The following is a 57671-nucleotide window of genomic DNA, read 5'->3' as shown; positions in this document are numbered from 1 at the left end:
GCTATAAAATCAAGGTAAAACTGCTTTACCATGAGTTTTTCCCATGTTTTTTTCTCATCGGCGGTCATTGGGAAAAGTTCTGGATAGAACGCTGTTCCTACTACCCTGACTTTGTATGTGGCCTCGTCCTCATTATCACCCAAGGGCAAATTGATTGGGCCCGTTTCTTTTCTAGCATACTCAATTCCGTTATTCATTGCCCAATCGACAATTGTTCCCAGCGTGCTGCTGAAAGCATTTGTAGGTTCTATTTCCGCGGAAACTACAGCTTTTTCCCCTGCGCCGATGTTGGATAGCAAAACAGTCTCGTCCTTAGATCCCTTGGACTTGTAGGCGGTTTTGTAGAAAAACGCATGGGCACGCCTGCGATAGGTATTTGCCAATTTCACCGATAGGGCATCATTCTCGAAAATCTGAATTCCACTTTGGAATCCCGTCGGGTTGACATTGATTTGTCTCGCGCGAATATCTATGGGGTCAACAGCCTTGGAGAATTCAGTGAGATATGCGGCCAAGGGTGCTTCAAAAGCACCCTTGGCAATTAATCCGATATCATCTTTGATCATTTGGGTGATTTTTTCTTTGAATGCGGGCATTCCAGGCAGGGTCGAAGCAGCCGTTAGGTATTCTCTAATGATGGGTTCAGGACGGAAGTAAATACCCGCGCCGAGGTAAAACAGAGCTTCTGCGGTAGTTTCCGCATCGAGCTTTTTGTTTTGGTCGTGTAGGATTCCCATCAGCAGGATTCTATTGCTTTCATCGAGTAAATATGCCATTCGGTATATCCCATCGGGAAGAACGGCTTTTGATTTTCCGGAAGCATCCACATTGAAATCCATCAATCCGGTACTCAGCTTAGTTTTGCTCAGATCGATAGATACGCCTTGAGGAAGAGTGACGTTGACATCAACCGTTTTCGCCAAAGGCTTGGAGGCAACGGGTGGATTCGGATTCGGATTGGGGTTCGGATTCTGCTCTTCCTGGCATGAAAATACCAGCGACAGTATCAAAGTCAGCAGTAGGGGAAAAGTGTATTTTTTCATGGCGGCAGGCGGTTTTTCAAAGACATCGAAGCGAATCGAATTTGTCATCAAAAATGATTCGCGATTTTTTCAAAAAATTTTTGTCAGCTAAGCTGAAACAGCGACCAATCGCCCCGAAAGCAAGAAATCCCCGTTTTTCGGGGATTTCTCTAAAGGATTTCAGGTAACTCTAATCCCTTATTTCGATTTCGACATTGGCATAGCCGCCCCAGCCTTTGTAGAAAGCATGGTAGCCAGGAATATTGGGGTTACAATCAACCGGTTGCCCGGAGCGCCAGGTGCTGCTGACCGACAGGTGGTATTGGTTACCCACGATTCCGGTTTGGCCTCCCGGAGGATAAAGCCAATCGGAGGGGGCTTCCTTGCCAGCCTGCCAGGTCCAGATTTTTGTCGGGGAAATATTCCCTTGTTTGAGCCCATATATTTTGACGGTGTATTTCACGGCTTTTTCATGGATAGGTACCGGGGCGATTAGGTTGACTCCGGCTGTATAGCCTCCACCTTGGCTAGTATTCCAGTCCCGGGTAATGAGGGGCACGTTCAGGACGATTTTCTTGGGGTCGTTGACAACCGTCAGTTCACCTTTTACCGTTTCGCGCAATGTCCATTCGAAATCCGACTTAGCTTTGAAGTAAACCCTCGCGACGATTGTTTCCTTTCCTTCCTTAACATCCTTGTCTAATGCCTCATAATTCATGGCGTTGCCTACGGTAGTTGCACTTCGCAAGGTTCCGTTGAATTTTCCGTAGACGCCTGGAGTTTCCCATTCGACTTTGTAGTCCAAGGCTGCATTGGGTACGATGTCATTGACCCTGTCGTTACGCTCTAGGTAAAGCCTGATACTTTCTCCTCCGCTGATCGAGATTTTTTCCGGCTTCATAACCAGCTTGAGTTTCTTCACATTGACCACGGCTTTGGCGTCTCCGATCCTGGATAGCGTGGTGCCCTTTTTTGTGAACACTTCCACTTTTACAGTGTCAATATTGGCATCGTCAGATAGATCGGCCGGATTCGCCTCACTTCGATAGGCAATTGTCGCGTTGGACGTTTCAAAGAAGTTCTTCTTTTGGTTTTGGTAAAACAGGAAGCCGTATTTCCCAGTGGTTGACCACTTGAACACAAAAGTTTCCCCCTCAGCCAAAACAGTTTTAGTTTCAACTTTCAGATTATGGTTTGTAAAAGGAACAATAGCCTCATCCTTCGGAGTCAGTACAAGGTCATCTGCCTTGACTTTGGCGGTGAATTCGACCAGATAGTCGGACAAAGCAATATGGTCCAAAAGGAACTTGTAATCTCCTGCCTTGAGGACATAGTCAACCAGCTTTATCGCATTTAGGGCTGACTTCACCTTTTTGGTTACTTCCTCGGGAGTCTCTGTGACAAGACCTGGTTTTTTGGCCTTGAGGATCTTCAGTCCATCCAGTGCCAAATCCTCAACCATATCATCAAATTTTTTGCTTGGATATTCTGATATCCCCATCCAAATGGTCTCCTTGAATGTCTTGATGTAATCCCCTTCTTTAAGGGCCTGTTCAATCGCGGGGGAGGACTTTACGAAAACGTCAATGGTCCAGAGGATGTCTTTAAACTCATCGGATTGGGTTCCAAACAAAGCATCATCCATGCTCAATACATCAAATATGAAGGGCACTAAAAAGTCAAGTGCAAACGTCTCAATTATCAACCGATCGAGCTTTTCCTTTTCTGCATTGGTGAGGTCCAAACCTGAAATGTTTCCCATTCCAGGACCAACGACCCTTACCTTGTACGTAGCTTCAGATTCTGATTCCTTCATGGGGAGGTTGACCGGGCCATTTTCAGTCATGGCAAATTCAGGTTCCTTTTCCATGATTTTTCCCATCATCCATTCTTTCAAAGTTCCTGAAAATGAGGTGATCCCGATTCTCGGATTGATAGCAATATCTTTTTCGGAAACATCGGCTCCACCAATTTTTTGTTTAATGGTGGTTTCCAAACCCTCTTTGTCTTTGAATGCGGTTTTGTAAGTAAACGCATGAGCCCTCCTTCTTCTCTCATTTCGAATATTTACGTTTTGGTGGTCCAATTCATAGACCTGAATTCCGCTTTTAAACCCCTTAGTATCCACATCGATCTGTTTTGCCCGAATGTCAATAGTATCTGATGGAGCAAATGTTGAGAGGTACGCTGTCAGGGAATTCATGAATTTCCCGGTCTTTAGCATATCTGGGCTGGTTGAAAATTCATTCGATAAAGACTGGCTGAATTCAGACATGCCGTCCAATGTTGAAAATCCTTCCAAGTATTTCTTCTTGATTTCGTGGGGCTGAAATGAAATCCCCATACCGAAGTATACCAATACCGAAGCGGTCGTGGCAATGGAAATTTCCTTGTTGGTATCCGTTATAAATCCAGCCAACAGGGTGTTGCCCGCTTCGTCGACCAGAAAAGCTAATTTGGAGCCGCCGGCAGCAAACCTGACTTTGGATTTGCCTGTGTTTTCTACCGGATACTCAGCAAAACCTGAAAGTAGTTTCGTTTTGGAAAGATCAAGGGTACTGCCTGTAGGCAGGACGATGTTCACGTCCGTCGTCGGGAAGACAGTTTGTACAGGATCAGTGCCTGGGTTTGTTCCGGGACTTTCCTCTTCTTGGCATGAAAAGAAGAAAGCCAATAGGAAAGTCAATACAAGGCGAAAAGATGAAGTTTTCATTGCGCAGCTATTTGGATGTAAATCCCCATCGAATTGGATTCAAAACATCATCAAAAAACACAGAGATTTTCTCAGAAAAATTTTGGAGCTTGGGTTTCCGAAAACCGCAAGCCAGATGATGAGATTCCTCGTTTTTCCCCTTCTTATTCTAGCCGCCTGTACCCAATCCGTACCGACGCCCCCCGCAGCCGTCGAGCCTGTTCCCTCCGAACACCAACTTGCTTGGCATGAGCTGGAATACTACGCTTTTGTCCATTTCAATATGAACACCTTTTCAGATATGGAATGGGGTATGGGAGACGAGTCACCGGCCGCTTTCAACCCGACCGAATTGGATGCCAAGCAATGGGCGAGGGTCGCCCGGGATGCGGGGATGAAAGGGATCATCATCACAGCCAAGCACCACGATGGATTTTGCCTGTGGCCTTCGGCGTACACCGAGCATTCAGTCAAAAATTCCCCTTGGCGCGACGGAAAAGGTGACCTGATCCGTGAACTGCGGGAGGCCTGCGACGAATACGGCCTCAAAATGGGAATCTACTACTCCCCTTGGGACCGCAACCATCCTGACTACGGCAAGCCCGAGTACATCACCTACATGCGCAATCAGCTCACCGAACTGCTGACCAACTATGGCGACATCTTCGAAGTATGGTTTGACGGGGCCAATGGCGGCACAGGCTACTATGGCGGTGCCAATGAAGACCGCAAAGTGGATAAGTTTACCTACTACGATTGGCCCAATACCTATGCACTCGTGCGGGAGTTGCAGCCGGGTGCGGTGATGTTCAGCGATGGCGGGCCGGATGTCCGCTGGGTTGGCAATGAGGAAGGTTTTGCCTATGAGACTACTTGGGGCAACTTGATGCGGGATTCCGTCTACGCAGGCATGCCCGAATACCCCGAAAAATACGCTTCCGGGCAGGAAAACGGGACACATTGGGTACCCGCCGAAGCGGATGTGTCGATCCGTCCCGGATGGTATTACCATGCCTATGAAGACCACAAGGTCAAATCGCTCGCCCAACTCGTGGATATCTACTACAACAGCATTGGCCGCAACAGCGCCCTCCTGATCAATTTCCCGGTAGATCGCAGAGGTCTGATCCATGAAAAGGACGTCGAACAGATCATGAAACTCAAAACCAAAATCGACGAGGATTTCGCAGAAGACTTGGCGCTCAATGCACAGATCGAAGCCAGTAATGAGCGAGGTAAGGGTTTTGAAATCGGGAATGTGCTTGATGGAAAAAAGGAAACCTATTGGGCAAGTGCGGACGGGGTGATTGAAAATACGATTACGCTGGATTTTGGAAAGCCGAAAAGGTTCAACAGGTTTTTGGTACAAGAACACATCGCCCTCGGCCAAAGGATCAAGGGCTTCGTTTTGGAAGCCGAAACGGCGGAAGGCTGGAAGGAAATCCATAAAGGTACCACGGTGGGTATCAAGCGGATCTTGCGGTTTGACGATGTAGAAGCCAGTAAATTGAAATTTACCATCTCGGATGCCAAGGCGAGCCCAAACCTTGCCAGGATCGGCGTTTTCCATGCGCCGAAGTTGGTTGTCGAACCCGATGTTATCCGCGATAAAAGCGGCCAAGTCAACATCCAAGTACCGGAAAAGTCCGTGGATGTTTTATATACTCTGGACGGAACGGAACCAGGCGCGGAAAGCCAACGGTTTGAGAATGCGTTTTTGGTCGAAAAGCCTGCTGTATTGAAGGCTGTCGCTATCGACAAAGAGTCCGGGAGGAAATCGGAAACCGTGGTCCGGTACCTCGATATCCCCAAAGCGACGTGGATGGTCGTTTCCAATGACAGCATCGCCGCAAGGGCAATTGATGAGGATAAGAACACATTTTGGAAAAGTGCCAACAATGAAATTGTGATCGACTTGGGGGCGGAGACAGCGTTGCGGGGCTTCACTTATTGGCCACCCCAAAACAGGTATATGAGCGGGGTGATTTCCGCCTATGTTTTCGAGGGAAGTATGGATGGGAAAAACTGGAAAACACTCGCGCGCGGCGAATTTTCCAATATCCAAAATAATCCGATCGAGCAGACCGTACGATTCCCGGAGGCAAGGGCGAAGTACATTCGCCTCAAGTCACTCAAGACCACCGATGGCAATCCGGCTTCCTTTGCGGAGGTGGGCGTGATCACTGTGGAATAACTTGACGGGGAACTCAGGCTACCTTTCGGGTTGGTAATCAAACGGCAATAGATCAGCGATTTTCTCCCATCCCATGTACCCTTCCAAAAGGATATCGTAGGGATGGAAGTAGCTGCCGTTATCGAACACCTGCACCGCTTTGGCCCGCATGGTAAGCTTGCTGATTTGGACCGAATTCATTTTTGTCACTCCCGGGCGTGTCTCAGATACCGAGGGGTGAAGATTGAAGAAGCTATACTGTTGGAAAGGCTCGAGCTCCGGTTCCTTGGTGAAGTACACAAAAAACGGTTCTGGGTTGGTGATGAAGGTTTTTCCATCGGTGGTTTGCTGGATGATTTTTTCGAGCTGAAGCGGCTCTTTTCCAGGTATGTACAAGGTATCGACGCCTGGTTTGATGTTCAGTTTGAGATCTTCCACCCGCTTCATGGTCGGATCTCCGCCGAGCATCGCATCACTCACGAATCTCGTTACTGTTATTTTCTCAGCTGGGAAAAACACGAAGTTGCTGGAATCGGCGCTGTTGCTATGGAAAGTCCGCATCAAATGCATGATGCTCCCTTCATAGGCTTCCTTTCTGTTTTGAAATACTTTGGATTGCCGTCGTTTGGGGAGATTGTCTTCGACAAAAAACGGATATCCTGCATATGCGACCTGCTTTGCCTGTTTGTCAAAAGCAAAAGCCTTGAGCACGTATTTGATTTGGTAGCCCAAGTTGGGGTTGTCGATGATGAGCATATCCGTCGCCCTTGCGGTCAGCACATTTGGGTCTGATTCAGCGTCCAAGATCAGGACTTCTGGGTTTTGGATCACACATTTGGCTGCGTTGGGGGAGCTTCCCAAAAAGTACCTAGAGAATTCCTCAAAATTCTTGTACCAGGATTCGTCCCGTTTGGCTTCTACCGACAACTCGCTGAGATCAACTACCTCTGGCGCTATCCTAAATTCGTAGAAATTTCTCAGCGCCTTGGTCGAGAAGGAGTAGGTGAAAGGCTGGAATCCCACGTGGCTGATGACAAGTTCGTGATCTCCCTCTGGAATTTCGAAGGAAAAGGAACCGTCAAGTTCTGTGATATCCCCAAAACTGGTGTTGTTCAGAAAAACGGTAGAGAAGGGCACGGGTTCCAGGCTTTCGCCGTTGAGTACCCGTCCCTTGATTTGGTATTGGGCAAAGGCTTCCTGGGAAAGTAGTGCCAAGATCAAAATTGTGACCAACTTTAAGTAGCCCGCCATTGCCATCCGCTATTTCACTTTGAAAACATAGGAACCAAACACAGGCTCGTTTTCTTTGGACAAACCTTCTACAAGGACCCGCACCTGGGGATTCCCTTCTGTGAGTCGGAATGCAATTGATCCTTTTCCATAAGCATCCGTCTTCACCATCGGCTGCCAAGAAATTGTAGAGCGATAATCCAATGCAACGGGTGAATTGATATCGGGGATTGCTGGCGGTGAGTAGAACTCGCGAATGGGAGCGTAGCCCTTGGTGATAAGTGTCGTATTTCCCAATATTTTAATTTCTGAAAAATCCCGATTGGGGTTCCCGGCTTTGGTAAGGATATTGACCACGCCACCTGCCCCTTCTGAACCAAATACTGCCCCTTTGCTCAATCCACGAAGCACATCGATCCGCTCGATGTCCGCAACGGGTAGTGCAGCAACAGTTCCAGGCATCGCCCTCATTCCATCTATGAACAATGTCGCACCGCCATTGCCCACAATGGAGGGAGCCCCTCCGCGAATGACTATGGTGGGGGGCGGACTGATGCTGAACACATCGCCGCGCACATCCACCCCGGGGAATCTCCCCCTCAATAACTGAAAGACATTCTGAAAATAGACGTGTTCTTTAGTCACGATAAATGCACCATCAGGCTCATTGTTGTACTGAATGGCACGATTGTCGGGCAGCAAATCACTTCTCTTTCCCGTGACCGTCACCTCTCCCAACTCTATTTCCTGGTTGAGCCGAAACTGCTCCATCATGTTTTTGGCTTCCTTGACCGTCACGAGATAATCGTCAAAATCGGCGTATTTCTTTCCCGGGACAAAATCCGTTGGGATGTAGAATCCTGGCATTGGAATTTCGACCCGGTAGATTGTCACCTCATTTTTCTTGAGTTGCTTGACTTGTCCTGCCTTTTTTTCCTTTTCCGTATACGCCTGCATAAAGACTACAACCGAATCCTGATAGTCCATTCCCGTGAATGCAAAGTTGCCGAGACTGTCGGTGATACCCTCGTAAAGGATCGGCATTCCATACAGGTTGGAAACCAGCATCGTAAGCTTATGCGGTTCTTTTGTGGGTTTTTCGCTCACGGAGTGGACTCTCCCGACTAAGCTCAGCCCAGGTTCAAACCCATATTCTGGCCCTTTTTCTAACCTTGAAAGATGGCTCCAGGAAAACCGCCTCCATCCCTGCGTCAATAGCAGGTTGTCGAGGTGTTTTTCAGCATCCTTGTTTTCAGGATTGAAATAGTAGGAGGGCATCTCCACGGTCCCCTTCACTTCGGAGACTAGCTGCAGGTAGGAGAAAATGTTCTGGGTTCCTTCTTGGTAGTTTACCTGAAAGTCGTCGATCACGGCAACTGAGAATTCGCCTTCTATTGGACTTCCAAACTCATCCTTGATTTCGAATTGAAGCTCCACTTCCTCTTTGGGTCTAAAGGACTCCTTGTTGGGCGAAAAATCAATTGAACTTTGGGCAAACGGATGGAAATACACCAAGCGTTCTGCGAGCAAATGCGTTTCGTCGTCCATCAGGGTAAAGGTGACCACGCCTGGCAGGAAATCATCCTTGGAAGCAGTCCATTGCATTTTGCCGTTTTTCGGTGATAATTGTTTTTCATACACCAACCTGCCTTTTGAAAGTCCAATCAACTTGAGTGTCTCAGGCAGCACTTCAGGTTGGATATTCACATGGCTGACCTCAAAGCTTACATTTTCGGTGTCGGCGTTGGCATCGATATGGAGGACATACCCGGTAGGTTCGATTTTGGAGAAATTGAATGTTTCCCAAAAGCCCCTGGCTGTTCGAGCCTTCACTTCGTATTTTTCCCCGGCTTGAGGAGTGAATTCAAAGCTTCCCATGCCGAGGTGCTCGGATTCAAAACGACGGATCGTATCTCCTTTTGAATTGAGTATCAAACCAATAAAATCTGCTCCACGGCCATATTCATCCACGGCCTTGAATCCCACTTTGTTTTTGAGGCCTGTGACGAGATAGCCACCTTCGGGAAAAAATTTCAAGTCAAACTTTGGGTTGGTGTTTGCAAAGTCATATGCCTCCCCGAGCGGCCCGATCCAAATGTGCTTTTCAAAAAAAGCCTCCTCCCCAAAATTCTTCATCCAATTCGTGTAGGCTCGGATGGTGAAGATTCCCGGCTTCAGGTTTTTGGGCAGTGGGATATCCCCCCGCCCGCTTCCCGAGTCCAATTTGATGATAACCTCGTCCACCAAGCGATCGAAAGAACGCTCGATCAAATCGACATAAAGCGGAATAGATTTGCTTTTTCCCACCGATTCGCTGCCATCCTCCAGGATCGCATAGGCCTTGATCCAGATCGTATCCCGGAGTTCATAGTGCGGCTTGTCGGTGTGGAGGTAGACGCGTTCCCAAGGGTATTTTTGGGAGTAGGAGGAGATGGACTCCGACAGTTGCTGTTTGGTGTCCTGCCCAAAGCTATTTGAAGCTAAAGCGGCGAGGACCGAAAGGCAAACGATATACTTTGGCAGGAACATTGACATAGATGTGAATTTAGGGAAAGAACGTAAAACATCAAGAGAAGAGTTTTTGATGGAAACCGAAGTTGGTACTTGCAAACTCTGTCAATTCCCGGCCGGGATAATCACTTTTCAACCAAATAACGGCTGCGATAGTCATAAGTTTTTTAAATGTTAAAAAAAGATTAAGATAAGCGTTTTTAATTAATTATGTCTATCATAAAAGAAAATTATCCGACAGTCCAGTACCAACCCAAGACTGTCAAAAAAGAGAGGGGGATACCCACTCCGACGAGGAGCGATGCCAGCTTGGGCTCCAGGTCATGGCTGATGGCAATGATCGAACCTGTAATCATCGGCGCCATCGCTGTCTCTACCACCGAGACTTGGAATAATAGACCATCCAATCCAAAAAGGTACCTGTACAAAAGGAAGATGATTGCCGGGATAAGCAGTAGCTTATATCCTAGCCCCATCCAAAGATACCGATTGCTGAGGGCGGAAAAACGAAGGTTCAACTGCATTCCCACGGCCGTGAGTGCCACGGGCGTTAACATGGCTGTCAGCACGTCCACCACAGGGAGTACAAATTCCGGGACTTTCCATCCCTGCACATTTATCAAAATGGCGAAACAGAAAAAAATGAAGGGCGGAAAACCGAGGATCTTTTTGGTGATGTCGCGTTTGCGTTTTTTCCCTTTTCCATAGATGTTGGCAACGATGATGGCCACGCTACTGACGATGATGAACGATCCTGCTTGGTCAATCAAGAACGCCAATTGAACCGCCTCGGTGCCATAAAGCGCATTGACCATCGGAATGCCGACAAAAGAAGTATTTGCCAAACCCGCCACGATAATCAGACAGCCTGTAAGTGACCGTTTCCATTGGAGTTTCCTCCCGAGGGTTCCGAAAAGGAGCCAGGATACCCCAAAATTGATCCACGCGGTGAGAACGGGCAGGAGGAGTTTTTTCTCCAATTGGATATTTGGCATGTATTTCAAAGCCAAAGCAGGGAGAATCACGTAGATCAAAAATTTATTGAGGTAAAAGGAAGCATTCTCCGGCACGAAACTCCAGCGGCGGGAGACAATCCCAAAAACCAAGAAGAAGAGGATCAGAAAAAGCTGTAGCATTCGCGGGGATTTTTGAAAATGGCTTTAGATTCCTAAATAAGCCCAAAATCTAAAATTAACACAAGGGTAAATTTACAATAACTCCCTTGTCAGAATTTTGCGTTTCTTTTGTATATACCAAACGAAAGCAGCATGAGACTGATACCCATGGTTGTAAACGGCCAAAAAATAGTCCAACTCTCCCAACTCACGATCGATCAAGCGAACGACCTTCGGAGTTGGTTGCCGCCTCAGTCCATCCAAAAGGTGAGATTCCAGGGCATGGACCTCAATGACTGTATCCCTTTCGAGACTTACGACTACTGGTTCAAAACGCACCACATCCAGACTTTCACCTACGAAACGATTCTGGATTTTTAGTTTGGGGATTCTCTTGTTGACTAAAATACGAGCATCGTATTTCCGAATGTTCTATTGCATCTTTCTTCAATCTAGTCCCAGTCTTTTTCGCTTGGAAAAAAAATAGTCACCAAGTCCGGGATAGAAATCACTCGCAGCCTCCGGTATTCCCAACAGCGTCAGTTCAAGGTTTCCTGCAGGGTTTTCGTCGGCAGGTTTCATCGTTTCAATCATACAGATCATCTTCTTGAGTAGCAGCGGTTGCTGCGAAGTGCTTGGTTCAAGCACAATGTCATTGCCATAAAAGTCGCTAGCTTCAAAGGCAAAGCCCTCTTCGGTTTCTGTCACATAAAGTGATATGTCTTCTCCCCATTGGCTTTCGGGGTAGTGCAACTTGGCGATGAGGACGGGCTGGTATTTTTCGCCACCGTAGCTTAGTGGTTGAAAATCAGGATCAATCATGTATTTTTTTCAATTTATCAGTCATTATTCCCGCCCGTAAAATAAACCAAAGTCTCCCGTTGTGAGTTATCGATTTTATTATATTTGCCCTGTTTAATTGAAAAATTCGCATTGTGAGCACGTTTAGACGAATACTGCCTGCATTCAGCCACTTCTGCTTAGCATTGATGTTGAGCGTGTTGGCCAACGGCGTATTGTTTTTTCACTCGCATGAGTTAGCCAACGGAAAGATCATCACCCATGCCCACCCGATTCTGACCGAAGAGCAGGAATCTTTACCGGACCACGGGCATACGGAGACGGAATTGATCACGCTGGATCTGATTTCGGATGCGGAATACGACTTCTTTGTTTTAGAGATTCCGGTGCCGGAAATAGTCCTTACTCCTGTGGTTCCAGGTTCCGTTATTTTTACATCGGATATTGACCTTCAAACTCAGGTCGGATTTGAACACCGAGGCCCACCCGCCAGGGCTTGATTGTTTTTTGGGTTGATCCTGTGAAAGGCAATCCTCGTTTTTTCCATCCCCAATTTATTTGTTCATTTCCAAGCAATGAGAATTATACTGGCTTTAGCCATGGTGTTCATTACATTGAGCGCTTTGGCTGCACAAGATTTAAAATTATCGGGTCGGGTAGTCGATAAAACAAGCAACTCCCCAATCCCAGGCGTTACTGTATTTATTCCCGAGCTCAACAGGGGTGCCGTAACTGACCTCGACGGGACATTTACGATCACATCCTTGCCACAAAAAAACCTTACGGTCCAAGTTTCCTTTGTGGGTTATGGGACGATTGTGAAGAGGATAGAAGCAAAGGCAAACATGGATGAAATCGTCATCCAACTCGAGGAAGACATCGCCAACATGGACGAAGTGGTAATTTCCGGCGCCTATGTCATGAGCAAAGAAAGCTCGCCAATTTCGATCGAAAAAGTTGGCAGAGCGGATATCCTCAAAGCGCCTGCACCGAGTTTAATGACGGCATTGACAAGGACTCCCGGCGTGAGTGAGATATCACTTGGACCTGGAATCAGCAAGCCTGTCATCAGGGGACTTTCATTCAGTCGGGTATTGTCTGTGTATCAAGGAGGAAGGTTCGAGAACCAACAATGGGGAGCCGACCATGGTTTGGGCCTTAGTGAAACAGGGATCGGAAATGTTGAAATGATCAAAGGCCCTGCGTCGCTGATTTACGGTTCGGGCGCGATGGCCGGAGTAGTCAATTTGATCGAGGAAAAAGACGCTGCCCTCGGCGATGTCGAAGGCGACGTTAACCTGCGCGCCTACAGCAATTCCCTCGGGCTTCGCTCTGATTTGGGTGTCAAGGGAGCTACCACTAACGGCTTTGTGTGGTCCGCAAGGGGTGCAGTAGAATCCCATGCAGACTACTTGGATGGCGATGGGCGGGCCATTGGAAATACGCGATTCAATACCCAAAACTTCAAAACTGGCGTTGGTTTGCAGAAAAAATGGGGAGATACACGCTTGAGGTATACCTATCTAAAACAAAAACTCGGCATCATGGAGCCGGACATTTTGGATGAACTGGTGACCACACGGGGAGACCGCAAATCACAAGTGCCCTACCAAGATGTCACTGACCATTTTTTCAATTCCGAAACAAATGTGTTTTTGGGAGAAGACAAGCTCAAGGCCACCTTCGGATATCACATGAACTTCCGCGAAGAAGTAGAAAGCGGCCCAGATGTAGTGGATTTGGGATTGAAGATCAACAACTTCCTTTATGACATCAAATACTTCAAGTCTATCAATCCCCATTTGGAAGCGATCGTTGGTGTACAGGGTTTCTACTTCAAAAATATCAATTATGCCAACGCCCAGGAGTTTCTGATTCCAGATGCCACGAAGGACGACAGGTCTTTGTACGGATTGTTGAATTACAACAAAGACAAATGGGTCATACAGGGTGGATTGCGCTATGACTACCGAAAAGTTGTGGCAGACGCTTCGGCGCAGCATTTCATTGATTTCGGATTTATACTTCCCGGAGAACCTGAGGATAGACGCTTGACACGGGAGTTTGACGGCTTCACTGCAAGCGGTGGCGCTACTTTCCGACCCAACAACCATTGGAGATTCAGAGCCAATGTGGCCCAAGGTTTCCGTGCGCCTGATTTGGCGGAGCTGTTCTCAAACGGCGTACATCCCGGCACCAGCAGGTTTGAGCGGGGAAATGCTTCTTTCCAACGCGAGCAGAATATCCAAACCGACTTTGGGATCCGCTATGCCGGAAAGGGCTTCGCACTTTCGGGGGAGGTTTTCTACAATTTTATCGACAATTACATCTTCTTTGCGCCTACCGGGGAAATGGAAGGCAACCTCGATATCTGGGAGTTTGAGCAGGCGGATGCGAGGCTATATGGCTCTGAGTTGGAGTTTGAGCTGAACCCAACCCAAGCCAAATGGTTTGGATTCACGACTTCGTACAGCATGGTCATCGGTCAAAGAAGGGATGACTGGAGCTATTTGCCCTACATTCCTGCATTCCGCTGGATCCAATCGGTGGATTTCAGGCTGCAGGATATGGGAGCGATCAAGCGTCCTTATATCAGCGTTTTGGGCTCATGGATTTTTGACCAGAACAGGGCCGCGCCATTGGAAGAAGCGACGCCCGGATATTATCTATTGGGGATGAACGTGGGGGGCAACATTGAGATTGGTAAAAATACGCTGGATGTGTATTTGTCTGGCACCAACTTGCTCAACAAAACTTACCTCGACCACATGTCCCTTTTCCGCCCTTTCGGCATCAACCAAATGGGTAGAAACATTGCGCTGAATGTGAGGATACCGTTTTGATCAATTGTCAAGTCCTTTCCGAATCCCACCTTCTTTTTGGACGGAGGGATTCTTGTTTTCTTTCATTGGATTATCCATTGGTTAAAGCTATTTTTGGCGCTGAATTGAAATTTCCCCCATGAAAAGAGACCAAGTGATTTTTGACCTCATCTCGAAGGAAGAAAACCGTCAACGAAGAGGCATTGAATTGATTGCATCCGAAAACTTCGTGTCCAAGCAGGTAATGGAAGCCGCAGGGACCGTGTTGACCAACAAATATGCGGAAGGCTTGCCCGGAAAGCGGTATTATGGGGGTTGCGAAGTAGTCGATGAAATCGAGCAGATTGCCATTGACCGGGCCAAACAGCTCTTTGGCGCGACTTGGGCCAATGTGCAGCCGCACTCAGGAGCACAGGCCAATGCAGCAGTTTTCCTTGCCTGCCTCAATCCAGGTGATGCGATCCTCGGTTTTGATCTTTCACATGGTGGGCACTTGACCCACGGTTCACCGGTCAATTTCTCCGGGAAACTTTACCAGCCACATTTTTATGGCGTGGAGGAAGAAACGGGCGTCATCGACTATGACAAGGTGGAGGCAAAAGCCTTGGCCGTAAAGCCAAAAATGATCATCTGCGGGGCGTCTGCATACAGCAGGGATTGGGATTACGAGAGACTCCGGGACATCGCTGACCAAGTGGGCGCATTGCTTTTGGCGGATATTTCCCATCCATCGGGATTGATTGCGAGAGGATTGTTGAATGACCCCTTGGATCATTGCCATATCGTCACGACTACCACGCACAAGACTTTGAGGGGACCAAGAGGCGGATTGATCCTGATGAGGGATGATTTTGACAATCCTTTTGGGCTAAAAACCCCAAAAGGCGAGTTGAGGAAAATGTCTTCACTTTTGGATTCCGGCGTGTTTCCAGGTACCCAAGGTGGACCGTTGGAGCATATCATCGCGGCGAAAGCCGTTGCCTTTGAGGAGGCTTTGTCGGACGACTACATGGCCTACATCCTCCAAGTGAAAAAGAATGCCGCTGTCATGGCGCAGACTTTTGTAAGCTTGGGCTACCAGATTATTTCCGGAGGTACTGACAACCACTTGATGCTGATTGACCTCCGCAACAAAGACCTCACCGGAAAACTGGCTGAGGAGACGCTCGGCAAAGTCGATATTACGATCAATAAAAATATGGTTCCTTTTGATACCCGTTCACCGTTCGTTACTTCAGGCATGAGGGTCGGTTCGGCTGCCGTCACCACGCGGGGGCTGAAAGAGGAAGATATGAAGAAGATCGTCCACCTGATTGACAAGGCACTCCACAATCACGCTGATGATAGTGTCCTCGCTTCTATCAAGAAGGAAGTGAATGATTGGATGATCCAGTTTCCGTTGTATTAATTATATCCTTCATCTGTGGCGCTAGATCAGTATAAAGACGAGGAAGAGGAAGGCATGTCCTTTTTGGACCATTTGGAGGAATTGCGTTGGCATCTCTTAAGATCGCTGGCTGCGATTTTGATTCTGACCATTGTTGCGTTCCTTTCTAAGAGCATTGTCTTTGGGCAAGTTATCCTTGGACCGTCCAAAGTCGATTTTGTCACTTACAGACTACTGTGTCAAGTGGCTGATTATTTTGGGATTACTGCATTGTGTATCGATACGCTTCCATTTACGATCCAAAGCCGTCAGATGACAGGCCAATTTTCCATGCACCTGACCTCGAGTATGGTGGTGGGATTGGTGATTTCGTTCCCCTATATTTTTTGGGAGTTTTGGAAATTCATCAGCCCTGGCCTTTACAGTAAAGAAAAGCAGGCAGCGAGAGGCGCGGTGTTTTTTGTCAGTTTGCTATTCTTTGCAGGTGCAGCATTTGGCTATTTTATCCTAGCGCCGCTTTCCATCAACTTCCTCGCCAACTACCAGTTGGATCCCACGATCCTCAACGAATTTGATATTACATCTTATGTCAATACGTTGGTAATGCTGGTTTTGGCATCAGCGATCATGTTCCAACTTCCAGTGGTAATCTATTTCCTGTCCATGTCGGGCTTGGTGACTTCAGCGATGTTGAAAACTTATCGACGTCATTCGATTGTTGTAATCCTAATAGTGGCGGCAATTATCACACCGCCGGATGTGATTTCACAGTTGTTGATTGCAATGCCAATTTTGGTACTTTACGAAGTCGGGATTATGATTGCCAAGAGACTGGAAAAAAAGAGAGCGGAGAAAGAACGCTTGGAGAACCTCAAATACAATGACAATGCCTAAGAAAATCGCCATCGGGGGTGACCACGCCGGATTCGAGTACAAGAATAAAATGATTCTTGCATTGCAGGAGACTGGATACGAGGTCAAGGATTTTGGACCCTTTTCCAATGCCTCCGTGGACTATCCGGATTATGTGCACCCTTTGGCAACGGCGATAGAACAGGGAGAGTTTGATCTTGGCATCGTCATTTGCGGAAGTGGCAACGGCGTCGCCATTACGGCCAACAAACACCAAGGAATCCGCGCCGCGCTCTGTTGGAACGAGGACTTGGCAGCGCTTGCCCGTCAGCACAACGACGCCAATGTGATCGCGATTCCCGCTAGGTTTGTTGCGTATGACTTGGCTGAAAAGATGGCGAAAGTCTTTATCCAAACAGAATTTGAGGGCGGAAGGCACGAGAATCGGGTGAAGAAGATTGCTTGTCAATAAAGATTTGAAAACCCTCGGAGGAATCCGGGGGTTTTTGTTTTTTGAACGTTGGAGATGAATAAAACCGCCTTCGGGATTTTTTTCTACCATTTGAAATCAGGCACTAAGTCCGACAATACCACCAATCCTCCATTTTTTGTTCCCCAGCTTTGCGTTTCTCTTTACCTTTCCCAAAAATTCCACCCATGAAGTATTGGTTTATTTTCTGTTTGTTCATTTTGAATTGGAGTGCTTTTGCCCAGACCCTGTTGACATTGCGGGATGCACAGTCGAAGGAAACGATTCCCGGCGTCGTGGTCAAAATCCAAGGAGGCTCCAACCAGATTTCCGATCAAAATGGGCAAGTAATTTTGAATATTTCCTCATCGGTTGCCGTCACTTTTTCACATATCGCTTATCAGACTTACAGTATGCAAATTGACCCAAATCAGGGTCAAATGGAGATATCGCTTTCTCCCGCAATGAATTCCCTCGGCGAGGTGATTGTGCAGGGTTTTGAATCTGAAAGGCCCATTACACATCAAGCAGGTGCCATCAGCAAGGTGCGAGAAATGGAATTGTACCGCTTCAATGAGAATTCGTTCCTTTCTGCTTTCAACACCAAACCGGGCATTCGGGTGGAAGAAAGGTCCCCGGCGAGTGTCCGTATCTCGATTCGGGGAAGTGCCCTGCGCTCGCCATTTGGCGTTCGTAATGTAAAGGTTTATTGGAACGACATACCTTTTACCGCTCCTGATGGAACCACGGCCATGAACCTGCTGGATCTTTCCAACATCCAAAACACGGAGATCATCAAAGGCCCTGCGGGAAGTATCTTCGGAGCGGGGAATGGCGGCGTCATCAGCATGGAAAGCAGGAAGCTGGTTGAGCAAAATCTGATTTCGACGGATTTTGGAATTGGGGATTTTGGATTGAGGAGGTACAGGATTGGCATTGACCAAAAAACTGAGAAAGGTGGCATCAGCGCTTCTTTTGTTTCCCAAAAATCAGACGGTTATCGGGAACATAGCGCCGTGGACCGGAAGGTTTTCCAACTCGCATTGCACAGCAATCCTTCGGAAAGGCAATCCATTTCTACCCAAATCCTGTACGCAGATTTGTTTTACCAAATACCCGGAGCGCTCAACCAAACGCAGGTGAATGAAAACCGCCAACAGGCGAGACCGGGTTCAGTGGCACAAAACAGTTCCATTGCACAAAAAACCCTTTACGGTACGCTCAGCCATCGGTATCGACTGACTGACAAAGTCCAAAATACCACGGCGCTTTACATCAACACCAACGATTTTGAAAACCCTTTTATCCTTGACTACAAGAAAGAAACGGGTTTCAGCTACGGCGGCCGTACCAAATTCAACTTTGAGGACAGATGGGCTGGGATGCCCGTGAGGTTTGTGGTAGGAGCAGAATACCAATTGGGGAAAACATCTGCCCAGAATTTTGGCAACCGCGGCGGTCAGGCGGATACGATCCGTTTTTCGGACGAGCTGCAGACCACGCAGGCATTTCTTTTCCAGCAGTTTGAGATTGATTGGACCCAAAAGCTGATCATGACGCTGGGCTTTAGCGAGAATTTTACCCGCTACAATATCAATCGTACCGTTGATGCCGGCCCCAACGATCCATCCAACAACACCAAAAAGTTTGACCCGGCTTTCATCCCCCGCTTGGCATTTGTCTATAAGCTCAACGAGCTTTCTGGAATCCATGCCAGTGTGAGTTCGGGATTTTCGCCGCCGACTGTTGCAGAAGTTCGTACCAATGAGGGAAGCATCAACCTGGACCTGCAAGCCGAGCGCGGCATCAATTATGAACTGGGCTATCGAAGCTCATTTGGGATTTTCAACCTGGATGCGACCGCATTTTATTTCAGGCTTTCGGAAACCATCACTTCCTATACCAATGACCAAGGCGTGGTCTTGTTTCGAAACGCCGGGGCAACCGACCAAAAAGGCGTGGAGGTTTCTTTAGACTATGCGCTGCTGAGAAATCAAGCGACAAGGATCCAAGAGATCAAGTTGGTCCATGCGTTCACGGGCCATTATTTCTATTTTGCAGACTACGAAAGTGGGGGCAATGATTTCTCGGGCAACCAACTGACTGGTGTTGCTCCAAATTCCTTGGTCAATATGTTGGATATCAGGAGCAGGTTTGGATTATATGCCAATGTCACCCACCATTACGTGGACACGATTCCGCTCAATGATGCGAATACCGTATTTCAGGATTCCTACAACCTTCTTGGTGCGCGTTTGGGATGGAGGTATCTGTTGGGTGCGAGCTGGGACTTGGAGCTGTATGCCGGGGTGGATAATTTACTGGATGAAGCCTACAGTCTTGGCAATGACCTGAATGCCTTGGCAGGAAGATTCTTCCAGCCCGCGCCAGGGAGAAATTACTATGGTGGGCTGAAACTGGGATTTAGGTACTAAGTTGTCAGCGAATCAAGCTTCGAAAATCCGCAATGCCTTTTTGCTCGGCCAGTTTCAACAGCTTCATCAGGAGTTGGGCGGTGAGAAAAGCATCCCCCGCTGCTGTATGCCGATCGTCCAGCGGGATTCCATATCGGGCACAAACTTCGTCCAAGGCATATTCTCCAGGCTTCATGGGTATTTTTTGGGCGAAGGGACCTTTCTCCAAGCGAAATGCCAAGCCATGTGTATCGAGCAAGGGATTCAGGATTTTGGCGAGCCCAAATGGGCGAAGCGTTTTTTCCAGCATTTGGATATCAAATCCAAGATGATGGCCCACCAAGATATCCGTCCCGATATATGCCAAAAAAGCCTCTGCAAATCCGAGTTTTGACAGGGTATCTGATGGATTCAAGATTTGGTGGACGGCAACGGATTCTTTTTTGAATTTCTCCGTATCCAAATAGAGTTCGATAGAATCCTTTACCTCAATCAGGTATCCTTTCACCTTTACCGCTCCAAAAGAAAGAATCTCATCCCTGCGGATATCCAAACCTGTGGTTTCCGTATCCAAAACGGTAAATTGGAGTTGGGGTATTTTCCGTAGCGGTGGAATGGGTTTTGAGAACGCATCTTCGTAATGCCGAACAAAATCGGCTTTATGGATTCTTTTTGGAAAAAGGAAGTCGAGCAAGCCCATATCAGCCCTTGAAAAAATCCAGTTGGTACCGAACCTGCACGATCTTCTGCAGCTCATCGATCGGGGCAAAAGCATTTTTCAACAGCTGCCGTTGCAATTTCCCAAGGCTTCCCGGGTCAATATAGCGGCCATCAGTTTGGGTGTTCAGACCCTCGATGGCCCGCATCCGCATGAGTATTTCATAGGCTTTGCCTGATTCCTGCATCAATTCGACATAATTGGGTTCGAGTTCAGCCAACTTTTCAAAGCGCTTGAAGGTGTTGTTGATACCCACCACCCGGTGGCTCAATACCAGCAACCGCGCAATGTCGGCCAATGGCATCATTGCCCGCAATTTGATATCGAACTTGTCTTTTTGTTCCCCCGATTTCTCGACGAGGAAGTTTTTGAAAAAGCCCAAGGGTGGGGGATTCGTGAGCGCGTTTTTTGCCAAAAAATTGAGGAAAATACTTCGATCCGCGATCTCTTGGTAGATATGGGAGCTTAGTGCTGTCGCCAGGGACGTTTCCCCGTACACCGGCCTGAAGTCAAAGAAGATCGTGGCGTTGAGTAAAGCTTTTTGATTTGGGCTGAGGATCCAGTCGGAGAAATACTTTTTCCAAGCGGAAACAGGTTGGCACCATTGGGGATTATTGGCCATCATTTCAGCGGGACAGGCTCGAAATCCGCATGCCATCAGACTTTCTATCACTTCCTGCCCGATCAGCTGCATGAAGGCCTGCGCTTTTTCGGCATCCGAATCAGCCACATCCTCGTAGACAATCGCGTTGTCCAAGTCAGTTCGGAGCAGCTGCTCTTCCCTGCCTTCACTGCCCAGGGACAGGAAACAGAATTTGAGATCAGCGAATTCTGAATATCCAACAGCGTGTTTTTCGACCGCTAATTGCACCGATCTTTGGATGATCGTATCGTTGACCTCAGTGATCACACTTGCCACAAAGTCCATAGAGACTTCATTTTCGAGGTAATACTTCAGCAGCTTTTCGGCTTGGTCGCGGATTTTTGCCATTTCTTGGATGTCCCAGGTATTCATCAGGGCATGAATCAGGACAGCGGGGCTATTTCCCTGCGAAAGCAAGATATCGTGGTCGGAAAGGATTCCACAAACCGGACTGCTGTCAGTTCCGTCTTGGGTGATGATGAGGTGGTGCAGCCTGTTTTTGATCATGCTGAGGTACAGGTCTGAAAAACCTGCGTCTTGGCTTTTGGTCAGTACCGGGCTGCTCATCAGTTTTTCGACAGGTGTCGCCATGCTAAGGCCTTGTGCGACTACCTTGTTGCGCAGGTCCTTGTCGGTAATGATGCCGAGGGGATGGTGGGATTCGTTGACTACGACAATCGAACCGACGCCGCGTTCGGCCATCAATCGGGCAGCGTTTTGGATAGCTAGTCCGCTTGGGCAGGTAAGAACCTCTTTCGAAAACCGCCAATCAGATTGGCCGGTGAAAATCATCAATCCGTTGTCTTTGGAGATGTCTTGGAATGCCGTCCGCGCCTTTTGTGACTGGGAAAGGTCCTTGCGCACAACCAACTGACCCGAGGCGAATCCAGCCGCAAAGAATAGGGCTACTCGGCTGTTTTCCTGCAATATCTTCTCAAAAACTGCTACCGGAACCGCATAAACCAAGCTGTCCTCGATCGCCAAGGCATCGAGGATGTAGGGGCGCTTTCCAAGCAGTGCCAAGACACCAAAGACGTCACCTTCATCACATACCTCTGCGACCTTTGTCGACATTCCATCCTGCGCCAAAAGATGTACCTGTCCCTCTTTCAGCACAAAAAAGAACTGTTGGGCGGGTTCGCCCCTGCGAAACAGGTATTCCCCTCGGCCATGGTAGCGAACTTCGACAGCACTGGCGACCACGGTTAGCGACCGTTCATCGAGGAAGTAGAACGGCGGAAACCTTTTGAGGAATTCCTGGACGCGGTTGATGATGACGTTGGACATTCGAGATAGGCCGTCTTTGTTGACACTTAGCCAATTTGGCAGGTTTGGTTCTTGGCACTGTACTTGTTGACTTCAAAATCAAGATCTATCAAGCCATGAAGCTGTTCAGATTTCTCCAACCGGTGCGACGATTGTTTTGGGCACTCATCATAGCCTATATGGTCGGCATTCACAATTTTTACAAGCAGGAAATGGATTCACCTGATTCGATCGTGTCTTCGATAGAAACGGATAAAGAACAGGAAGACACGATGCCAAAAGCCTAGCTGAGATAATCCAGCCAGGCCTCTGTTTCCTCTTTGTTATTTCCTCCCAGCAATAATCTTTTCCACCACCTCAGGATCCAAAAGCGTAGAGGTATCTCCCATGTTGTCCAAGCTTCCTTCTGCAACCTTCCGCAGGATGCGGCGCATGATTTTTCCGGAGCGGGTTTTGGGAAGGCCGGGTACGATTTGGATTTTGTCAGGCTTGGCGATTGGACCAATGATTTTGCTGACGGTTTCCTTGATTTCATTGATCAGGTTTTCTTCTGTCCTGTGCGACATGTCGCAAATGACGTAAGCGTAGATTCCCTGTCCTTTGATTTCATGCGGATAGCCGACTACCGCCGATTCGATCACCAAGGGATGTTCGTTGATGGCGTTTTCGACCTCGGCAGTACCCATGCGGTGGCCAGAAACGTTGATCACATCATCGACACGACCCAATATCCGGTAGTAGCCGTCGTGGTCCCGCTTGACCCCGTCTCCGGTGAAGTACATGCCTTTGTAGGAGGCAAAGTAGGTTTGACGGCAGCGCTCATGGTCTCCCCAAGTCGTACGAATCATCGATGGCCAGGGGAACTTGATGCAGAGATTTCCCTCCACGGAGTTTCCTGTCAGTTCATTGCCCTCGGCATCCACGATGGCCAGTTGAATACCGGGGAGTGGCAAAGTCGCAAAGGCCGGTTTGGTGGGTGTGATCCCCGCAATCGGTGAAACCAAAATCCCTCCAGTTTCGGTTTGCCACCAAGTATCGACAATCGGGCAGCGGGATTTGCCGATATGGGTATAATACCAGCGCCAAGCTTCCTCGTTAATGGGTTCGCCAACCGACCCCAATACTTTGAGGGAGTCCAAATTGTAGGGCTCGATGGGGTCCGTGCCGTAGGCTTGTAGCGCGCGTATCGCGGTAGGTGCGGTATAGAATTGGTTGACCTTGTGTTTTTCGATTACCGCCCAAAATCTCCCCGCATCGGGATAGGTCGGCACACCCTCAAACATCAGCGTGGTCGCCCCAGCCAGCAAGGGCCCGTAGACGATGTAGGAATGTCCTGTGATCCAGCCGATATCTGCCGTGCACCAGTAGACATCTCCGGGTGCATATTGGAATACATTCTCGAAGGAATATTTGGTATAAACCATGTAGCCTCCTGTGGTATGGACGACGCCTTTTGGCTTGCCCGTGGATCCAGACGTATAAAGGATGAAGAGTGGATCTTCGCTGTCCATTTCTTCCGCTACATGTTTTTCGGAAGTACCTTCCAAAGTTTCATGCCACCAAAAATCCCTTCCGGGTTTCATGGTGATCTCTTGGCCAGTCCTTCTGCAAACGATGACCGTCTCGACGGAAGATTTTTCCAAAGCCTCATCGACCACGGCCTTGACAGGGATTTTTTTGTTGCCACGGAAATTGCCATCCGAAGTAAGGATCGCTTTGGCTTCGCAGTCATTGATCCTGTCCGAAAGCGCGTTCGAACTGAATCCAGCAAACACCACCGAATGGATTGCCCCGATCCGTGCACAGGCAAGCATCGCCACGGCTGCTTCCGGAATCATGGGCATATAGATGATTACCCGGTCACCTTTACCGATTCCTTTTGAGAGCAGTGCGTTCGAAAACCTGCAGACTTCGCGGTACAATTCTGCATACGTGATATGGCGCGCTGATTCTCCTGGCTCGCTGGGCTCCCAAATGATCGCGGTCCGGTCTCCGTTGGTGAAGAGGTTTTTCTCGAAGATATTCTCTGTGATATTCAACTTGGCGTTGACAAACCACTTGACGCTCGGCCCTTCAAAATTCCACTTGAGTATTTTGTCCCATCTCTTCCTCCAATAAAAGGAATCGGCGATTCTCGCCCAAAAGTTTTCGGGCTCGGTGACGGATTTTTGATATTCGTAAAAATAGCCGCTCAGCGTATGTATTCTATCACTCATGGTGTCTGGTATTTTGGTTATTGTTAAGGCTGGATGCTAAAATAAGGGATTTGTAGGCAAAATCTGGACAAATTTCACCCAAAGGACAGAATCAATGGATCAAATAAGTGTGGGGGATCAATGTCCCGTAGCCTGTCCGGCGCCTCTCGGAATCCGAATTTCCTCTACCATCTTTTGGACTTCCTGTGGGGGTGCCGGGGTAAATCTCGAAACGAGCATACACACGACGAAATTGATCAACATGCCGATAGAGCCAATCCCCTCCGGCGATATGCCAAACCACCAGTTTTCGGCGCTGTTCATTTCAGGAGCCACAAACTTGAAGTAAACGATATAGGCCATCGTGAACACTAGCCCGCAAAGCATTCCCGCGATTGCTCCTTCCTTGGTCATTCGGGAGGAAAAAATTCCCATGATGATCACGGGAAAGAACGATGCCGCCGCCAGTCCAAAGGCAAAAGCCACCACTTCCGCCACAAAGCCTGGAGGATTTACGCCAAAATACCCCGCCAAAATTACGGCCCCTGCCGCTGCAAGCCGGGCGATTCGGAGTTCTTTCTTTTCGGACATTTTTGGGTTGAAGGTGCGGAACAAATCCCTGGAAACCGATGTGGAAATGACCAAAAGCAAGCCGGCAGCCGTGGATAATGCAGCAGCCATCGCGCCCGCAGCCACCAATCCTACGACCCAATTGGGTAAATTCGCTATTTCGGGATTTGCGAGTACCATGATGTCCTTGTCAATCGACAGCTCGTTGGCAGCGGGGTCAGCAAGGTATTGGACGACGCCGTCACCGTTTTTGTCGTCCACTTTGATCAGGTTTGTTTTTTGCCAGTTGGTCACCCATGCTGGTAGTTCGTCGATCGGTTTTTCGGCAACGGTATCAATGGCATTGTAAATTCCAAATGCCGCTACCGCCGGGGCCGTCGTATACAAAATGGCGATGAAAATCAACGCGTAGCCTGCCGATAATCTGGCGTCTTTGACCCTTGGCACCGTGAAAAACCTTACGATCACATGAGGCAGCCCCGCAGTACCAACCATCAGTGCAAGGGTAATTGCCAACATATCCACCATTCCTTTTCGGCCGGAAGTGTAAGCTGCAAAGCCCAATTCCTGAAGCACCCCGTCGAGCTTGTCCAGGAGTGCGCTGCCGTCAGCCACCGTGCCACCCAGTCCTATTTGGGGAATGGGATTGCCGGTCAGTTGCATGGACACAAAAATCGCCGGAACCATGTAGGCGAAAATTAAGACGCAGTATTGTGCAACTTGGGTGTATGTGATGCCTTTCATCCCGCCCAAAACCGCGTAAAAGAAGACGATGCACATCCCGATAATCACGCCTGTGTTGATATCCACCTCAAGGTATCTTGAGAAAACAATTCCCACGCCGCGCATTTGACCTGCTACATAAATGAAAGAAATGAACAAGGCACAGATCACAGCCACCACACGGGCCTTGTTGGAATAGTACCGATCCCCGACAAAATCCGGCACAGTGAATTTTCCGAATTTCCGAAGGTACGGTGCCAACAGCAATGCCAACAACACATATCCACCCGTCCAGCCCATCAAGTACACCGAGCCATCATAGCCAGCAAATGATATGATTCCTGCCATCGAGATAAAGGAAGCGGCCGACATCCAATCCGCCGCGGTCGCCATGCCGTTTGCCAAAGGAGAAACGCCGCCACCGGCCACGTAGAATTCCTTTGTCGAGCCTGCGCGGGTCCAAATGGCAATGCCGATGTAGAGTGCAAACGAAGCACCAACGAGTATATAGGTCCAGGTGATGATATCCATATCGAAGTAGCGGTGCCTTAGTTTTCGTTTACGTCAAATTCCTTGTCCAGCCTGTCCATCCGGTACACGTAGACAAAAATCAAGATCACGAAGCTGTAAATCGAGCCCTGCTGTGCAAACCAAAACCCGAGCTTGAATCCCCCCAGTTTGATGGCATTCAAGTATTCGACCAAAATAATCCCAAACCCAAACGAGACTACGAACCAAATCAGGAGCAGGGAAAACAGCGTTTGAAGGTTTTTGCGCCAATAAAGCTTCTTGGAGGTATTTTGATCCATGGTATCGGTAAGGATTGGTTTAAAAACAATATCCAATCGGTAATTTTCCTTCTAAATTCGATATTTCCAAATGAAATGGGATGGGGAGTCGTTCCAGGGGAAATAATCCCTTGGCAAATGTTCCCTTGGCCTGTTTTTACTTTGGACTATTTGGATTTGCAAAAAACAAAGGTTGCTCCTAATCTTTCGCCGGGTGTTTTCAGGAGGAAATGGCGGGTACCGGAAAACAGATCAAACCACCATCTCCAGCGCCACTGCCAAAGCAAAAGCCGCCATGCTGAGCAAAACCTTGTTGAGATAGAAGCGATGGTCGGGACTGCTTTCGAAAAATATCGTGGTGGAAATATGCAGGAATCCCCCGGCGACCATGCCGTAGAAAATATTCAAGGCCTCTTTTTCCATTATCTTGCTTTCGTAAAGAAAATTACTCAGCAACATACCGAGCGGGGAAGCCAAGGCAAATACGACCAACAATGCGAATACCCAACGCTTCTTGATGCTGCTCATCAGCACGGCGACAAGGGCAAATGCCTCGGGGCCCTTGTGCAGCAAGATGCCCAACAGGAGATTCCCATTACCATGGCTGTGATGGTGGTGATGTCCTTCGTGGTCGTGATCATGGGAATGACCCAGTATTTCGCCGGTTTCAGTCAGGAGCGTGCCTTCCAAAAATGCATGGAGAAAAAGCCCGATCATGATTGTCCAAACCCCCACCTGCACGCCGTGGTGATGGGCATGGTCGGGATGGTGGATATGCCCATGCTCCACGCCTGTCGACAGCAAGGCCAAAATCTGCTGCAATAAGAAACCCAATAGGATGTACAAACCCATCCGCGTCGGATCGGATGATTCCATGAACAGCTCTGGCAAAATATGCAATACCGTAATCGCAAACAGATATGAGCCAGCAAATACGAGCACAAGTTTGAAGTATCGCTCCTCCCAACTCGGGATGAAGTATGCCAAGCCACCAGCTAGCAGCGCAGTAAAAAACAATAGGAGGAAATTGAACAGCATCTAGGTTTGGTTCAATAGGTAATGGGTAGGTGTCAATTTGTAGGAAATGAAAGATAGGGTTTCATCCCTTCGCTTGCGTGAAATTGCATTTGGCCGAGGGAGTCGTTGAAGATCAGGAAGATTTCAAAATCCTTCAATTGTTCTTGCAGCGCGATGGCTCTTTCTGTTCCCACGACCATCATAGCCGTGGCCATGGCGTCTGCACGCATGCAGTTTTCCGCCACCACGGTTGCGCTGAGCAATCCATGCGACACAGGTCTGCCGGTTGCCGGATTGATCGTATGGGATATTTTCAGTCCGTCCACTTCGTAGTAGTTGCGGTAGTTTCCCGAGGTGGCCATTCCTTGGTTGTTGAGTGCGAGAATGCTGAACAGGTCATCTGACCGTCCCAATTCTTCCGGCTTATTGACTCCGACTTTCCAGAGTTCGCCTTTTTCATTGGTGCCCCTCGCGACAAGCTCTCCCCCGATTTCGACCAAGAAATTTGATATGCCATTATTTGCGAGAAAATCCCCGACCACATCCACACCGTAGCCTTTTGCGATGGCCGAAAAGTCCAGGTAAATCCCCGGTTTTGTTTTCCGGACTGAAATGGAATCAAACTGGATACCGTTAAAGCCAACGAGTTTGAGGATCTCATCGATATTGACACTATCCTTGAGTTGAGGGCCTCCTGGCCCAAATCCCCAAAGATTTACCAATGGACCGACCGTTGGGTCAAATGCGCCTCCTGTTTCCTCAAAGACCTTTTTGCTCTCAATTAGCACCGGCAGAAAATAGGGCAGTCCAAAGCGCAATGAATCGCCCTGATTTAGGCGGCTCAGCTCCGAGTCCGGAATGTAGGTTGATAATGATTGGTTGAAAACACCAAGGAGCGAATCGATTGCCTGTTGGAAATTGCGCTCTTCTGCATCCAAATACACGATTCGATAGGTAGTGCCCATGGTGTTTCCTGTGAGCGTCACCTTTCCGGTAATGGTCTCTTGTTCTTCCGATGCAGGCTTTTCCTGCTTGTTTTGTCTGTAAAGCCAAACGATGGCTACCAAAAACAAGAGGATTATGGAATAAATGATGTTCTTGTTGGCGTTGGAACGCATGACATGGAATTTTCTCGAAAGTTAAGGCTTATTTTCCAAACAAAGTTCCAAATCCAAACATCAAATGCAATTCGATTGCAGAATGTCGGACGAGGAAATGGTAGGCAGCAGCTTGCCCCGATTTTTCTATATTTGCAGATAGGCCAACCGGAAGTATGAGAGAAGATTATTTGAGTGGGGACAAAAGTAAAATGAATTCCTCTGACCGGGAGATAGAACGGGCATTGCGCCCCTTGAGCTTTGATGACTTCACTGGTCAGTATAAAATTGTAGAGAACCTCAAGGTTTTTGTCTTGGCTGCAAAGCGGAGAAATGAACCGCTCGACCACGTACTCTTGCATGGACCTCCCGGCTTGGGAAAAACCACCCTGAGCCATATCATTGCCAACGAGCTCGAAGCGGGTATCAAAATCACTTCAGGGCCTGTTCTTGACAAACCCTCCGATTTGGCCGGCTTACTCACCAACCTTGAGGAAGGAGACGTACTCTTCATTGACGAGATCCACCGCCTCAATCCCGTCGTAGAGGAATACCTCTACTCGGCAATGGAGGATTTCAGGATTGACATCATGTTGGACTCAGGTCCCAATGCCCGCTCTGTGCAGATTTCCCTGAATCCCTTTACGCTGATAGGTGCCACGACGCGTTCGGGTTTGCTGACTTCTCCGTTGAGGGCAAGGTTTGGGATCAATTCAAGGCTGGAGTATTATGATGCCAAGTTGCTGACGGACATCGTGACGCGGTCTGCGGGGATTTTGCAAACACCGATCGATGAGGTAGCTGCTTTTGAGATTGCGAGAAGAAGCCGGGGGACACCACGCATCGCGAATATGCTCCTGCGTCGGACCAGGGATTTCGCCGAAATCAAAGGCAACGGGAAGATTACCCTGGAGATCGCCAAGATTGCGCTACAGGCACTCGATGTGGATGAAAATGGCCTTGATGAAATGGACAACAGAATCCTTTTGACGATCATCGAAAAGTTCAAGGGCGGACCGGTTGGACTAGGCACCATCGCTACTGCCTGCGGCGAGGAATCCGAAACGATCGAGGAGGTATATGAACCGTTTTTGATCCAAGAAGGATACCTGAAGCGGACTTCCCGGGGACGGATGGCTACCGAATTGGCATATAAACACCTCAAAATCAAACCCAATTTTGGAGGAGGAATGGGGACCTTGTTTGACCCAGAGATATAGAAAAAGATGAACGGCCTGTCCGAAAAATATGCCCAAATCGTCAAGACCCAAGCCAAAAGCTTGGGCTTTGATTTTTGTGGCATTGCCAAGGCGGGTTTTTTAGAGGAGGAGGCGCCAAAGTTGGAAGTCTGGCTCAACAAGAATTACCACGGTCAGATGTCCTACATGGCCAACCACTTTGACAAGCGACTAGATCCGACCAAGCTGGTCGAGGGCGCCAAGTCCGTGATTTCATTGATTTACAATTATTTCCCTGGAAAGAGGCTTCCCGAGGGCCCCGAAGACCTCAAGATCGCCAAGTATGCGTATGGACAAGACTACCACCTGGTGGTCAAAGACCGACTCAAGACCCTGATGGAAAACCTCCGAAAGGAAATCGGTGAGATTGGTGGAAGGGCCTTTATCGACTCCGCGCCGGTAATGGAACGTCAGTGGGCGCAGAAGTCAGGATTGGGTTGGGTGGGAAAAAACAGCCTGCTGCTCAATAGGGATATGGGGAGCTTTTTTTTCCTCGCAGAGTTGATCGTCGATGTGGAAATCAGCCCCGACCCGCCAATGGTCAAGGACTATTGCGGCACTTGCACCCGCTGCATCGATGCTTGTCCGACGGATGCCATCGTTGCGGATGGTGTGGTGGACGCATCCAAATGCATTTCTTACCTGACCATCGAGCTGAAGGAAAACATCCCCGCCGAGTTCAAGGGGAAAATGGAGAACTGGATTTTTGGCTGCGATATCTGTCAGGATGTCTGTCCATGGAACAGGTTTTCGAAGCCGCACAGGGAGCCGCTTTTTGAGATGAGCCCCGATTTGGCCAATATGGGCAAGCGTGAATGGCAGGAAATCACCGAAGAAGTATTCCAGCAGGTCTTCGCCAAATCCCCCCTCAAGCGTAGCAAATGGAGCGGCTTGAGGAGGAATGTTTGGTTTGTTGAAAGCAGGGAAGGTTAGTCAAGTAGTCTGTGTAGTTCGAATTGTTCTGGATAGACCCTGGCATCAGGAAGGCCGAAAAAGACATTTCCTTCGATCACAAATAGTTTTCCTCTCCTCTTTTCTGCAAAAGGGATTGATTGCAAGGGTGTCAATTTGTTGTCTGGGAGGTTTAATCTGAAGATTTCTCTGCTTCCATCCGATATAAATAATTGATTTTGAAATCCAACCATGGAAGGCTGACCATCTCTATCATACCATGTACCGGATGACACAGGGATGGGTTCCGTTCCGATCGTCAAAGAACGAATAATCAACTGGCTTTGCTCGAAGGATCGACCCAAAAAATAGACTCTATTATTAGCGATGGCATATGCTTGGGAATCTTTGAATTCTTGTGGTACTAAAATACCCGTGTCGATCCAGGTTTGATTCGAAGGATTGAAATAAAAGTAACTTTCCCTGTTTAGAAATACGACGTAAATGAGTCCGTTTAACTCAAAAATCTTATTTACAAAAGTGGGTCCCTCAGACATGTCAGGCAGTTTTGTCCATTTCTTTGAATCCAAATCAAACTTGTGAAAGTCAGTATATCTGAGCACATCTTCGGAGTTTACCGGATAGTATCCCCCAAGACCATAATAGATCGCATTTTCGTTTCTTAAATACAAAAATCCATAGCCGGCTATATTTCTCGGTTTTGGATTCTCGGGTAGTCGACAGCAAAACGATAAATTTCCGGACAAGTGATCAAAAAAACTTACGGTAGATTGGTCTTGATTCACCCCAAATACAGTTTCTCCGAAGTTTTCGAAATGGGTGAAGTGGTGGGTATTTGGGTCTATCGTCGCCGCCAACTCCCAGCTTGACAAAACAGTTATGGGTTCAGGATATTCTACGAAGTCCTCCCATAGTATCGGCTTTAGTCTGAGTTTGTACTTTCCTGCTTTGAGGTTTGGAAATGTGAATGAGTAATTGTTTTGTCCAGATACTTCGACCGTTATGCCGATAGATCCGAATCCTTCCTCCGGTACCAATTGTGCGTTGTTGACCCATTCCGTTGGTTCAGACGTAGAAAAACTTACTGTTTCACCCACTTTGACTGAGGTCTTGTCTACAGATACAATTGTCGGCGCATCCAGTTCGAAGACTCCGGGAAATCTGAATGCCGATCCATACAAACGGAGCACCAAGTCGAATTTTTCTCCGAATAACTCTGTAGGAAAGGCCTGACTACCAATTCGATTCGCTTCAAATACAATTTTCTTCCTTTCGCTTGAAATCACTTTGATCTGAAACAACTCTTCTAATCCCTGAATCTTAACCTCAACTTGGCGCGGATCAGAAGGGAAAAAGTCCCCTTCAATCGTCACCTCGTGCCATGCAAGCAAGCGACTTGGAGAAACAGATGTCACGCTAGCATCCTTTATTCCTTTACTGGTAAATTCAAGCGCCTCGCCTCGAATCATTTGTTGTCCTTTTCTAACAAAAGGAGTCACTACATATACTTGATCTTTGACTAAGTCGTACTTTAATCTAATGCGGTTTATTGATTTTGGGCTGCCGGTGTTTTCCTCGGTAAATGTAAAGTTGTCATAGGCTGCTTGAGAACGATACTCCACCCCGTACGCGTCCACACTCGCCTTTCCTTCTTTTAAAATCTCAAACTCCACCGTCGCACCGGTACCGTCAATTTCCGTGACGGCGAGGCTTTTGATCAGCGGATAATCCCGCTCCGTGACGGTCGAATCCAATTGGCACCCGCCAATTACCAGCCATAGGCTGATGATGAAATAGCTGATTCTCTTTTCCATATACTTAGAATCTATATCCTATCTGTAAATTGATGAAGGTGATTTTGCTATCAATCTTCTGTCCTGTTAGGGAATTGCTCTTGATGCCGACGTGTGCCTTGAGCGGAATGATATCAAGGCCAATTCCGTAAACCATTCCTCGGTGCTGCTCGGCAATGGATACGGGTCTGTTGTCCATTCGCACCTCTGCGGGCTTGACCAAGGCCCCGGTTTGGATAGACTGTTGGCTGAGGGTCATGGAGAGCGTATAACCGACTTCAGCATAAAGCCGCAGCACCTGGGGCTTGAGGTCAAGGTAGTACCGTGCCGAAATTGGAAGCTGAACACCGATCCAAGTCAGGCTGATGTTTGTTTCAAATACTTCATTTGGCCTGACGGTCATCGTATGAAAGCCAGTCGAATTTAAGCCTGCTAGATACGGCATAAAGGAAACCGACAGATTGCGCCGAAAATTGGGGAAAGCTTCTACGCCTATCCCGCCCGTCAGCAGCATCATTGATTGCTCGACTGTGGCGTTCTGAAATTCAATCGGTATTTGGACATTTCCAGACCCGGTTCCTACGAAGGGTACGACCGAAATCGGCTTTGAAAACGTCCGCGGCTTGGTGACCTTGTGGTCGTTTTGAAGCAAATAGGGAAGCGAAAACTCATTCCGGTTGGTAAGTGCGATCAGATTTGCCACCAAAGGATTGTCGAGTTCCTCGGCAAGTGTTTCTTTGTAGCGCTCGTCCAGGAGCTTGAGTTCTCCGGATTTTGAATTCTCGATGTAATAGGAGGCGGTTTGACCTTGTCGACGGTAGATCCTAAAATTGGGGTTATCGGTCGGTAGGTATTCCAAGAATACCCTTTCGCCGTCGACGGTTCTTCGGAAAAAAAGCCGATCGTTATACCTGAACTCAGAGACGTCATCGATGCCGTAGGTAGTCGGAATATCCCTTTTAAATTTTTTGAAACTGATCTCGGAAAAAGCTTTGCTGGGCAATTTTTCGATGTATCCACTGAAGTGGACGGTGTCCATCAATAGGATGTAGTCGCTGTTTTTCTTTTCACGTTGCTGAGCCTTCGCCGGCAGGCACAAACCGACTAGCAATAATGTATACGTAAAAAATCGGCTGGCAAACAAGACTGTTTTGTAGGACGATTGGTGTGACATGGGTCAAGAGGAATTGAACGCAATAAAACTAATCCTGCTGCTATAACAAAAAATTTTATGCTTAATTTTAGTTTTATGTCGAAGAATATTTGATTTGACACGGGTTAGATGAAGCAAGGTGAAAATCAAGGTTAACCCAGATTTATTGGATAGATTTGTATCCCCAAGCACCACCCAATGAAACTGAGAGAAGTAAAGAATTCCAAGGACGAGCAAGATTTCTTGATGGCTCATGTCCGGATCAACCAGTCTTATCCCAATTGGATAAGGCCGTTTGACAAGGATATTTTGGAGGTTTTTGACCCGAAGAAAAATCGCCTGCTCCGTACCTCCAAGGCAGTACGATGGGTGCTTGAAAATGAAAAGGGAGATCTTATAGGCAGGATTGCCGCATTTGTCAATCCCAAATACAAAAGTAAGGGAGACGATGTACCAGTTGGAGGTATTGGTTTTTTTGATTCGGTGGATTCACAGGAAGTGGCGAATCTGTTGTTTGACACAGCGAAGAATTGGCTGGCCGGACACGGCATGGAGGCCATGGACGGTCCCATCAACCTCGGCGAGCGCGACAAATGGTGGGGTCTTTTGGTGGAGGGATTTGAGCCGCCCATCTACAATACCAACTACAATCCCCCTTACTATCAGCGTTTGTTTGAAAATTACGGATTCAAGGTTTTCTTCAATCAAATATGTTGGGGACTCAAAGTGGCAGATTCAGCCAGTCAGCTGGATTCGAAGTTTTATGAGGCCCACAGAAAAATCGCTGACACAGGGGAGTATTATGTCAAGCACATCAACAAGTCCCAATTGCCACGGGCTGCCAAGGATCTAAGTATTGTGTACAACAAGGCCTGGGCGAAGCACCAAGGCAACAAGGAAATCACTCCAGAGATGGCGCTGAAAATGCTTAAATCCATGAGTGCGGTGATGGACGAATACCTGATTTGGTTTGCCTACCACCACGATGAGCCGATTGCGATGTGGGTCAATCTTCCTGACATCAACCAAATTGTCAAGCATCTCAATGGCCAATTCAACCTTTGGGCGAAGCTGAAGTTTTTCCTTATTCAGAAGTTTAGCAAGATGGAGAAGTTTGTTGGATTGGTTTTTGGTGTAGTGCCAGAGTTTCAGGGCAAGGGCGTAGATTATTTTATGATTGTGGAAGCCGAAAAAGTCATCAAAGCAAAAACCCATTACAAAGACCTCGAACTTTATTGGCAGGGTGATTTCAATCCCAAGATGCTGAATATCTCAAAAAATTTAGGGGCTAACCAAACCCGACGGATGGTCACCTACCGGTATTTGTTTGACCCCAATAAGCCTTTTGAGCGCCATCCAATTTTGGATTAAATGGCGCTTCAGTATGTATTAACCCGCCAAAGCGACAAAATACTTGTCTAATACCGGCTGATATTTTCTGGAAAATTTCTGGTAACACCATTCTTTAAACTCTTGGATTTCGGCGGGCATCAGAAGATTCAGCGCCTTCCTCAATTCTTTCTCGAATAGTTTTTTGTCGAAACTTACTTTCGTCAAAATTGTCTTCACGTACTCTAGCATATGTCAAACAGTTTAAGGTGAAAAGAATTGGCAACGCCTAGTTTTACGACACGTAAATAGGTTTGTTGCGTTTAAAATATAAAGCTATTTTGCAGGCCTTATTGATTTGCCTACCATGTTGAAAACGATTGTCGGTACTGTATTGGTATTATTTTGGGTGTTAAATTTTGCCCAGGCCCAAGAGGTGACGATTGAACTGGGACCGAGCGAAATAGGTCTAAACGAGACTTTCAGCATTAAGGTCACTATTTCAAATGACAAAATCAAGTCCTACGACGAATTTCCCGACATTCCGAGTTTCCAAAAGCAGGGCTTGTCGCAATCTTCCTCGATGAATGTCATCAATGGACAGGTGAGCAGCACCAATTCCATTATTCAATATTACAAACCCACCAAGAAAGGGGAATTTACCTTGGGTCGATTTAGCATCAAGATTAATGGTGCTGATTATACTTCCCCCGGCAAGACAATCACGGTCGGCGACCCCCGTGGGGCCCAGCGCCAGTCCAATGTATTTGATCCTTTCAATGACCTTTTTGGAGCTACGCCCGAGGAGCCGGAATTTATCGAAATTGAGGATGATGCATTTTTTGCGTCCACGGTGGACAAGGAGGAGATATTTGTAGGGGAGGGTTTGAACGTTAGTCTGGCATTCTACATGTCTGAGACCAACCAGGCTCCATTCCAGTTCTATGAGCCCGGAAGGCAACTGGATGAGATTTTGAAAAAAATGAAGCCTTCCAATGCTTGGGAGGAAAACTTCAACATAACCAATATCCAACCCGAACGTGTTAGCTTCAACGGCAAAAATTGGATCAAGTATAAGGTGTACGAGGCCACCTTTTTCCCTTTTTCCGAAGGAGAAATCACCATTCCGGCCATTTCTTGGGAAATGATCAAGTACAAAGTAGCGAAGAACCCGACTTTCTTTGGAGCCAACCGCTTGGAGGATTTCAAGAAGTTTTATTCCTCAGCCAAAAAGATCAAGGTGAAGCCACTTCCCCCTCATCCACTTCGCAATGAGGTTAGTGTCGGCGTTTTCCAACTTAGGGAAAATATTCAGGAATTTGAAGCCCAAACCGGAGAAGGGTTCACGTACAATTTTGGTATCAGTGGGGAAGGAAACATCAATTCCATCAATCCCCCGAAAACAAAACAAATCCATCTTCTCAATACCTACGACCCCAACGTCCGACAGCAAATCAACCGCGGCAACGGGCGTGTCACAGGAATCAAGGAGTTTAATTACTATATGACCATCAATGAACCGGGCCAAGTGAAATTGGAGGACTATTTTGACTGGATATACTTCAATCCGGTGACCGCCAAGTACGATACCCTCAGGCCTACGGCAATCGTCAACGTCAGCGGGGAGTCAAAAGTCAACCAAGCCATCTCCAATCAGCGCTTGGGCGGTATCTATGATTTGATCGATGTGGAAAACAACAAACTTTCAAACAAGCGATATAAGTACTATTTTTCAGTTTTGATGAATTTATTATTGGTCGGATCGGTGATTTTGCTGGCCGTCCTGATTATGAGAAAAGGCAATGGGTAATTCATTTGGGAGAATTTTCAGAATCAGCACCTTTGGGGAATCCCACGGATTGGGCCTTGGAGTCATTATTGAAGGCTGTCCAGCAGGCCTGCCGATTGATGAGGATTTTATCCGCGAAGAAATGCAGCGGCGAAAGCCCGGTCAGTCCAAAATCACAACACAAAGAAAAGAGGAGGACGAATTCCAGATCCTTTCCGGGGTATTTGAGGGCAAAAGCACGGGTACGCCCATAGGCTTGGTTATCATGAATACCGACCAGAAAAGTAAAGACTATAGCCATATTGCCGACAAATTCAGACCTTCCCATGCAGATTTCACCTACTTTGAAAAGTATGGTATCCGTGATTACCGAGGTGGAGGTCGCAGCAGTGCAAGGGAAACGGCCGCTCGGGTAGCTGCAGGAGCTATCGCTAAGTTGTTTCTAACGCACTATGGAATCACCGTTCAGGCTTTCGTAAGCCAAGTCGGTGACTTGAAATTAGGAAAGTCTTACCAAGAATTGGATTTAGCAAAGACCGAGGATAATATCGTTCGTTGTCCTGACCCGGAGACGGCCGATCGGATGATCGAGCTGATTGACCAAGTGAGGAAGGATAGGGATACCATTGGCGGTATCGTGAGTTGCGTGGTCAAGGGTACACCGGTAGGTTTGGGAGAGCCGGTTTTTGACCGTCTCCATGCAGATATGGGGAAAGCCATGCTGAGTATCAATGCCGTAAAGGGCTTTGAATACGGTAGCGGCTTCGAAGGCGTGAAGATGCGTGGGTCTCAACATAACGACGCCTTTTACCAAGAAGGAAACCGTGTCCGAACCCGAACCAACCACTCGGGTGGCATCCAAGGCGGTATCTCCAACGGCGAGGATATTTATTTCAATGTGGCATTTAAGCCTGTTGCCACGATTATGCAGGATCAGGAGTCCGTTAGCGAATCCGGAGAATCTGTGGTAGTTTCCGGAAAAGGGAGACATGACCCTTGCGTAGTGCCGCGGGCGGTCCCGATCGTAGAAGCGATGGCGGCGCTCGTTTTGGCTGATCATCTGCTGATCAGCCGTACCAATAAGCTTTAAACCAACATTTCGACATGTTCAAGAAAATCTCCCTCCCTACCCAGATCATCATTGGCCTCGTGCTCGGACTCGTATTTGGTTTGGTCATCATCAAGTTTGGATTGGATCCTTCTTTCACCCTTGATTTTATCAAACCCGTCGGGACAATTTTCATCAATTCATTGAAAATGATCGCGGTGCCCTTGGTCTTTGCTTCATTGGTGATCGGCGTATCTAATTTGGGGGATATCTCCAAATTGTCCCGGATTGGTGGAAAAACACTATTTGCCTATCTCGTGACAACAATCATTGCGATATCGGTAGGTTTGTTGTTGGTGAATTTGCTTCGCCCCGGCGAAAGTCTTCCGCAATCCACCCGTGACAATTTGCTATCACTCTATGACGATACCGTTGGCACAAAGGCGAGCCAAGCAGCCCAGGTAAATCAACAGGGCCCTCTCCAGCCGATTATAGATATGGTTCCCGAAAATATCGTGAAAGCCGCCGCTGACAATGGCAGTATGCTCCAGGTTGTGTTTTTTGCCATCATCGTCGGCATTGCCTTGCTGCAGATTCCAAAAGAGAAAGCCAAGAGTTTCACCTCATTTTTTGATGCGTTCAATGATGTCATTATCAAAATCGTCGAATACATCATGCTCATAGCGCCTTACGGTGTGTTTGCATTGATGGCCTCTCTGATCGTGGAGATCGCTGGCGAAAATCCCGATTCGGCTGTTGAATTGCTTTTTGCGCTGGCCAAATATTCCCTCATTGTCATAGGAGGGTTGGTCTTGGTCGTCGCCGGGGTGTATGTGGTTATTTTGAAGAGTTTCACCAAGTTGCCCGTTAAGGATTTCTTCAAAGCGATTCGTCCTGCGATGTTGCTGGGATTCTCTACCTCTTCAAGTAATGCTACGCTGCCCGTGACCATGCGTCAGGTGGAAAACGAGATAGGTGTCTCTGAGGAGATCAGCAGCTTTGTGCTTCCTTTGGGTGCGACCGTTAACATGAATGGGACAAGCCTTTACCAAGCGGTGGCGGCGGTCTTTATCGCTCAAGCCTTGGGTATGGACCTGACACTTTCACAGCAATTGACAATAGTACTTACCGCGACTTTGGCGGCAATTGGCTCAGCTGGTGTCCCTGGCGCCGGCTTGATTATGCTGATTATCGTACTGGAGGCTATTGGCGTGCCCGGTGCTGGAGTAGCGCTGATCATCGCCCCGGATCGGATTTTGGACATGTTCCGTACGGTGGTCAATATCACGGGCGACGTCGTGGTGTGCGTCGCGGTAGCATCTACCGAAGGTGAACTTCCCGATGGGCTTATCCGGCAGTCCAATCCGTTTACTCCGAATCTGGAAAACAAGGAGTAGCGCTGCAAAGACGCTGCTAAAGGGCTGGAATTCTTTTCCTCTAAATCCTTAAGGGGGTGCTGAAATAGGGGTGTTTTCCCCTATATTCAGGATCATGAAATTGATCGGCATTCAAAATCCTCCAACTTCGCTGAAACATAGGCTCGGTTTTTTGGGGCCAGGATTGATTTTGTCGGCTTCGATCGTAGGTTCTGGAGAATTGATCGCCACCACGGTCCTAGGTGCAAAGGCTGGGTTCGTGACTTTTTGGGTGATTTTGTTGAGCTGTCTAGTGAAAGTAGCCGTCCAACTTGAGTTTGGGAAAAACGCCATCCTTTCAGGGCGGCCCTTGATGGAGGAATTCAACCATTTCGAGGGCCCCCGTCTTGGAAAAGCGAATTGGGCAGTCTGGTCTGTTTTTGCTCTTACCCTATTCAAAATCCTGCAATTAGGCGGTATGCTGGGTGGAGCGAGCATCATTCTCAGCCTTGTTTTTCCGCCTATCCCTGTCGCGGTTTGGGTGGTTTTGTCCGGTTTGTCGCTGAGCCTTTTTGTTTACAAAAACAAATACTTCCTGATCGAAAAGACAGCAACCGTGCTGGTATTTGGTTTTACGATTTTCACATTAGTCTCTCTGGTAGCACTCTTTTTCACGCCATTTGCATTCAGTTGGGAGGAAGTGCACTCTGGATTGGAATTTAAACTTCCCCGCGAGGCGATATGGGTGGCAATTGGGGCATTCGGTATCACGGGCGTGGCGAGTGATGAGATTATTGCCTATACTTATTGGTGCCAGGAAAAAGGATATTCGAAATATGTGGGGCCAAATGATGGCAGTGAGGCTTGGCGAAATCGTGCCGATGGCTGGCTGAGGGTGATGTACCTGGATTCGTTTTTGGCCATGTTGGTGTACACGATTGTCACGGCTGCTTTTTATTTGTTGGGTGCGGCGGTATTGCATGGGGAGGAAAGCATTCCCGACGGCAACGATTTGATTTTGGCTTTGGCGGGAATCTATACCGAAACGCTGGGAACTGGTGCCAAGTTGGGGTATTTGGCAGGAGGGTTTTTCGCACTTTACTCAAGTGTGTTTGCTACCTTGGCCTACTGGTCCCGCTTGCTGCCGGATGTTTTTGCCCAATTTGGCTGGATAAAGGCATCCAAAGATCGGGGTAAATGGGTAGCTATTTTGGCTTGGGCGTTGCCCGCTATTTGGGCGCTTACCTTCCTTTTCGTCAAATTACCCGGGGTCATGATCATTTCGGGTGGCGTAGTCGGTTCGGTTTTGCTATGGGTAGTCGTTTGGGCAGCGATCAAGTTTCGTGCTAAGAACCGCTCTTTGAAACTATTGACGGGACCTTGGACCGAGGCATTTTTTTGGGTGAGTGTAGCGGCTATTTTGGCAGTCTCCGTATATGGCTTGAGCAAGTTGTGGTGAGTGACCGCATGGATTGCGAGGAGCATTGCTATCATTTTTCCATTCGTTTGCAAATCCAACGTTATTGCGTAAATTGCGTTACGTAAAATGCGTTACGTAATTTGCGCAATAAAATCTCTGATTTGAAAATAATATGAAAACCCCCGACAATCCATTCGTACTGCATACCTATCACGGTAAGAAATACTTCTGTGACAGGGAACATGACATCGAGAAATTGCAGGAGCACATCCAAAACGGGCGAAATGTGGTCTTGTATGCTTGGAGGCGATTGGGGAAGACAGCCTTGATCCAGCGGTTTTTCGATCTGCTCGAAGAGGAGGGAGAGCACGAGACGATTTTTGTGGATTTTTTGGCCTGTCATTCGATCGATGAAGCGGTACAGGCCATTGCCAGTTCACTGTATGATCGGTATGGGAAATTGGAGACGGGTTTTTCCGCTTCCTTTCAAAAACTACTGGCTTCGATAGGGGCAACGCTTAGCTTTAGTCCACTTACCGGTGCTCCTGAGCTAAGTGTGGGCGTGCGCCCTCCGGACAGTGAACCCAAGTCATTGACGGCCTTGGGCGAGTTTCTGCGCGAAAGGAAAAAGAAAATCGTGCTTTGTATGGATGAGTTCCAGCAAATCGCCCATTTTGAAGAAGCCAAAGCGGAGGCTGTCTTTCGGTTTTGGACACAGCAATTTCCCGATATCCGCTTTATCTTCAGTGGAAGTCACCGCACGATGATGGTCGAAATGTTTGCATCGGCAAGTCGCCCTTTTTACCAAAGTGCCCAACTGCTTTCCCTGAAGCCTATCCCTTTGGACCGATATACCGATTTTATCCAAGGACATTTTGCTGAAGCTGGGAAATCCATTTCCAAAGAACAAATTGAGAGAGTCTACACTTGGGCAAGGTCGCAGACTTACACCATCCAGTTGGTTTGCAACTATTTGTATTCCCGGTCGACCGTCGTCGAAGATGCCGAAATCGAACAAGTTTTGGTAGAAATCTTGGAGCAGCAGCAGGCGGTATTTGCCAATTTCTCCAAAATCCTCACCCATACCCAATGGCGGGTCCTCAAGGCAATAGCCAAAGCAGAACCTTTGCACAATCCGCTGAGCAAGGATTTTCTCCAAAAGTATCGTTTGGGTGCGGCGAGTTCGGTCAGCACAGCCCTGAAGGCCCTCCAAAAGTCCGAAATGGTCGTAGTAGATGAGGGTGCCTACTTGGTGCACGAAGTTTTGCTCGCTCGTTGGATGGCAAGACTTTAGGACGTTTTATTTGTGGTCTTCTTCTTCGAAAAGAATCTTCAGATAGCTTTCGTACCGATAAGGATGGATGTATCCTTCCTCTACTTTTTGCAGGACAATACAGCCAGGTTCGTTGACATGGCGGCAGTTGTTGTAGCGGCACTGCCCTAAGTAGGCGCGCATTTCGACGAAATAGTGGGAAAGTTCAAATTCGTCGATATCCAAAATCCCAAATTCCTTGATGCCCGGCGTATCGATCAAGTACCCATCGCCCTCCCATTCAAACATCTCGGCAAAAGTGGTTGTATGAACGCCCTTTGAGCTGAATTTGGAAATCTCCTTGGTACTTTGTTGTGCCGCGGGGATCAGTTGATTGAGCAATGTGGATTTTCCTACGCCCGAATGTCCTGATAGCAACGTTGATTTTCCATCCAGCAATTTTCCCAATTTTGATTTCAGGTCACGATCGTTCAGTGCGGATACTTCAATCACAGGATATCCGAGTGGGTCGTAGATCTCGTGAAGTATTCCGAGAAAATCACGGTCTTTTTCAGATTGAATCAAATCTGCCTTGTTGACAATGATCGTCACCGGTATCCTAAAGCTCTCCGTGCTGACCAAAAAACGGTCAATGAAACCGAGTGAAGTCCGAGGCTGCGACACGGTCACGATCAGAAATGCCTGGTCGATATTGGAAGCGATAATGTGGGAGAAGTGGGTCTTTCTGGTGGATTTGCGGATGATGTAATTCTCACGGGGCAAAATCTCCATAATGACCATGCTGCTGGAATTTTCCTCTTTCTCCATTTCCACCTCATCACCTACCGCAATCGGATTCGTCAGTTTGAGATCGTCTTGCTTGAATTTTCCGCGTAGCCTTGCCTGCACATATCCAGCCGGCGTCTTGACAGTGTACCAGCTTCCGGTTGATTTGATGACCTTTCCGAACATGGATTATTTTTGTCCAAAAATAGCTGATTTCACCATCTTTTCTTTGCGAAAAAATGCCCGCTACGCCGATCATAAAATCTGACGCAGCGGGTTAGAGAAACTATCACTCAGATTGCGAACTACCCTTGATGTTGTACCAGTCGATGTTGCGGGTGATGTACATTGTCGCGGCCAAGATTACAAATAAGCCAACGCTTCCCATCAAGAGTGCATAATCTTCCATTTGTAAGGTCACGAAAATGAACCCAAAGGTTCCCAGCAAAACACCTCCCAAAGCGAGGGTATATTTTTTCGATTTGAATAGCGGCAGGGAATACATGCATATAGTGATGATCACCGCGGACATCGCCACCAAGTATGCGAAGTTGAAATTACTGTGCTCAGAAATCGCGATGAGTAACACGTAAAAAAGGCAAATAGAAAGGCCTACCATCAGGTATTGGAATGGGTGGATGTTTTTCTTTCCGAGGATTTCTACCAAGAAAAACATCAGGAAAGTAAGCGAAATGGTCAGGAGTGCGTACTTGGCGGAGCGAAGGGATTTTTGGTAATCCTCCATGGGGGAGAGCAATTCCACGCCAAAAGCTGCACCTTTCAGTTGCGCGTTAAAAGCTTCGTTTTTCCATCGTTGCGGAAAATTCCGGTTGAGTTCGAGGATTTTCCAGGAAGCTTCAAATCCATTTTCGTCCAGTTTCCGGTCATTGGGCAGAAATTTTCCGTCAAATTTTGGTGAAGGCCAAGCCGAACTCAGCTTGATTTCGGTGGTTTGGCCGACCGGGATGAAGTAAATGCTTTCGCTTCCCCGCAGTTTCAATTGAATCGAAAAAGGGATCTCAGCTCCGGGGCTAAGCTTTTCCATGGGCAATGCCACGTGGAACCCCGCCGTTTGGAGGTCGGGAATGGTGGATCCTGGAGACACGGCGAATGTTTCGGTCCCCCATTTGAGATTCACCACTTCTTCGACGCCACGAAGGTCGCCGAGCCCCACGTTGATTGTGGCCTTTTCCCCCTTGATGCCGACAAAGTGCGCTTCGTCAAATGCGGCGGGTACCTGAAAAGTCCCCCTGATCTCGATATCTGACCGATATACGATCGCGGTGAATATGCCCCTTTTCAGCTGTTCGGGGTATATCGTACCGGTTACCTTTAGGTCATCCGGCAAGACATGGAGGTGCTCCACATAACTGCTCGTTTTCTGGTTTTCGTTTTTTTCAAACTGCATCGGAAAGGTCAGGATCGGACCTGAAATCAACTGGGCTTCGGCCCATTTGCTGCCGATTTCGGCAACGGCGGTTTGCTTGAGCATTTCCCGTTCGTGAATTAATTCCTGGATCATGACAGAAGGAATGAGCAGAAGAATCGCCATAAATCCAATTACGATGAGTTTGAACGTGATTGCAAACTTCGACAGGAAGGCGAAAGGGGAGGCGTTTGTTGTTTCCATTTTTATTGAGGTGAAAGTACTTTGTGATTCAAAGTGAGTGGATAAATTTTTTTATCTTAAGAGTTTTTCGATTGCGTTGAGGTGTTTGACGAAGGCGGTTTTTCCGGCATCGGTCGCGGCATATTTGGTATTGGGCTTGCGGTCTACAAATTCCTTCTGAAACCTGACATACCCTTCTTTTTCCAACATTTTCAAATGGGTTGCCAGATTGCCATCGGTCGCGCCGAGTAGGTCCTTGAGGCTGTTGAAGTCCAGGAAATCATTGACCATCAGGGCGGACATAATCCCCAACCGCAGCCGGTTTTCAAAAGCTTTGTCTAAATCCTGCAGTAAATCTTTCACGACCCGTATTTCAAATGCATCCTGACTCCGTAGATGATATGCAAGACTCCAAATCCCAAAGCCCAAAACAACAAACCATAGCCCACAAAATAGGCGGCCAATAATCCCAAAGCCACCTGCATCAAACCCAAAGCGCGCACTTCCGATAGCGTGTATTTGCTGGCATTGACCAAAGCAAGTCCATAAAATACCAAGGTGAGCGGGGCGACGATGCCCACATACCCGCGCAACAAAAATATCAGGCACAAAATCCCTCCTGCCGCAAGCGGAATCATCAGGTTGGAAATGAGCCGTTTGGTCTGTAGGTCCCAAAGTTTCTGCTTGGTCTTTTCGGCTTTTCTTTTGGTGAAAAATACGCCGGCTCCCAAGGCCAATACCAAAATCACTGTGGCCAGAATCAACAATTGGCTGATGGTCTGGGGAGTAAGCACGACCATCCGGTAGCCGTAAAAGGCATGGTCTATATAAATGTACTCGTAGGCGATATAGGCGCCCACGAGGGCAATGATGCCTGCCACGATACCCGACATCCCGCTCAGGGATATAAACCGCGAGGATTTGTCCATGATCTCACGGATTTCCTTCAAGTCATCCAGATATTTTTCTTTGTTCATAAAAAGTACTTTGTATGTCAAAGTAAAATAATTAAATCGAAAGCGGCAACAGCTTTTGGAATTTTTAACAAACTCAATTGCAAAATCCTATTCCTTTGATTTCAAAGCCCACTTCATCAATGGACCGCTTGTCATGGAGGTAACTAGTGCCATCACCACCAAGGCCACAAAAAGCTTTTCATTGATCAGTCCAGCTTCCAATGCGATCAAACCAAGGATGATTTCCATAGCTCCACGGGCATTCATCCCAAAACCGATGGCTAGGGATTCTTTCTTTTGAAACCCGCCACGAAATGCCCCATATCCACTTCCAAGAATTTTCCCGGCAAATGAAATAGCCAAAATGGCCAACGTGAGCATGAGGTCAAAATTGGCGACAAAGTTGATCTTTAGCCCGATAGAGACGAAGAAAAGCGGAGCGAAGATGTTGTTGATAAATTGGTGAACGATTTCTTTGGCCCGCTCAGACATATGGTCCGAGTCCCCCAAGGCCACACCTAAGAGAAAAGCGCCGAATATCGCATGAATACCCAACCATTCGGTGAACGCAGCCAAAAGGAAACAAAAAGCCATTGAAACGGAAAGTACCCCTCCTGGCCAAGCCATCTTCTTATTGACCCAGGGGAGGGATTTGTTGATGAGGAATTTTCCCAAGGTCAGCATAAAGAAGGTGAAGATCAGTGTGATGCCGATGGTATTGACCATGGACAGGTTGCTGCTTTTTCCCATTAGAGAAAGAATCACCGAAAAAATCAGCCATCCAATGATATCATTGACCATGGCGGATGCGACGATTAGCATGCCCATTTTGGTCTTAAAGAGATTCGTATCCATCAATATCCTTACCACCACGGGCAGTGCAGTGATCGACATGGCGGTACCCATAAAGAGTGAAAAGAGCAGACGATCCCCATCAGCCAATCCGAAGAAATCTGGAAAAAAATAAGGAAAAACAAAACCGAAAATAAACGGCACCACCAAGCCAAGGAAACTTATATTAATTGCCGACTTTCCTTGTGACCAGACAAGATGGAGCTCTACTTCAAGGCCCGCAATAAAAAGTAAAAGCACAACCGCCACTTGTACAAAACCGTCCAGAGCAAGATTTGCCTGCTGATTACTCATGAAAAGATACTCGTGAATTTCTGGTAGGAAGGTTCCCAAAATCGTCGGCCCCAACAATATGCCCGCGATCAGTTCCCCTACTACGGCGGGTTGTTTGAATTTCTGCGCCACTTCTGCAAAAACTCGCGCAAGCATCAGCATGGCAGCTAACTGCAACAAAAGGTTGACGACTTCTTGGTGTGTCAGGTTCTCCATGCAGCCCTAGGATTTTTTGATGATCAGAAGGTTACACGGCAGGTTGCTCAAAATTTCTTCCAAATCATGGGGGAAAAGCCTGTCCAGAAAGCCGAGCTTTCCCTCATCACCCACGATCAGGAGATCGGCTTTGATATCTTCTGCAAATTTGGCCAGTTCAACTGCCCATTTCCCACAGGTGATCTTGACATTTACCTTAAGAGAGCCTTTGTCCATCGTTTTGAGGATATCTTCCACGTAGGCGATTTCCTCGGCCACAAGTTTCTTGCGTACGGAGGACACCTCCTCTTCCGAGCCTTCTCCTGCAGTAGCCATCTTCATCCCGTACATTTTGATCTCGTTGACGACATGTACTTGCTTCGCGCCGTCGATTTTGCACCATTCCAGGCCCTTTTCGATCACGAAGGGTGTCTGTTCATGTTGGGTTCCGTTGATGACGACTTTGCTGAAAGGCGTGGGTTTTTCCAAAGGCTCGATCAAAGTCAACACAGCGCATTTCGATTTTCGGATGATTTTTCGGGCGATTGATCCGATGTAATAATTGACAAAACTTTCGCTTTTCAGTGCCCCTGCTACCAGCAAATCGACCTGCTCAGCTTCGCACATTTGGAGGATCTTCTTGGCGGGCTTGCCTGTTTCCCAAATCACCTTCACGCCATCGATCGGCAATCCAATTTTGTCGAGCGTGGCGTTAAGCTTTGATTCAAGTGCATCCGTTTTCTCGCCGACATGGATCAATACTAGTTGGGCGCCAAAGATGTCTTTGATGCGTTTTGACTCGGCGATCAATGCTTCCATTCTGGGGGAAAAAGCAATGGCGAGGGCGATTTTTTGGTACATGGCTGTTATTGACTGGAAATGAAAAGTACAGATTTTTTCTCAAAACCAGTCCCATAAATTCCTGAAGTGGCGAAAAGTACCCACGTCTAAACACCGAGCGGATTACTTTTTTACCTAACAGAATCCGATTGCGTATTCCTTGATTCTTATTTACCTCGTAACCTCTCAAGTCTCAAATCTTTAATCTCAAATCTCTTTTCCCCCCATTTATCCACAGCCTTAGCCTTCCAAAACCACGGTTTCCAATAGGCGAAATGATTGCTGCATTTACAAGTTTATTTTTTGTAACATAGGCGGCTCAAAAGGCACATATGCTTTGCCTTTTCAAAAACTAAACCTGATATACTTTATGAAGAAAATGTACCTATCTCTGATGGCCGGGGCAGGATTACTGCTTACCGTGCAATCAGCAGTCTTGGCACAGGGCGACTATCCGACCCTCAGCCAAGTGGGCCAAAGGCTACAAGCTGTGGCCAATGGCAGCGGGGGCTCGGCCAAGCTCAGTTCCCTCACCAAAACCGCCGGGGGCAAAGACATTTGGGTCCTCAAAGTCGGTAAAGGAGATCTCGACAACAAGCCCGCGATTGCGGTCGTAGGCGGCGTGGAAGGATTCCATGTACTCAGCGTGGAGTTGGCTGTACAGTTTGCCGAAAGACTCGTCAAGGAACATGGCAACGCTTTGGACAATACGACTTTCTACATTTTCCCCAACATGTCTCCGGATGCTTATGAGCAGTATCATGCTGCACTCAAGTACGAGAGAAGGGGCAATGCGGCCAAGGTTGACCACGACAGGGACGGTCAGGTATCCGAGGACGGATATGAGGACCTCAACAAAGACGGATTGATCACGATGATGCGGGTAGAGAGTCCAATGGGCGATTATGTCGCACACGACAAAGATCCAAAGATAATGGTCAAAGCTGACCGTGCCAAAGGTCAAAAGGGAACGCATCTGGTGATGTCAGAGACCCGCGACAAAGACAAGGATGGAAAGTTTGGGGAGGACTTGGAAGAGGGAATCGCCTTCAACCGAAACCAAACCTACAAATTCCCGATTTTCACGCCACTCGCAGGGGATTACGCAGTTTCGCAGGCGGAAAGCCGTGCGACGCTCGATTACCTTTTTGAGCAGTGGAATATTTTCGCCTTCGTGACTTTTGGGCCCTCCAATAACCTGTCTGCACCGTTGAAGTTCAGCGCAGCGGATGCGAGAAAGCGGGTAATTACCTCTATGCTTGAAAAGGACGTCGCGATCAACGCCATGGTATCTGGCATCTACAATGAAACCGTGAGTCAAAAGGCCTTCAACCAAAGCAACCAAGGTACCGACGGTGATTTCTTCCAATGGGCATATTTCCACTTTGGGAGATTGAGTTTCAGTACACCAGGATGGTGGGTTCCTGAAGTAAAAGGTGAAGATGGAAAATCCAATTCAAACGCTGAAGCCAATTTCCTGGCTTGGGCGGAAAAAGAGGGAATCCAAAATGCCTTCATCCCTTGGGCCCCTGTCAGCCATCCTGATTTTCCCAACCAGAAAGTGGAAGTGGGCGGTATCCGTCCTTTTGTAATGCACAATCCTCCCTATGCGAAAGTGGGTGATATAGCCAAAGAGCACACGGATTTCATTTTGAAACTGGCTGGAATGGCTCCCAAGTTGGAGTTTCACAATGTGCAATCAGAAAAACTCGGCAACGGATTAACCCGCATTACGGCCGATTTGTATAACAACTCGCCACTGCCGACCCATTCGGAAATGGGTGAAAAGTCCAGGTGGCTTCGCAGTATCCGAATAGACATCAACCGTGACCCAAAGGATATCGTGTCAGGCGACAAGATCAAGCTAATCGAAAAGTTGGGGGCTTACGAAAAGACCACGCTCAGCTGGATTGTCAAGGGAACTGGTTCTGTGGACATCAAAGCAGGTGCAGCCCATACTGGATTTGCGACACTTAACGTGAAACTTTAAACCAACAAGAAGATGAAATTCAATAATTGGATATATACTACATTCCTTGGGTTGGCCTTGAGTTTGGCCGGCTTGCAGGAGGGCATTGCGCAGGAGAAATATTTCCGCGCGATTGGGACGCCCCATAATCCCAAGGTGCAGGTTTCATGGAATCGCTACCATTCCAACATTGCATTGGAGGAAATCATGAAAAACATGGCCAAAAGCCATCCTGATATCGTAAAGCTCGAAAGCATCGGCAAGTCCTACCAAGGCCGCGACATTTGGGTCTTGACCATTACGGATTTTAAGTCTGGAAAGGCGGAGGACAAGCCCGCAATCTGGATCGATGGCAACATCCACTCCAACGAAATCCAAGGGACAGAGTTTGTGCTCTATACGGCTTGGTACCTTTCTGAAATGTACGGGGACTTGGACTTTATCACCCAGCTACTGAAGGATAAGACTTTTTACCTTGCTCCGACGATCAACCCAGACGCCCATGATAATTTTATCTATGAACCCAACACGCTCAACTCTCCAAGATCGGGCATGATCAATATGGACGACGATGGTGACGGTGTCATCGGGGAAGACGGCTTCGACGACTTCAATAAGGACGGTCATATCACCATGATGATCCGCAAATCGCCGACCGGCAGGTATGTGAAGGACCAATTGGACCCAAGAAAGCTTGTCATGGTCGCTCCAGATCAAAAAGGTGAATATGAAATGCTCGGTTTTGAAGGGATGGACAATGATGGCGATGGTTCTGTCAATGAAGATGCAATCGGATATTATGATCCCAATAGGGATTGGGCGTGGAACTGGCAGCCTGACTACGTGCAGCGTGGCGCTTGGAAGTATCCATTCTCAGTACCGGAAAACAGGGCAGTGATGGAATTTGTCATGAAACATCCCAATATCGCCGCCGCCCAATCCTATCACAACTACGGTGGCATGATTTTGCGCGGGCCGGGTGCAGAAGAGGATTTGGGAACTTATAATCAAACCGATATCCGGATATATGATGCGATCGGTAAAAAAGGAGAAGAGTTTATGCCGGGCTACAAATACCTCGTGGTCTACAAAGATCTTTATTCAGTATTTGGTGGCCAGTTGGATTGGTTCTACGGCGGACGAGGCATATTCACATACTCCAATGAATTGATGACTTCCTACCTCTATTTCCACCAAAACGCCGGTAGGGGTAATCAGGACGAGCAAATGAAAGTAGATACTTATCTAACATTCGGCGACGCCTTTGTGGACTGGAAAGAATTCGACCATCCACAGTATGGAAAAATCGAAGTGGGCGGTTTCAAAAAGAACTTTGGGCGTTTGCATCCGGGATTTTTGTTGGAAACGGATGGCCATCGAAACGCGGCCTTTACCATCCTCCACGCCTACCATACGCCAAAGCTGAGCGTGATGGACGTGAAGGAAGAAGACTTGGGCGGCGGCATGAAAGCGGTCACGGCGACGATCTACAACGAGCGCTTGATTCCGACACACTCATCCCAAGACCTTAAGTACAAAATCGAAAGGCCGGATTTTGTGACGATCTCCGGTGCGAAGGTCTTGGCAGGATTTGTGGTCGAGAATGAGGATTTCAAGAAGTACGCTGAACAAAAGGTCAATCCTGAGAAAATTGCTGTAGAAAATATCCCGGGCATGGGCGCGGTGAAGGTACGATGGATTGTTTCCGGCGGCGGAAATTACAGCATCACGGTCGACTCTGCCAAAGGCGGCAAAGCATCCTGGAAAAAGCAGTAGTGATACCAATTTGAATTCAAAAAGAAACGGCGGGCTTCAGGACCGCCGTTTTTTTTTGGGTATCTGAAATTTTGCCATCAAAACACTACAACATTGGTCTAGCATCTCGTATCTCGTTTCTAATGTCTCAAAACGCCTCTCCGATAAACAAATAGAACCCGCTTCCTTCTTCGGTAAACGCCACATCGAAGCGGGTGTAGATATCTTTTTTAGGGAAAAGCAGAAACCTCAGCCCACCGCCTGCCGACCAGACAACTTTGTTGATAGCGGCTCTGGAAAAATCCGGGAAAACCGTACCGGTCCCAGCAAACACCGCCGCACCGATCCGTTTCGAAAAACCAAGCGGGAGTGGAAGCATACGGAATTCCAGTTGGGTAGCGATCTGGTTTTTGTCGCGAAAACGTCCAAGATAATACCCCCGCATCATGCTGTCTCCACCCAAAAGTGCAAGCTGATTGAATGGAACATTTCCCGAATAAAACTGTCCGATACCCTGCCAAGCGAGGACGTTGTTTTTGCCAATAGGTTTGAAAATCCGGGCATCGGCAGTGATTCCTTCAAATCCAAAAGTACTCCATGCTTCATTGTAATTGAGGTAAGCCAATTCGGCAAAGAAACCTTTGCGCACGTTGAGGACATTGTGGCGGTTGTCATATACCAAGCCAAGGCCCAATCCGAGGTTCGTCGAGCCTTCATATCCCAATGGCAATTCAAAATTTGGGGCGCTTTCGGACCGTTGGAAGTCTACACGGGACATCCGCTGAAAGTCCGTTTCGAGTCCAACGTAGAAATCCTTCCTGATTTCCCGCAGGACCCTTTCTTTTATCAAGATCTGATTGGCATCCACCAAGGCAAGGTATTCTTCGGGAGAATCCATGCCGATACCATGGTACTTCAAGGGGAAACTTTGTAGCCGAATCCGACCCAGAAAAAACCATTTGCTTTGATCTGAATACAGCGCATGGTCAAACCAGAGCCCGTATTGACTTTCCAAGGTGATGAAAGTAAATCCACTGATTTCACTTAGGCGATTTTCGATATTTCCCTTGGCGTGGTACACATAAAGTGTGGAAAAGCCGATTTCCCAACTCGTTTCCGGGGCATAGGCCAAGGTGGGGTAAATCACAAACTTTGGTTTTGCTGATTCGGTAGTGTCGTTGAGGATGCTGTTGAGGTATTTCCTTACCAAGGTTTGCGAGAAAACCTGGGAAGTGGACAAGTATAGGAATAGGAAAAAAAGCAGTCTTTTGAGAAGCATATGCGGATTAACTCAAACGGTATCCCGAAAGTTCTGATCCCAAAAGTTTCAGCAAATTTTAACAAAAATCTGTAGCCCCGAGCCTTATTGCCACAAACTGCCAAACAAGCGCTGACAGTTTTTGTACGCCAACTTCTCCAGTTGGCTTGCGCTGAGGCTTTTGGAGAGTGTTTCCAATATCGCCGGATATTTGGATGCGTCTTCCACGATTGGGAAGTAGAAGGGAAAACGCTTGGGATCGGGGAAATCCTTGGTGTAGAAAAAGTCCGCTCCAAAGCAGATGTTTTCCTCTCCGCCCAGGTCAAAGCCGTAGAGGAAATGTTCAAAAATCCGCTCGGGATGTTTGTCGTCCAGAAAAGCCCGTAGGAAATTGATCCCAATGATGCCCTTACGGCGGATAATTTCCTTGGCAAACTCATCGTTGAGGTTGCGCTTGTGGTCCCAGATTTTCCGAAAATTGGAATGGCTCGCAATCACCGGAACATCCAAGGAAAGCGAGTCGATATGGTCGAGAATGCCCTCGGCCAGCCAATCCGAGGTATGGGAGAGGTCGATGGCGATCTTTTTCCCGGAGATGTAGTCCAAGAGCTTTTTCCCGTCGTCCCTAAGGCCTATTTTTTCGGTATAGTTGCCACCGCCAAACCTGTTTTCGGTATGGTGGGTGAGGCTGATATAGGCGATGCGCTTGGTGAGCTTCAGGATCAGGTCGAGTTGTTCAAAGGCTTTCCCGATCGGAACGCCCTCTTCCGCCAGACCTGCGGCATTTTCCACGGCAGTCACCAAACCGATTTTTTCCTGCATTTCCAGATTCCTGACGAATTCCCCATCTGCTTGGCAGACGTTTTTTGGATATTTCATAAGCATTTCGCGGTAGGCGTATGCCTGCTTTGTAGCCAAATCCATACTTCCGGGCTTCACGTCCGTGTAAATCGCACAGATCTGCAGCCGGACATGTCCAGACTCCAACAATGGAACGGCACAGGCAATATCCTCGGATTTCAGGGGGGAGGCACCGGGGATTTTTGCCAAGTAGGACAATAGGTCGCAATGGGTATCAACAATCGGGAATTTCATCGGAAGGACTGTTTAAGCCTCAAATTAAACCAAAATAAAGGGAGTTTTTTGATACTTTTACCGTGAAGCCAAAATCTGAATTCCCCATGCCAGTAGCCAAGCCCATCAATTTCCTGAAGTGGATAGAGGAAAACCGCCATCTCCTCAAGCCCCCGATCGGCAACCAAGTGATTTACAAAGGAAACGATGATTTTATCGTGATGGTCGTCGGTGGGCCCAACTCACGCAAGGACTTCCACTATGACGAAGGCGAGGAGTTTTTCTACCAAATCGAAGGCAACATCACCCTCAAGGTCGTGGACGAAGGCGTCGTGAAGGATATCGAAATAAAGGAAGGGGAAATGTTTCTCTTGCCCGCGCGCATGCCGCATTCGCCGCGTCGGCCCGCCAATACGATCGGATTGGTGATGGAACGCTACAGAAGGCCGGGAGAGAAGGATGGGTTTATATGGCACTGTGAAAACTGCGGCAACAAGCTCTATGAGGAATTTGCCGAGATCACCGATATCGTCAGCCAACTGCCGCCAATCATGGAACGCTTTTGGGGCAATCCGGAAAACACCACCTGTAAAAAATGCGGAACGGTGATGCAAAAATGATTCTTGAGACTCAGACTCGCTTTAAAAAGTCTCACCTATTGCGAAATAAAAACCCCTTGATCCGTTTTGTCCAAAGGCCATATCTATTGCCAGATTCAGTCTCCCGGTCTTATTGAGCATTACCCGTCCTCCAAATCCCGCTGCTGGTCTTGTGGCTTCGAATAAATTCAGCTTTGGTTGGTCAATGTCAAAAATCTGGAGCGCATTCCTGGAAGTTGTCGTTAAACTTCCAAAAACGACCCCACCAAACAAACCGTTTCTGCTAATTGGAAACCTGTATTCACCTTCTGCTGACACCCAGCTGGGACCTCTAAACCTGCCCGCTACGTAGCCCCGGCCCATCCTGTTTCGCATGTCGCTGGCATTGAAAGGAAGATGCATGTAAGGGACTTCTCCTGACAAAATGAAGTGCCCGATACCCCAAAACGCAAGGATATGTCTGGGTCTACTTGGCGATAGGGTTTTAAAAAGCCTGGTTTCCAAATACAACTGGTCAAAATCTGTAGTGGATGCGAGAAATCTTGAATTCACCCGATAGGATACCTGTATAAAGTTTCCCGAGTAAGTGTTGACGGTATGGTCGCGGCTGTCAAGTACAAAATTGACACTTGTGCCGGAGGTCCTGTAGCCAGTGGGGTCGATACCATTTAACCTCGAATACCCATAATGACTCGTAATGACAGGTTCGGGTGCCTCCAAGTCAAGTAAAAGATCCTTTATATTGATGTGGCCATCGAGGTGGTATCCAATTCCGGCATAAATCTTATTTCCAATGGCCCTCAGCGCTGTATAATGGAACCTTAGTTGATTGAATTCAAGTGGTTGGGATCCTTCGATTCCCGTGGTCACGATCTCTCCGATATGCCACCCTTCCTGTATTGGCTGATTGTAGTCACTGCCCAATCCATAGGTATTTTCTGTGAAATCGGCATATTTGAAATCCACAAGCATCTCCCATTTGTTATCATTGGTCATGATTGTTCCCCGGATATTGGCAATGATTTGGTTTTTTGTGGTAAGGGAAATAGAACTGGTAATGTTGGAAACATTTGTTGTCTTCGGATCTCCCAAATACATGGCACCTGTGAAGCCAACGCCATAGAAAAATCCCAGCAAGGGATTTGAACCTATGGTCGGCACAAGAAAATACATGAGTTTTCCCTTTTGCGGAACTCCCGATGCTGCATCTTTTGCGGCTTTATTTCTTCTGATTACTTGAATAAGGTCCGTGGAGTCAACGTAATTTAAAATGTTTGGCTGAGTTTTGTTGACCTGTGCAAGAATTGGATTGAAACCACTGCCGATCACAAAAAATATCAACGCTCCAGCAAGGGAATGTATTCGGAGTTTGATTTTCCCAGTCCACATGGCTGCCTAGTTTATTGATAAAATTAACATTTAGATTTTTGGAAAAGTAGACATTTCCGTCTAGTCTCTTTTCACCGGCAGATTTACAGGACGTGTTGAAAGGACCCGCTTTTTTTATGCCATTTTATTTCTCCTTGTAGAGCCATGTTTTTTGCCAACCAACCGATAACGTGTTAAAATCTTTACCGATCCTAACCTGAACTCCAGTGCTGACCGCAACTTTCAATGAACTGGTTTTCCCTGTCGGGATCACCGCAGTTATCCCCAATCTGGTGTTTTCCACCCTATCATCATTGATTTGGTTGTTTATGGATGATTCGCCTCCGACATAATATGTTCCGTCAATAGCAATCCAAAATATGGGACCTATGTTGTAACTGAGGTGAGCCTGAAATGCCCCCATTGGGTTTTGAGTTCTGGTGAGGTTCCCCGGAAAAAAAGAAATGTTGTTGGTGAAAACCCAAACTCCTGAGTAGAAATCAAAAAGCCACCGTTTGCTTATGGGTTGGGAAATGGCAATTTCTGGCCTAAATGACCACCTATTTGTGCCAAGGTTAATCAGCTTGTCACTGAAAAACTGTCCTGTTGGTGCTATCAGATTAAGACTAACGCCAACAAGTGTGCTCCTCGGGGCGGCTTTGACCTCGGCAAGGTTTGCAGCCGGGGCACCAAATACCAAAACTGATATCCTTGCTCTCATATCAGCCATTCCCGACCTGTTTACGCTTTGTGATTGTTGGCCAACATCACCGGATACATTCGCCCAAGAATAAGGTAGTACTACCAGTATCTGCGAAGTCATTCCGAACAGGTCGAATGAATGGGAAGCTCCAACCGAGGTAGTATGGATGGTAGCTTCGATATTCTGGATAATCACTGTTGGGTCTGAGACCACGCCCCCTCTTGATCCCGCATATCCTAAAAATGCCGTGGTGGTTTTTACCGGAACTCTAATGTACGCCCTCGGATCAAGATCCTGCGCAGTGGAGTATCCCAAGGGAAAAACACCGCAGAGTAGAATAAAAAATCCTTTAAGGGAAGTTTTTGAAACCATTTTGCCGAAGGGTTTGGACAAATGAATATACAAAAGATTTGGCGGGAGTTTTATTCTAACGAGGGCCTGACTATTGGGAACCAGCTTAGAACCTCAACTCTCCCGTTTCCTTCCCTTTTACCAGAATCATGCTTTTGGGTTTTTTGTCCAGGTAGAAGTTGATGATATTCTGCTGGCCCTCGAAGTGGTCAAAAAGCAATGTGCTTTTGATTTCCACGGTTTTTGGTAGCGGGATTTCTGTTGCTTCCAGATAAAACCAAGCGGCGTCTTCCTCTATCTCGTAGCCGAGATATTCCAGCGCTACCACCTTTCCGTTGATTTTGATTTGGTTGTGGGATATGAGGTATTCGCGGATCAAACGGTCGAGTTCAGTTTTATTGGTAGGCTGCAGAAAGTTGACTTTTTGGCCGTTGTCCTTGGAAAGAGCCACTTCAAGGTCATCCCAAAATATCTTTTGCTCGATCTCCAAAGATTTTTGATCGGCCTTGTACCGAATCTCTGTCAGACTGATGTAAAAGGGGTGAAAAATCACCTTCCATCCCCAAATCAGCAGGAAAATAAAAGAGAATTGCATTCCGCGTGGTTGAAATTGTTTTCTTTGCAAATTACTCAATCTGACGAAGCTTGCTTACCTCGGCGGTACATTTATCCATTCACCCATGGGCCAGTTCCAACTCTATTTCCAACTAGGCATCCAACATATCCTTGATATCAAGGGCTTTGACCATATCCTCTTCGTGGTGGCACTATGCGCGATCTATATCACAAGGGATTGGAAAAAAATCCTGATTCTCGTCACGGCATTCACGATCGGACATTCGATTACCTTGGCTTTGGCCACGCTCAAGCTGGTAAAAGTGGATTCGGCTTGGGTCGAATTCTTGATTCCGACCACGATCGCAATCACAGCGGTGAGCAATATCTTCAAACCCAAGCCCAGCAGCGGCCGGGGAATCCAGATCAATTATTTCTTCGCGCTTTTCTTTGGCTTGATCCACGGCTTGGGCTTTTCCAATTACCTGCGGTCTTTGTTGGGAAAAGAAGCCTCCTTGTTTGAGCCATTATTGGCTTTCAACCTTGGCTTGGAAGTGGGGCAGTTGGTCATTGTGGCGATTTTCATGGTGGTTTCCGGCATTTTGGTGGGGATCGTGGGCATCAATCGGAAGGATTGGGCGCTTGTCATTTCCTCGATCGTATTGGGGATGGCGATCATGATGATGATCGATACGAAGTTTTGGTAAAAATTGGAAAATTGGAAAATTGGAAAA

Annotated in this window: 48 protein-coding genes (1 of these 48 running past the window's edge); 21 read left to right on the top strand and 27 right to left on the bottom strand. The window is 47.6% G+C overall.

Translation table 11 applies throughout. The features are described from left to right. Both C943_RS11670 and C943_RS11665 read right to left on the bottom strand, forming a co-directional pair. Window positions 1-1043 carry the 5' portion of a hypothetical protein gene (locus C943_RS11670; protein WP_040480437.1) on the bottom strand. The gene continues 1462 nt to the left of window position 1, outside the view, so only the first 1043 of its 2505 coding nucleotides appear in the window; the start codon lies at window positions 1041-1043; the stop codon falls past the left edge of the window. A 169-nt stretch (window positions 1044-1212) separates the two neighbouring features. Next, window positions 1213-3735: a hypothetical protein gene (locus C943_RS11665; protein ID WP_008627886.1), complete on the bottom strand. Its 2523-nt coding sequence runs from the start codon at window positions 3733-3735 to the stop codon at window positions 1213-1215. 118 nt (window positions 3736-3853) lie between these two features. Between C943_RS11665 and C943_RS11660 the strand changes: the two genes are divergently transcribed. Then, window positions 3854-5908, top strand: a complete 2055-nt coding sequence (locus C943_RS11660; protein WP_040480538.1) for an alpha-L-fucosidase — start codon at window positions 3854-3856, stop codon at window positions 5906-5908. An 18-nt stretch (window positions 5909-5926) separates the two neighbouring features. Here the strand turns inward: C943_RS11660 and C943_RS11655 are convergent, their stop codons facing one another. The 3 genes from C943_RS11655 to C943_RS11645 all read right to left on the bottom strand — a co-directional run bounded on the left by C943_RS11655 (window position 5927) and on the right by C943_RS11645 (window position 10764). Next, on the bottom strand, window positions 5927-7138 hold the full coding sequence (locus C943_RS11655; RefSeq protein WP_008627881.1) for a carboxypeptidase-like regulatory domain-containing protein: 1212 nt from the start codon (window positions 7136-7138) through the stop codon (window positions 5927-5929). 9 nt (window positions 7139-7147) lie between these two features. Beyond that, a complete protein-coding gene (locus C943_RS11650) occupies window positions 7148-9652 on the bottom strand; it encodes a TonB-dependent receptor (RefSeq protein ID WP_157198521.1) in 2505 nt (834 codons plus the stop codon). Window positions 9653-9858: 206 nt separating this feature from the next. Further along, complete coding sequence (locus C943_RS11645; RefSeq protein ID WP_008627879.1) at window positions 9859-10764, bottom strand: AEC family transporter; 906 nt, start codon at window positions 10762-10764, stop codon at window positions 9859-9861. A gap of 132 nt (window positions 10765-10896) precedes the next feature. On the opposite strand from C943_RS11645, the gene C943_RS11640 reads away from it, so the two are divergent. After that, complete coding sequence (locus tag C943_RS11640) at window positions 10897-11124, top strand: hypothetical protein (RefSeq protein WP_008627878.1); 228 nt, start codon at window positions 10897-10899, stop codon at window positions 11122-11124. A gap of 66 nt (window positions 11125-11190) precedes the next feature. On the opposite strand, the gene C943_RS11635 is transcribed toward C943_RS11640, so the two are convergent. Next, window positions 11191-11565: a hypothetical protein gene (locus tag C943_RS11635; protein ID WP_008627877.1), complete on the bottom strand. Its 375-nt coding sequence runs from the start codon at window positions 11563-11565 to the stop codon at window positions 11191-11193. Between the two features lie 113 nt (window positions 11566-11678). Between C943_RS11635 and C943_RS11630 the strand changes: the two genes are divergently transcribed. From C943_RS11630 to C943_RS11605, 6 genes are all read left to right on the top strand, one after another. Next, window positions 11679-12044, top strand: coding sequence for a hypothetical protein (locus C943_RS11630; protein WP_157198520.1), 366 nt, complete (start codon window positions 11679-11681; stop codon window positions 12042-12044). A 75-nt stretch (window positions 12045-12119) separates the two neighbouring features. Further along, on the top strand, window positions 12120-14387 hold the full coding sequence (locus C943_RS11625) for a TonB-dependent receptor (protein WP_040480428.1): 2268 nt from the start codon (window positions 12120-12122) through the stop codon (window positions 14385-14387). Between the two features lie 118 nt (window positions 14388-14505). Further along, window positions 14506-15774, top strand: coding sequence for a serine hydroxymethyltransferase (gene glyA / locus C943_RS11620; RefSeq protein WP_008627872.1), 1269 nt, complete (start codon window positions 14506-14508; stop codon window positions 15772-15774). Between the two features lie 15 nt (window positions 15775-15789). Beyond that, window positions 15790-16647: a twin-arginine translocase subunit TatC gene (gene tatC / locus C943_RS11615; protein ID WP_040480425.1), complete on the top strand. Its 858-nt coding sequence runs from the start codon at window positions 15790-15792 to the stop codon at window positions 16645-16647. Further along, window positions 16640-17077, top strand: a complete 438-nt coding sequence (gene rpiB / locus C943_RS11610; protein WP_008627864.1) for a ribose 5-phosphate isomerase B — start codon at window positions 16640-16642, stop codon at window positions 17075-17077. Before tatC ends, rpiB begins: the two co-directional genes overlap by 8 nt. A gap of 185 nt (window positions 17078-17262) precedes the next feature. After that, the gene (locus C943_RS11605) at window positions 17263-19509 is read left to right on the top strand and encodes a TonB-dependent receptor domain-containing protein (protein WP_008627858.1); all 2247 of its coding nucleotides are present in this window, start codon (window positions 17263-17265) and stop codon (window positions 19507-19509) included. Window positions 19510-19513: 4 nt separating this feature from the next. On the opposite strand, the gene C943_RS11600 is transcribed toward C943_RS11605, so the two are convergent. Next, on the bottom strand, window positions 19514-20245 hold the full coding sequence (locus C943_RS11600; protein ID WP_245545538.1) for a 3'-5' exonuclease: 732 nt from the start codon (window positions 20243-20245) through the stop codon (window positions 19514-19516). Then, entirely contained in the window at window positions 20190-22136 is a 1947-nt protein-coding gene (locus C943_RS11595) for a DUF294 nucleotidyltransferase-like domain-containing protein (RefSeq protein ID WP_008627854.1), read from the bottom strand. The genes C943_RS11600 and C943_RS11595 overlap by 56 nt, the downstream gene beginning before the upstream one ends. A 95-nt stretch (window positions 22137-22231) precedes the next feature. On the opposite strand from C943_RS11595, the gene C943_RS22220 reads away from it, so the two are divergent. Then, the gene (locus C943_RS22220) at window positions 22232-22402 is read left to right on the top strand and encodes a hypothetical protein (RefSeq protein WP_169334620.1); all 171 of its coding nucleotides are present in this window, start codon (window positions 22232-22234) and stop codon (window positions 22400-22402) included. 36 nt (window positions 22403-22438) lie between these two features. Here C943_RS22220 and acs read toward each other — a convergent pair whose 3' ends face one another. The 5 genes from acs to C943_RS11565 form a co-directional block, all read right to left on the bottom strand. Continuing rightward, on the bottom strand, window positions 22439-24331 hold the full coding sequence (gene acs, locus C943_RS11585) for an acetate--CoA ligase (RefSeq protein ID WP_008627851.1): 1893 nt from the start codon (window positions 24329-24331) through the stop codon (window positions 22439-22441). Between the two features lie 117 nt (window positions 24332-24448). Then, window positions 24449-26134, bottom strand: coding sequence for a sodium:solute symporter family protein (locus C943_RS11580; protein WP_008627849.1), 1686 nt, complete (start codon window positions 26132-26134; stop codon window positions 24449-24451). 17 nt (window positions 26135-26151) lie between these two features. Next, a complete protein-coding gene (locus C943_RS11575) occupies window positions 26152-26412 on the bottom strand; it encodes a DUF4212 domain-containing protein (RefSeq protein ID WP_040480536.1) in 261 nt (86 codons plus the stop codon). Between the two features lie 231 nt (window positions 26413-26643). Next, the gene (locus C943_RS11570; protein ID WP_008627844.1) at window positions 26644-27429 is read right to left on the bottom strand and encodes a ZIP family metal transporter; all 786 of its coding nucleotides are present in this window, start codon (window positions 27427-27429) and stop codon (window positions 26644-26646) included. A 32-nt stretch (window positions 27430-27461) separates the two neighbouring features. Continuing rightward, a complete protein-coding gene (locus tag C943_RS11565) occupies window positions 27462-28526 on the bottom strand; it encodes an FAD:protein FMN transferase (protein ID WP_008627841.1) in 1065 nt (354 codons plus the stop codon). Window positions 28527-28681: 155 nt separating this feature from the next. On the opposite strand from C943_RS11565, the gene ruvB reads away from it, so the two are divergent. Both ruvB and queG read left to right on the top strand, forming a co-directional pair. Beyond that, window positions 28682-29725: a Holliday junction branch migration DNA helicase RuvB gene (gene ruvB / locus C943_RS11560; RefSeq protein ID WP_008627838.1), complete on the top strand. Its 1044-nt coding sequence runs from the start codon at window positions 28682-28684 to the stop codon at window positions 29723-29725. 6 nt (window positions 29726-29731) lie between these two features. Beyond that, on the top strand, window positions 29732-30676 hold the full coding sequence (queG, locus tag C943_RS11555) for a tRNA epoxyqueuosine(34) reductase QueG (RefSeq protein ID WP_008627835.1): 945 nt from the start codon (window positions 29732-29734) through the stop codon (window positions 30674-30676). Here the strand turns inward: queG and C943_RS11550 are convergent. After that, a complete protein-coding gene (locus C943_RS11550; protein WP_008627834.1) occupies window positions 30673-32469 on the bottom strand; it encodes a Kelch repeat-containing protein in 1797 nt (598 codons plus the stop codon). The two genes, queG and C943_RS11550, sit on opposite strands and share 4 nt — an antisense overlap. A gap of 4 nt (window positions 32470-32473) precedes the next feature. Continuing rightward, the gene (locus C943_RS11545; protein WP_040480422.1) at window positions 32474-33622 is read right to left on the bottom strand and encodes a hypothetical protein; all 1149 of its coding nucleotides are present in this window, start codon (window positions 33620-33622) and stop codon (window positions 32474-32476) included. A gap of 177 nt (window positions 33623-33799) precedes the next feature. Here C943_RS11545 and C943_RS11540 point away from each other — a divergent pair, with 177 nt between their 5' ends. After that, the gene (locus tag C943_RS11540; protein ID WP_008627832.1) at window positions 33800-34972 is read left to right on the top strand and encodes a hypothetical protein; all 1173 of its coding nucleotides are present in this window, start codon (window positions 33800-33802) and stop codon (window positions 34970-34972) included. 18 nt (window positions 34973-34990) lie between these two features. On the opposite strand, the gene C943_RS11535 is transcribed toward C943_RS11540, so the two are convergent. Then, entirely contained in the window at window positions 34991-35182 is a 192-nt protein-coding gene (locus C943_RS11535) for a hypothetical protein (RefSeq protein WP_008627831.1), read from the bottom strand. Window positions 35183-35297: 115 nt separating this feature from the next. Here C943_RS11535 and C943_RS11530 point away from each other — a divergent pair, with 115 nt between their 5' ends. From C943_RS11530 to C943_RS11510, 5 genes are all read left to right on the top strand, one after another. Continuing rightward, the gene (locus tag C943_RS11530; RefSeq protein ID WP_008627830.1) at window positions 35298-36740 is read left to right on the top strand and encodes a BatD family protein; all 1443 of its coding nucleotides are present in this window, start codon (window positions 35298-35300) and stop codon (window positions 36738-36740) included. Beyond that, window positions 36733-37809, top strand: coding sequence for a chorismate synthase (aroC, locus tag C943_RS11525; protein ID WP_008627829.1), 1077 nt, complete (start codon window positions 36733-36735; stop codon window positions 37807-37809). Before C943_RS11530 ends, aroC begins: the two co-directional genes overlap by 8 nt. A 14-nt stretch (window positions 37810-37823) precedes the next feature. Then, a complete protein-coding gene (locus C943_RS11520) occupies window positions 37824-39164 on the top strand; it encodes a dicarboxylate/amino acid:cation symporter (RefSeq protein WP_008627827.1) in 1341 nt (446 codons plus the stop codon). Between the two features lie 94 nt (window positions 39165-39258). Then, window positions 39259-40581, top strand: a complete 1323-nt coding sequence (locus tag C943_RS11515) for an Nramp family divalent metal transporter (protein ID WP_040480420.1) — start codon at window positions 39259-39261, stop codon at window positions 40579-40581. Between the two features lie 133 nt (window positions 40582-40714). Next, window positions 40715-41836, top strand: coding sequence for an AAA family ATPase (locus C943_RS11510; RefSeq protein WP_008627824.1), 1122 nt, complete (start codon window positions 40715-40717; stop codon window positions 41834-41836). 6 nt (window positions 41837-41842) lie between these two features. On the opposite strand, the gene rsgA is transcribed toward C943_RS11510, so the two are convergent. The 6 genes from rsgA to C943_RS11480 form a co-directional block, all read right to left on the bottom strand. Next, window positions 41843-42766 (bottom strand): ribosome small subunit-dependent GTPase A, encoded by a 924-nt coding sequence (gene rsgA / locus C943_RS11505; protein ID WP_008627821.1) that lies wholly within the window; start codon window positions 42764-42766, stop codon window positions 41843-41845. A gap of 103 nt (window positions 42767-42869) precedes the next feature. Then, entirely contained in the window at window positions 42870-44210 is a 1341-nt protein-coding gene (gene creD / locus C943_RS11500) for a cell envelope integrity protein CreD (protein WP_040480417.1), read from the bottom strand. A gap of 51 nt (window positions 44211-44261) precedes the next feature. Then, on the bottom strand, window positions 44262-44552 hold the full coding sequence (locus tag C943_RS11495; protein WP_008627809.1) for a winged helix-turn-helix domain-containing protein: 291 nt from the start codon (window positions 44550-44552) through the stop codon (window positions 44262-44264). Next, complete coding sequence (locus C943_RS11490; protein ID WP_008627808.1) at window positions 44549-45166, bottom strand: hypothetical protein; 618 nt, start codon at window positions 45164-45166, stop codon at window positions 44549-44551. Before C943_RS11490 ends, C943_RS11495 begins: the two co-directional genes overlap by 4 nt. Window positions 45167-45253: 87 nt before the next feature. Next, window positions 45254-46486, bottom strand: a complete 1233-nt coding sequence (locus tag C943_RS11485; protein ID WP_008627807.1) for a cation:proton antiporter — start codon at window positions 46484-46486, stop codon at window positions 45254-45256. Window positions 46487-46492: 6 nt separating this feature from the next. Continuing rightward, window positions 46493-47326, bottom strand: coding sequence for a universal stress protein (locus C943_RS11480; protein ID WP_008627805.1), 834 nt, complete (start codon window positions 47324-47326; stop codon window positions 46493-46495). A gap of 349 nt (window positions 47327-47675) precedes the next feature. Here C943_RS11480 and C943_RS11475 point away from each other — a divergent pair, with 349 nt between their 5' ends. Further along, a complete protein-coding gene (locus C943_RS11475) occupies window positions 47676-49295 on the top strand; it encodes a M14 family metallopeptidase (RefSeq protein WP_008627802.1) in 1620 nt (539 codons plus the stop codon). Between the two features lie 12 nt (window positions 49296-49307). Beyond that, window positions 49308-51050, top strand: a complete 1743-nt coding sequence (locus tag C943_RS11470) for a M14 family metallopeptidase (protein WP_008627799.1) — start codon at window positions 49308-49310, stop codon at window positions 51048-51050. Between the two features lie 127 nt (window positions 51051-51177). On the opposite strand, the gene C943_RS11465 is transcribed toward C943_RS11470, so the two are convergent. Further along, a complete protein-coding gene (locus C943_RS11465; protein ID WP_008627797.1) occupies window positions 51178-52308 on the bottom strand; it encodes a BamA/TamA family outer membrane protein in 1131 nt (376 codons plus the stop codon). Window positions 52309-52392: 84 nt separating this feature from the next. Then, window positions 52393-53382 carry a dipeptidase gene (locus tag C943_RS11460; protein ID WP_008627795.1) on the bottom strand — a complete coding sequence of 330 codons (990 nt, stop codon included), beginning with the start codon at window positions 53380-53382 and terminating at the stop codon, window positions 52393-52395. A gap of 86 nt (window positions 53383-53468) precedes the next feature. Between C943_RS11460 and C943_RS11455 the strand changes: the two genes are divergently transcribed. Beyond that, window positions 53469-53981, top strand: coding sequence for a 3-hydroxyanthranilate 3,4-dioxygenase (locus tag C943_RS11455; RefSeq protein WP_008627793.1), 513 nt, complete (start codon window positions 53469-53471; stop codon window positions 53979-53981). Between the two features lie 21 nt (window positions 53982-54002). Here C943_RS11455 and C943_RS11450 read toward each other — a convergent pair whose 3' ends face one another. The 3 genes from C943_RS11450 to C943_RS11440 form a co-directional block, all read right to left on the bottom strand. After that, complete coding sequence (locus tag C943_RS11450; protein WP_008627785.1) at window positions 54003-55349, bottom strand: BamA/TamA family outer membrane protein; 1347 nt, start codon at window positions 55347-55349, stop codon at window positions 54003-54005. Window positions 55350-55473: 124 nt separating this feature from the next. Further along, window positions 55474-56403, bottom strand: a complete 930-nt coding sequence (locus tag C943_RS11445) for a transporter (RefSeq protein ID WP_008627783.1) — start codon at window positions 56401-56403, stop codon at window positions 55474-55476. An 85-nt stretch (window positions 56404-56488) separates the two neighbouring features. Continuing rightward, complete coding sequence (locus C943_RS11440) at window positions 56489-56977, bottom strand: DUF6702 family protein (RefSeq protein WP_008627781.1); 489 nt, start codon at window positions 56975-56977, stop codon at window positions 56489-56491. 85 nt (window positions 56978-57062) lie between these two features. Here C943_RS11440 and C943_RS11435 point away from each other — a divergent pair, with 85 nt between their 5' ends. Continuing rightward, window positions 57063-57644 carry a HupE/UreJ family protein gene (locus C943_RS11435; RefSeq protein WP_008627779.1) on the top strand — a complete coding sequence of 194 codons (582 nt, stop codon included), beginning with the start codon at window positions 57063-57065 and terminating at the stop codon, window positions 57642-57644. Window positions 57645-57671: the final 27 nt, after the last annotated feature.

It is taken from the genome of Mariniradius saccharolyticus AK6, assembly GCF_000330725.2.
GTDB lineage: Bacteria > Bacteroidota > Bacteroidia > Cytophagales > Cyclobacteriaceae > Mariniradius > Mariniradius saccharolyticus.
This window is presented reverse-complemented; position numbering and strand designations above follow the sequence as displayed.

What these genes read in the sequence shown, in the direction of transcription:
- C943_RS11625 (WP_040480428.1), top strand. Translation starts at nt 12,120, where the DNA reads ATGAGAATTATACTGGCTTTAGCCATGGTGTTCATTACATTGAGCGCT.
- C943_RS11530 (WP_008627830.1), top strand. Translation starts at nt 35,298, where the DNA reads ATGTTGAAAACGATTGTCGGTACTGTATTGGTATTATTTTGGGTGTTA.
- C943_RS11435 (WP_008627779.1), top strand. Translation starts at nt 57,063, where the DNA reads ATGGGCCAGTTCCAACTCTATTTCCAACTAGGCATCCAACATATCCTT.
- C943_RS11595 (WP_008627854.1), bottom strand. Translation starts at nt 22,136, where the DNA reads ATGTCCAACGTCATCATCAACCGCGTCCAGGAATTCCTCAAAAGGTTT.
- C943_RS11640 (WP_008627878.1), top strand. Translation starts at nt 10,897, where the DNA reads ATGAGACTGATACCCATGGTTGTAAACGGCCAAAAAATAGTCCAACTC.
- C943_RS11650 (WP_157198521.1), bottom strand. Translation starts at nt 9,652, where the DNA reads ATGTCAATGTTCCTGCCAAAGTATATCGTTTGCCTTTCGGTCCTCGCC.
- C943_RS11570 (WP_008627844.1), bottom strand. Translation starts at nt 27,429, where the DNA reads ATGCTGTTCAATTTCCTCCTATTGTTTTTTACTGCGCTGCTAGCTGGT.
- C943_RS11535 (WP_008627831.1), bottom strand. Translation starts at nt 35,182, where the DNA reads ATGCTAGAGTACGTGAAGACAATTTTGACGAAAGTAAGTTTCGACAAA.
- C943_RS11655 (WP_008627881.1), bottom strand. Translation starts at nt 7,138, where the DNA reads ATGGCGGGCTACTTAAAGTTGGTCACAATTTTGATCTTGGCACTACTT.
- rsgA (WP_008627821.1), bottom strand. Translation starts at nt 42,766, where the DNA reads ATGTTCGGAAAGGTCATCAAATCAACCGGAAGCTGGTACACTGTCAAG.
- C943_RS11580 (WP_008627849.1), bottom strand. Translation starts at nt 26,134, where the DNA reads ATGGATATCATCACCTGGACCTATATACTCGTTGGTGCTTCGTTTGCA.
- glyA (WP_008627872.1), top strand. Translation starts at nt 14,506, where the DNA reads ATGAAAAGAGACCAAGTGATTTTTGACCTCATCTCGAAGGAAGAAAAC.
- ruvB (WP_008627838.1), top strand. Translation starts at nt 28,682, where the DNA reads ATGAGAGAAGATTATTTGAGTGGGGACAAAAGTAAAATGAATTCCTCT.
- creD (WP_040480417.1), bottom strand. Translation starts at nt 44,210, where the DNA reads ATGGAAACAACAAACGCCTCCCCTTTCGCCTTCCTGTCGAAGTTTGCA.
- C943_RS22220 (WP_169334620.1), top strand. Translation starts at nt 22,232, where the DNA reads ATGAAGCTGTTCAGATTTCTCCAACCGGTGCGACGATTGTTTTGGGCA.
- C943_RS11480 (WP_008627805.1), bottom strand. Translation starts at nt 47,326, where the DNA reads ATGTACCAAAAAATCGCCCTCGCCATTGCTTTTTCCCCCAGAATGGAA.
- C943_RS11510 (WP_008627824.1), top strand. Translation starts at nt 40,715, where the DNA reads ATGAAAACCCCCGACAATCCATTCGTACTGCATACCTATCACGGTAAG.
- C943_RS11515 (WP_040480420.1), top strand. Translation starts at nt 39,259, where the DNA reads ATGAAATTGATCGGCATTCAAAATCCTCCAACTTCGCTGAAACATAGG.
- C943_RS11665 (WP_008627886.1), bottom strand. Translation starts at nt 3,735, where the DNA reads ATGAAAACTTCATCTTTTCGCCTTGTATTGACTTTCCTATTGGCTTTC.
- C943_RS11605 (WP_008627858.1), top strand. Translation starts at nt 17,263, where the DNA reads ATGAAGTATTGGTTTATTTTCTGTTTGTTCATTTTGAATTGGAGTGCT.
- C943_RS11545 (WP_040480422.1), bottom strand. Translation starts at nt 33,622, where the DNA reads ATGTCACACCAATCGTCCTACAAAACAGTCTTGTTTGCCAGCCGATTT.
- C943_RS11460 (WP_008627795.1), bottom strand. Translation starts at nt 53,382, where the DNA reads ATGAAATTCCCGATTGTTGATACCCATTGCGACCTATTGTCCTACTTG.
- acs (WP_008627851.1), bottom strand. Translation starts at nt 24,331, where the DNA reads ATGAGTGATAGAATACATACGCTGAGCGGCTATTTTTACGAATATCAA.
- C943_RS11450 (WP_008627785.1), bottom strand. Translation starts at nt 55,349, where the DNA reads ATGTGGACTGGGAAAATCAAACTCCGAATACATTCCCTTGCTGGAGCG.
- C943_RS11470 (WP_008627799.1), top strand. Translation starts at nt 49,308, where the DNA reads ATGAAATTCAATAATTGGATATATACTACATTCCTTGGGTTGGCCTTG.
- C943_RS11455 (WP_008627793.1), top strand. Translation starts at nt 53,469, where the DNA reads ATGCCAGTAGCCAAGCCCATCAATTTCCTGAAGTGGATAGAGGAAAAC.
- rpiB (WP_008627864.1), top strand. Translation starts at nt 16,640, where the DNA reads ATGCCTAAGAAAATCGCCATCGGGGGTGACCACGCCGGATTCGAGTAC.
- queG (WP_008627835.1), top strand. Translation starts at nt 29,732, where the DNA reads ATGAACGGCCTGTCCGAAAAATATGCCCAAATCGTCAAGACCCAAGCC.
- C943_RS11445 (WP_008627783.1), bottom strand. Translation starts at nt 56,403, where the DNA reads ATGGTTTCAAAAACTTCCCTTAAAGGATTTTTTATTCTACTCTGCGGT.
- C943_RS11540 (WP_008627832.1), top strand. Translation starts at nt 33,800, where the DNA reads ATGAAACTGAGAGAAGTAAAGAATTCCAAGGACGAGCAAGATTTCTTG.
- C943_RS11475 (WP_008627802.1), top strand. Translation starts at nt 47,676, where the DNA reads ATGAAGAAAATGTACCTATCTCTGATGGCCGGGGCAGGATTACTGCTT.
- C943_RS11465 (WP_008627797.1), bottom strand. Translation starts at nt 52,308, where the DNA reads ATGCTTCTCAAAAGACTGCTTTTTTTCCTATTCCTATACTTGTCCACT.
- C943_RS11645 (WP_008627879.1), bottom strand. Translation starts at nt 10,764, where the DNA reads ATGCTACAGCTTTTTCTGATCCTCTTCTTCTTGGTTTTTGGGATTGTC.
- C943_RS11520 (WP_008627827.1), top strand. Translation starts at nt 37,824, where the DNA reads ATGTTCAAGAAAATCTCCCTCCCTACCCAGATCATCATTGGCCTCGTG.
- aroC (WP_008627829.1), top strand. Translation starts at nt 36,733, where the DNA reads ATGGGTAATTCATTTGGGAGAATTTTCAGAATCAGCACCTTTGGGGAA.
- C943_RS11490 (WP_008627808.1), bottom strand. Translation starts at nt 45,166, where the DNA reads ATGAACAAAGAAAAATATCTGGATGACTTGAAGGAAATCCGTGAGATC.
- C943_RS11575 (WP_040480536.1), bottom strand. Translation starts at nt 26,412, where the DNA reads ATGGATCAAAATACCTCCAAGAAGCTTTATTGGCGCAAAAACCTTCAA.
- C943_RS11565 (WP_008627841.1), bottom strand. Translation starts at nt 28,526, where the DNA reads ATGCGTTCCAACGCCAACAAGAACATCATTTATTCCATAATCCTCTTG.
- C943_RS11440 (WP_008627781.1), bottom strand. Translation starts at nt 56,977, where the DNA reads ATGCAATTCTCTTTTATTTTCCTGCTGATTTGGGGATGGAAGGTGATT.
- C943_RS11485 (WP_008627807.1), bottom strand. Translation starts at nt 46,486, where the DNA reads ATGGAGAACCTGACACACCAAGAAGTCGTCAACCTTTTGTTGCAGTTA.
- C943_RS11600 (WP_245545538.1), bottom strand. Translation starts at nt 20,245, where the DNA reads ATGAGCTGCAGAAGATCGTGCAGGTTCGGTACCAACTGGATTTTTTCA.
- C943_RS11550 (WP_008627834.1), bottom strand. Translation starts at nt 32,469, where the DNA reads ATGGAAAAGAGAATCAGCTATTTCATCATCAGCCTATGGCTGGTAATT.
- C943_RS11635 (WP_008627877.1), bottom strand. Translation starts at nt 11,565, where the DNA reads ATGATTGATCCTGATTTTCAACCACTAAGCTACGGTGGCGAAAAATAC.
- C943_RS11660 (WP_040480538.1), top strand. Translation starts at nt 3,854, where the DNA reads ATGAGATTCCTCGTTTTTCCCCTTCTTATTCTAGCCGCCTGTACCCAA.